General features: G+C 64.3%; 65 protein-coding genes (1 of these 65 running past the window's edge). 32 read left to right on the top strand and 33 right to left on the bottom strand.

The features are described 5' to 3' along the window. Positions 1–121, top strand: the end of a protein-coding gene (locus K3163_RS05115) for a putative quinol monooxygenase (protein ID WP_221428901.1). The gene continues 182 nt to the left of window position 1, outside the view; the window shows 121 of its 303 coding nt (coding positions 183–303); its start codon lies beyond the left edge, outside the window; its stop codon occupies positions 119–121. A 3-nt stretch (positions 122–124) separates the two neighbouring features. On the opposite strand, the gene K3163_RS05110 is transcribed toward K3163_RS05115, so the two are convergent. From K3163_RS05110 to K3163_RS05095, 4 genes are all read right to left on the bottom strand, one after another. Beyond that, entirely contained in the window at positions 125–1,474 is a 1,350-nt protein-coding gene (locus tag K3163_RS05110) for an outer membrane protein assembly factor BamB family protein (RefSeq protein WP_221428902.1), read from the bottom strand. 17 nt (positions 1,475–1,491) lie between these two features. After that, positions 1,492–2,271 carry a tetratricopeptide repeat protein gene (locus K3163_RS05105; RefSeq protein ID WP_221428903.1) on the bottom strand — a complete coding sequence of 260 codons (780 nt, stop codon included), beginning with the start codon at positions 2,269–2,271 and terminating at the stop codon, positions 1,492–1,494. A 131-nt stretch (positions 2,272–2,402) separates the two neighbouring features. After that, the gene (locus K3163_RS05100) at positions 2,403–3,506 is read right to left on the bottom strand and encodes a glycosyltransferase family 4 protein (protein WP_221553244.1); all 1,104 of its coding nucleotides are present in this window, start codon (positions 3,504–3,506) and stop codon (positions 2,403–2,405) included. Next, a complete protein-coding gene (locus K3163_RS05095) occupies positions 3,503–4,372 on the bottom strand; it encodes an alpha/beta fold hydrolase (protein WP_221428905.1) in 870 nt (289 codons plus the stop codon). The genes K3163_RS05100 and K3163_RS05095 overlap by 4 nt, the downstream gene beginning before the upstream one ends. 80 nt (positions 4,373–4,452) lie before the next feature. Here K3163_RS05095 and K3163_RS05090 point away from each other — a divergent pair, with 80 nt between their 5' ends. Both K3163_RS05090 and astD read left to right on the top strand, forming a co-directional pair. Beyond that, positions 4,453–5,853, top strand: a complete 1,401-nt coding sequence (locus tag K3163_RS05090; RefSeq protein WP_221553242.1) for a protein adenylyltransferase SelO family protein — start codon at positions 4,453–4,455, stop codon at positions 5,851–5,853. 73 nt (positions 5,854–5,926) lie between these two features. Next, positions 5,927–7,375: a succinylglutamate-semialdehyde dehydrogenase gene (gene astD / locus K3163_RS05085; protein ID WP_221553233.1), complete on the top strand. Its 1,449-nt coding sequence runs from the start codon at positions 5,927–5,929 to the stop codon at positions 7,373–7,375. 102 nt (positions 7,376–7,477) lie between these two features. On the opposite strand, the gene K3163_RS05080 is transcribed toward astD, so the two are convergent. Next, positions 7,478–7,984 (bottom strand): glycine zipper 2TM domain-containing protein, encoded by a 507-nt coding sequence (locus K3163_RS05080; RefSeq protein WP_221553231.1) that lies wholly within the window; start codon positions 7,982–7,984, stop codon positions 7,478–7,480. Positions 7,985–8,167: 183 nt separating this feature from the next. On the opposite strand from K3163_RS05080, the gene rarD reads away from it, so the two are divergent. Continuing rightward, the gene (gene rarD, locus K3163_RS05075) at positions 8,168–9,070 is read left to right on the top strand and encodes an EamA family transporter RarD (RefSeq protein WP_221553229.1); all 903 of its coding nucleotides are present in this window, start codon (positions 8,168–8,170) and stop codon (positions 9,068–9,070) included. Here the strand turns inward: rarD and pyrC are convergent. Continuing rightward, a complete protein-coding gene (gene pyrC, locus K3163_RS05070) occupies positions 9,048–10,085 on the bottom strand; it encodes a dihydroorotase (RefSeq protein WP_221553221.1) in 1,038 nt (345 codons plus the stop codon). The genes rarD and pyrC overlap by 23 nt on opposite strands. 12 nt (positions 10,086–10,097) lie before the next feature. After that, positions 10,098–10,922, bottom strand: coding sequence for a patatin-like phospholipase family protein (locus tag K3163_RS05065; RefSeq protein WP_221553219.1), 825 nt, complete (start codon positions 10,920–10,922; stop codon positions 10,098–10,100). A gap of 38 nt (positions 10,923–10,960) precedes the next feature. On the opposite strand from K3163_RS05065, the gene ygfZ reads away from it, so the two are divergent. Continuing rightward, a complete protein-coding gene (ygfZ, locus tag K3163_RS05060; RefSeq protein WP_221553203.1) occupies positions 10,961–11,701 on the top strand; it encodes a CAF17-like 4Fe-4S cluster assembly/insertion protein YgfZ in 741 nt (246 codons plus the stop codon). Here the strand turns inward: ygfZ and K3163_RS05055 are convergent. After that, the gene (locus K3163_RS05055; protein ID WP_221553193.1) at positions 11,685–12,284 is read right to left on the bottom strand and encodes a TetR/AcrR family transcriptional regulator; all 600 of its coding nucleotides are present in this window, start codon (positions 12,282–12,284) and stop codon (positions 11,685–11,687) included. The genes ygfZ and K3163_RS05055 overlap by 17 nt on opposite strands. Before the next feature lie 114 nt (positions 12,285–12,398). Here K3163_RS05055 and K3163_RS05050 point away from each other — a divergent pair, with 114 nt between their 5' ends. Then, complete coding sequence (locus tag K3163_RS05050; RefSeq protein WP_221553191.1) at positions 12,399–13,277, top strand: metal-dependent hydrolase; 879 nt, start codon at positions 12,399–12,401, stop codon at positions 13,275–13,277. A gap of 59 nt (positions 13,278–13,336) precedes the next feature. Here the strand turns inward: K3163_RS05050 and K3163_RS05045 are convergent, their stop codons facing one another. From K3163_RS05045 to rplU, 3 genes are all read right to left on the bottom strand, one after another. Beyond that, positions 13,337–13,879: a GNAT family N-acetyltransferase gene (locus K3163_RS05045; protein WP_221553189.1), complete on the bottom strand. Its 543-nt coding sequence runs from the start codon at positions 13,877–13,879 to the stop codon at positions 13,337–13,339. Between the two features lie 212 nt (positions 13,880–14,091). Further along, positions 14,092–14,361, bottom strand: a complete 270-nt coding sequence (gene rpmA / locus K3163_RS05040) for a 50S ribosomal protein L27 (RefSeq protein WP_221428915.1) — start codon at positions 14,359–14,361, stop codon at positions 14,092–14,094. Between the two features lie 12 nt (positions 14,362–14,373). Then, positions 14,374–14,883: a 50S ribosomal protein L21 gene (rplU, locus tag K3163_RS05035; protein ID WP_221428916.1), complete on the bottom strand. Its 510-nt coding sequence runs from the start codon at positions 14,881–14,883 to the stop codon at positions 14,374–14,376. Between the two features lie 181 nt (positions 14,884–15,064). Between rplU and K3163_RS05030 the strand changes: the two genes are divergently transcribed. After that, positions 15,065–15,592, top strand: coding sequence for a hypothetical protein (locus K3163_RS05030; protein WP_221553187.1), 528 nt, complete (start codon positions 15,065–15,067; stop codon positions 15,590–15,592). Beyond that, positions 15,589–16,269 (top strand): Crp/Fnr family transcriptional regulator, encoded by a 681-nt coding sequence (locus K3163_RS05025; RefSeq protein WP_221428918.1) that lies wholly within the window; start codon positions 15,589–15,591, stop codon positions 16,267–16,269. Before K3163_RS05030 ends, K3163_RS05025 begins: the two co-directional genes overlap by 4 nt. Positions 16,270–16,291: 22 nt before the next feature. On the opposite strand, the gene K3163_RS05020 is transcribed toward K3163_RS05025, so the two are convergent. The 14 genes from K3163_RS05020 to coxB all read right to left on the bottom strand — a co-directional run bounded on the left by K3163_RS05020 (position 16,292) and on the right by coxB (position 27,571). Continuing rightward, positions 16,292–16,717 carry a hypothetical protein gene (locus K3163_RS05020; protein ID WP_221553171.1) on the bottom strand — a complete coding sequence of 142 codons (426 nt, stop codon included), beginning with the start codon at positions 16,715–16,717 and terminating at the stop codon, positions 16,292–16,294. Between the two features lie 74 nt (positions 16,718–16,791). Further along, positions 16,792–17,205: a molybdenum cofactor biosynthesis protein MoaE gene (locus K3163_RS05015; protein ID WP_221553971.1), complete on the bottom strand. Its 414-nt coding sequence runs from the start codon at positions 17,203–17,205 to the stop codon at positions 16,792–16,794. A gap of 46 nt (positions 17,206–17,251) precedes the next feature. Further along, complete coding sequence (locus K3163_RS05010; RefSeq protein ID WP_221553169.1) at positions 17,252–17,494, bottom strand: MoaD/ThiS family protein; 243 nt, start codon at positions 17,492–17,494, stop codon at positions 17,252–17,254. Further along, the gene (locus K3163_RS05005; RefSeq protein ID WP_221553163.1) at positions 17,491–17,796 is read right to left on the bottom strand and encodes a Rossmann fold domain-containing protein; all 306 of its coding nucleotides are present in this window, start codon (positions 17,794–17,796) and stop codon (positions 17,491–17,493) included. Before K3163_RS05005 ends, K3163_RS05010 begins: the two co-directional genes overlap by 4 nt. Next, complete coding sequence (locus K3163_RS05000; protein ID WP_221428922.1) at positions 17,793–18,167, bottom strand: dihydroneopterin aldolase; 375 nt, start codon at positions 18,165–18,167, stop codon at positions 17,793–17,795. Before K3163_RS05000 ends, K3163_RS05005 begins: the two co-directional genes overlap by 4 nt. Before the next feature lie 10 nt (positions 18,168–18,177). Continuing rightward, entirely contained in the window at positions 18,178–19,065 is an 888-nt protein-coding gene (locus K3163_RS04995) for an RsmD family RNA methyltransferase (RefSeq protein ID WP_221428923.1), read from the bottom strand. Further along, a complete protein-coding gene (gene thrC, locus K3163_RS04990; RefSeq protein ID WP_221553154.1) occupies positions 19,065–20,456 on the bottom strand; it encodes a threonine synthase in 1,392 nt (463 codons plus the stop codon). Before thrC ends, K3163_RS04995 begins: the two co-directional genes overlap by 1 nt. 51 nt (positions 20,457–20,507) lie before the next feature. Continuing rightward, the gene (locus tag K3163_RS04985) at positions 20,508–21,092 is read right to left on the bottom strand and encodes an SURF1 family protein (protein WP_221553137.1); all 585 of its coding nucleotides are present in this window, start codon (positions 21,090–21,092) and stop codon (positions 20,508–20,510) included. Between the two features lie 90 nt (positions 21,093–21,182). Then, the gene (locus K3163_RS04980) at positions 21,183–22,004 is read right to left on the bottom strand and encodes a cytochrome c oxidase subunit 3 (RefSeq protein ID WP_221428926.1); all 822 of its coding nucleotides are present in this window, start codon (positions 22,002–22,004) and stop codon (positions 21,183–21,185) included. Between the two features lie 76 nt (positions 22,005–22,080). Then, a complete protein-coding gene (locus K3163_RS04975; protein WP_221428927.1) occupies positions 22,081–22,653 on the bottom strand; it encodes a cytochrome c oxidase assembly protein in 573 nt (190 codons plus the stop codon). Between the two features lie 115 nt (positions 22,654–22,768). Then, on the bottom strand, positions 22,769–23,692 hold the full coding sequence (locus K3163_RS04970) for a heme o synthase (protein WP_221553135.1): 924 nt from the start codon (positions 23,690–23,692) through the stop codon (positions 22,769–22,771). Between the two features lie 28 nt (positions 23,693–23,720). Then, positions 23,721–24,692, bottom strand: a complete 972-nt coding sequence (locus tag K3163_RS04965) for an alpha/beta fold hydrolase (RefSeq protein ID WP_247712463.1) — start codon at positions 24,690–24,692, stop codon at positions 23,721–23,723. A gap of 90 nt (positions 24,693–24,782) precedes the next feature. Continuing rightward, entirely contained in the window at positions 24,783–26,492 is a 1,710-nt protein-coding gene (gene ctaD, locus K3163_RS04960; RefSeq protein WP_221428929.1) for a cytochrome c oxidase subunit I, read from the bottom strand. A 32-nt stretch (positions 26,493–26,524) separates the two neighbouring features. Then, complete coding sequence (gene coxB / locus K3163_RS04955; RefSeq protein WP_221428930.1) at positions 26,525–27,571, bottom strand: cytochrome c oxidase subunit II; 1,047 nt, start codon at positions 27,569–27,571, stop codon at positions 26,525–26,527. A gap of 213 nt (positions 27,572–27,784) precedes the next feature. Between coxB and pyrE the strand changes: the two genes are divergently transcribed. Genes pyrE through K3163_RS04910 form a run of 9 tightly spaced genes read left to right on the top strand, consistent with a single transcriptional unit; the run spans position 27,785 to position 33,616 of the window. Then, positions 27,785–28,366 carry an orotate phosphoribosyltransferase gene (gene pyrE / locus K3163_RS04950; protein WP_221428931.1) on the top strand — a complete coding sequence of 194 codons (582 nt, stop codon included), beginning with the start codon at positions 27,785–27,787 and terminating at the stop codon, positions 28,364–28,366. After that, complete coding sequence (locus K3163_RS04945) at positions 28,363–29,103, top strand: pyridoxine 5'-phosphate synthase (protein WP_221553133.1); 741 nt, start codon at positions 28,363–28,365, stop codon at positions 29,101–29,103. Before pyrE ends, K3163_RS04945 begins: the two co-directional genes overlap by 4 nt. Next, positions 29,100–29,369 carry a pyridoxal phosphate biosynthetic protein gene (locus tag K3163_RS04940; protein WP_221553130.1) on the top strand — a complete coding sequence of 90 codons (270 nt, stop codon included), beginning with the start codon at positions 29,100–29,102 and terminating at the stop codon, positions 29,367–29,369. The genes K3163_RS04945 and K3163_RS04940 overlap by 4 nt, the downstream gene beginning before the upstream one ends. Continuing rightward, positions 29,366–29,767, top strand: coding sequence for a holo-ACP synthase (gene acpS, locus K3163_RS04935; protein WP_221428934.1), 402 nt, complete (start codon positions 29,366–29,368; stop codon positions 29,765–29,767). Before K3163_RS04940 ends, acpS begins: the two co-directional genes overlap by 4 nt. After that, positions 29,764–30,636: a signal peptidase I gene (lepB, locus tag K3163_RS04930; RefSeq protein ID WP_221428935.1), complete on the top strand. Its 873-nt coding sequence runs from the start codon at positions 29,764–29,766 to the stop codon at positions 30,634–30,636. The genes acpS and lepB overlap by 4 nt, the downstream gene beginning before the upstream one ends. An 11-nt stretch (positions 30,637–30,647) precedes the next feature. After that, positions 30,648–31,763 carry an AI-2E family transporter gene (locus tag K3163_RS04925; protein ID WP_221553128.1) on the top strand — a complete coding sequence of 372 codons (1,116 nt, stop codon included), beginning with the start codon at positions 30,648–30,650 and terminating at the stop codon, positions 31,761–31,763. Then, the gene (locus K3163_RS04920) at positions 31,753–32,994 is read left to right on the top strand and encodes a DUF3089 domain-containing protein (RefSeq protein WP_221553127.1); all 1,242 of its coding nucleotides are present in this window, start codon (positions 31,753–31,755) and stop codon (positions 32,992–32,994) included. The genes K3163_RS04925 and K3163_RS04920 overlap by 11 nt, the downstream gene beginning before the upstream one ends. Then, positions 32,973–33,458 carry a Holliday junction resolvase RuvX gene (gene ruvX / locus K3163_RS04915; protein WP_221553125.1) on the top strand — a complete coding sequence of 162 codons (486 nt, stop codon included), beginning with the start codon at positions 32,973–32,975 and terminating at the stop codon, positions 33,456–33,458. Before K3163_RS04920 ends, ruvX begins: the two co-directional genes overlap by 22 nt. 17 nt (positions 33,459–33,475) lie before the next feature. Continuing rightward, the gene (locus K3163_RS04910) at positions 33,476–33,616 is read left to right on the top strand and encodes a hypothetical protein (protein WP_221553099.1); all 141 of its coding nucleotides are present in this window, start codon (positions 33,476–33,478) and stop codon (positions 33,614–33,616) included. On the opposite strand, the gene K3163_RS04905 is transcribed toward K3163_RS04910, so the two are convergent. The 3 genes from K3163_RS04905 to K3163_RS04895 are packed head-to-tail and all read right to left on the bottom strand — an operon-like array spanning position 33,601 to position 35,642. Continuing rightward, a complete protein-coding gene (locus K3163_RS04905) occupies positions 33,601–34,512 on the bottom strand; it encodes a transposase (protein WP_221553091.1) in 912 nt (303 codons plus the stop codon). The two genes, K3163_RS04910 and K3163_RS04905, sit on opposite strands and share 16 nt — an antisense overlap. Beyond that, positions 34,500–35,462, bottom strand: a complete 963-nt coding sequence (locus K3163_RS04900) for a hypothetical protein (protein ID WP_221553089.1) — start codon at positions 35,460–35,462, stop codon at positions 34,500–34,502. Before K3163_RS04900 ends, K3163_RS04905 begins: the two co-directional genes overlap by 13 nt. 18 nt (positions 35,463–35,480) lie before the next feature. Beyond that, a complete protein-coding gene (locus K3163_RS04895; protein WP_221553087.1) occupies positions 35,481–35,642 on the bottom strand; it encodes a hypothetical protein in 162 nt (53 codons plus the stop codon). Between the two features lie 138 nt (positions 35,643–35,780). Between K3163_RS04895 and K3163_RS04890 the strand changes: the two genes are divergently transcribed. Next, positions 35,781–36,242 carry a PaaI family thioesterase gene (locus tag K3163_RS04890; protein WP_221428943.1) on the top strand — a complete coding sequence of 154 codons (462 nt, stop codon included), beginning with the start codon at positions 35,781–35,783 and terminating at the stop codon, positions 36,240–36,242. Continuing rightward, positions 36,235–36,648, top strand: a complete 414-nt coding sequence (locus K3163_RS04885; protein ID WP_221428944.1) for a PaaI family thioesterase — start codon at positions 36,235–36,237, stop codon at positions 36,646–36,648. The genes K3163_RS04890 and K3163_RS04885 overlap by 8 nt, the downstream gene beginning before the upstream one ends. Here the strand turns inward: K3163_RS04885 and K3163_RS04880 are convergent, their stop codons facing one another. From K3163_RS04880 to K3163_RS04870, 3 genes are all read right to left on the bottom strand, one after another. Next, positions 36,649–38,817, bottom strand: coding sequence for a transglycosylase domain-containing protein (locus K3163_RS04880; protein WP_221553085.1), 2,169 nt, complete (start codon positions 38,815–38,817; stop codon positions 36,649–36,651). A 50-nt stretch (positions 38,818–38,867) separates the two neighbouring features. Next, on the bottom strand, positions 38,868–39,851 hold the full coding sequence (gene cobS / locus K3163_RS04875; protein WP_409996092.1) for a cobaltochelatase subunit CobS: 984 nt from the start codon (positions 39,849–39,851) through the stop codon (positions 38,868–38,870). Between the two features lie 74 nt (positions 39,852–39,925). Next, positions 39,926–40,600, bottom strand: a complete 675-nt coding sequence (locus K3163_RS04870) for a cupin domain-containing protein (RefSeq protein ID WP_221553083.1) — start codon at positions 40,598–40,600, stop codon at positions 39,926–39,928. Between the two features lie 88 nt (positions 40,601–40,688). Between K3163_RS04870 and K3163_RS04865 the strand changes: the two genes are divergently transcribed. The 4 genes from K3163_RS04865 to K3163_RS04850 are packed head-to-tail and all read left to right on the top strand — an operon-like array spanning position 40,689 to position 43,056. Then, positions 40,689–41,534 (top strand): oxygenase MpaB family protein, encoded by an 846-nt coding sequence (locus K3163_RS04865; RefSeq protein ID WP_221429442.1) that lies wholly within the window; start codon positions 40,689–40,691, stop codon positions 41,532–41,534. Between the two features lie 52 nt (positions 41,535–41,586). After that, positions 41,587–41,946 carry a DUF1428 domain-containing protein gene (locus K3163_RS04860; protein WP_221553081.1) on the top strand — a complete coding sequence of 120 codons (360 nt, stop codon included), beginning with the start codon at positions 41,587–41,589 and terminating at the stop codon, positions 41,944–41,946. Next, a complete protein-coding gene (locus K3163_RS04855; protein ID WP_221553079.1) occupies positions 41,946–42,581 on the top strand; it encodes a glutathione S-transferase family protein in 636 nt (211 codons plus the stop codon). The genes K3163_RS04860 and K3163_RS04855 overlap by 1 nt, the downstream gene beginning before the upstream one ends. Continuing rightward, positions 42,574–43,056, top strand: coding sequence for a VOC family protein (locus K3163_RS04850; protein ID WP_221553077.1), 483 nt, complete (start codon positions 42,574–42,576; stop codon positions 43,054–43,056). The genes K3163_RS04855 and K3163_RS04850 overlap by 8 nt, the downstream gene beginning before the upstream one ends. Here K3163_RS04850 and K3163_RS04845 read toward each other — a convergent pair. Then, on the bottom strand, positions 43,053–43,643 hold the full coding sequence (locus K3163_RS04845) for a J domain-containing protein (protein WP_221428951.1): 591 nt from the start codon (positions 43,641–43,643) through the stop codon (positions 43,053–43,055). The genes K3163_RS04850 and K3163_RS04845 overlap by 4 nt on opposite strands. A gap of 59 nt (positions 43,644–43,702) precedes the next feature. Between K3163_RS04845 and K3163_RS04840 the strand changes: the two genes are divergently transcribed. Genes K3163_RS04840 through K3163_RS04825 form a run of 4 tightly spaced genes read left to right on the top strand, consistent with a single transcriptional unit; the run spans position 43,703 to position 46,614 of the window. Further along, the gene (locus K3163_RS04840; RefSeq protein ID WP_221428952.1) at positions 43,703–43,975 is read left to right on the top strand and encodes a BolA family protein; all 273 of its coding nucleotides are present in this window, start codon (positions 43,703–43,705) and stop codon (positions 43,973–43,975) included. Positions 43,976–43,988: 13 nt separating this feature from the next. Beyond that, on the top strand, positions 43,989–44,879 hold the full coding sequence (locus tag K3163_RS04835) for a pirin family protein (RefSeq protein WP_221553075.1): 891 nt from the start codon (positions 43,989–43,991) through the stop codon (positions 44,877–44,879). A 23-nt stretch (positions 44,880–44,902) separates the two neighbouring features. Next, positions 44,903–45,718 (top strand): SDR family NAD(P)-dependent oxidoreductase, encoded by an 816-nt coding sequence (locus tag K3163_RS04830; RefSeq protein WP_221553073.1) that lies wholly within the window; start codon positions 44,903–44,905, stop codon positions 45,716–45,718. Next, the gene (locus K3163_RS04825) at positions 45,718–46,614 is read left to right on the top strand and encodes an alpha/beta fold hydrolase (protein ID WP_221553063.1); all 897 of its coding nucleotides are present in this window, start codon (positions 45,718–45,720) and stop codon (positions 46,612–46,614) included. Before K3163_RS04830 ends, K3163_RS04825 begins: the two co-directional genes overlap by 1 nt. Here the strand turns inward: K3163_RS04825 and K3163_RS04820 are convergent. Next, on the bottom strand, positions 46,611–47,660 hold the full coding sequence (locus K3163_RS04820; RefSeq protein ID WP_247712462.1) for a DUF2332 domain-containing protein: 1,050 nt from the start codon (positions 47,658–47,660) through the stop codon (positions 46,611–46,613). The two genes, K3163_RS04825 and K3163_RS04820, sit on opposite strands and share 4 nt — an antisense overlap. Before the next feature lie 60 nt (positions 47,661–47,720). Between K3163_RS04820 and hisG the strand changes: the two genes are divergently transcribed. The 5 genes from hisG to K3163_RS04795 all read left to right on the top strand — a co-directional run bounded on the left by hisG (position 47,721) and on the right by K3163_RS04795 (position 53,223). Further along, positions 47,721–48,374, top strand: coding sequence for an ATP phosphoribosyltransferase (gene hisG / locus K3163_RS04815; RefSeq protein WP_221428957.1), 654 nt, complete (start codon positions 47,721–47,723; stop codon positions 48,372–48,374). Continuing rightward, on the top strand, positions 48,374–49,663 hold the full coding sequence (gene hisD / locus K3163_RS04810) for a histidinol dehydrogenase (protein ID WP_221428958.1): 1,290 nt from the start codon (positions 48,374–48,376) through the stop codon (positions 49,661–49,663). The genes hisG and hisD overlap by 1 nt, the downstream gene beginning before the upstream one ends. Continuing rightward, positions 49,660–50,112 (top strand): transcription antitermination factor NusB, encoded by a 453-nt coding sequence (gene nusB, locus K3163_RS04805; protein WP_221553051.1) that lies wholly within the window; start codon positions 49,660–49,662, stop codon positions 50,110–50,112. The genes hisD and nusB overlap by 4 nt, the downstream gene beginning before the upstream one ends. Next, positions 50,109–50,972: a thiamine-phosphate kinase gene (gene thiL, locus K3163_RS04800; RefSeq protein ID WP_282098296.1), complete on the top strand. Its 864-nt coding sequence runs from the start codon at positions 50,109–50,111 to the stop codon at positions 50,970–50,972. The genes nusB and thiL overlap by 4 nt, the downstream gene beginning before the upstream one ends. Positions 50,973–51,123: 151 nt before the next feature. Further along, positions 51,124–53,223, top strand: a complete 2,100-nt coding sequence (locus tag K3163_RS04795) for a sodium-translocating pyrophosphatase (protein ID WP_221428960.1) — start codon at positions 51,124–51,126, stop codon at positions 53,221–53,223. Positions 53,224–53,302 lie beyond the last annotated feature (79 nt).

Raw genomic sequence — 53,302 nt, 5'->3', positions numbered from 1 at the left:
GCTCGAGGCGCACATGCAGTCTGCACACATGGCGGAATTCCAGGCGGTGATGGCGGCCAACCCGCCGGCCTCGCGCGATATCCGTATCTACGAGACCGACGACGGTGCGCCGCTCGGCTGATCCTTAGCGGTAGGCGGTGATCGTGCCGCTATCGTCGAGGATGTAGAGCGTGTTGTTCGCCACGACCGGCGGCAGGCTGATCGCCTCGTCGAGTTCCTGGACCATCGCAGCCGAGCCTTCGCCCGTGCTGATGCGGTAGACCTGGCCTTCCGAATTGACCGCCCACAGCTGGCCGCCCGCAAGGACGGGGCCCTGCCAGAAGATCGGGTTCTTCTTCTTTTCCTCGTTCCGGAAGCGCGGAAGCTGGGTCAGCCAGCGCACCTTACCGGTGTCGGCGGCAATCGCCATCAGCTTGGCTTCGTCGGTCAGGGCGAAGACCCAGTTTCCGGCAATGGCCGGGGTCGAGATGCCCGCGACGTTGAGTTCCCACAGGCGCTGGCCGCTCACGAGTTCGTAGGCTGCCATGCGGCCACCCTGGCCGAGTGCATAGACACGGCCGTTGTGGATGATCGGATCGGCGTCGATGTCCGAAAGCGCGCCGACCTGCGTCGAGATCGAGGTGCGTGCCAGCGCGTCGGCCCAGAGGCTGCGGCCGTTCTCGTAACGGTAGGAGACGAGCTCGCCCGAGGTATAACCTGCAACGACAGTGCCCTGCCCAGCGGCAGGTGCAGCAACGCCAAAGACGCCGGCCATCGTGGTCGAACCCGATTCCTGCCACTGCAGCGAACCGTTGCTGGCGTCGAGCGCGAACAGCTGGTTGTCCTGGCTCATCACGAAGACATTGCCGAAAGCGACCGTTGGCGAACCGCGCAGCGGACCGCCGGGTTTCACCTTCCACTGCTCGGCGCCGGTTTCGGCATCGAGAGCGTAGACATTGCCTGCACCGTCGGTGCCGAACAGGCGGCCGTTTTCGTAGCTTACGCCGCCGCCGAAGGCCGAGGCGCGCGTATCGTCGGTGAGATCGCCCTGGTAGCTCCACTGGCGTGCACCCGTCTGCGCGTCGAACGCGGTGACGCGACCGTCCGTACCCACAGCGTAAAGCCTGCCGCTGCCGATGACAGGAGCCGAGCCGAGGCGGCGGCGTTCACCGGCGCCTTCGACGCTGGCGGTGAATGCGCGGGCCGGAGCCTCTGCGAGCGCGAGGTGGCCGTAGCTCTTGCTGGCGGTACCGCCGGCCTGGCCCCAGGTGTCGTTGGTGGTCGCAGCCGGCAGCGTGACCGGCGTTCCGGCAAGCGCCGGATCGACTTCGGCACCCGTCGCGATGCGCGAGAGGATCGGCTGGCGATCGCCGAGCGTCGGCGTGTCCTTTTCGCCGTCGCCGCCGCCGAAAAGGCCGCCGCTGCAGGCGCCGAGCGCGAGGGCGAGCGTCGCCACGCAGGCGGTGCGAAGGAAAGGCTTGGTCGTCTGGCTCATCGGTTTTCCGTTTCGTATCATTCGCTTACGATTTCGGGACCGGCATTGCTGCCGTTCTGCGATTCGAGCAGTTCCTGAACATCGTCGATGGCATCGACACCGAGGATGCCTGCCATGTTGAGCATGCGCACGCGCGCGGATTCCGGGGTATCCTCGTGACGCGCGATTTCGCCGAACAGCGCACCGGCTTCATCGCGCTTGTTCTGCGCGAGATAGGCATGAGCGAGCAATTCGCCCGCGCTGGCAAAGAACGGCTCGCCGGGCACGGCAAGCGGCTGCATTGCGGCAACCACTTCGGCCGGCTCCATGGCGTCGTAGCGCAGCGCAGTACGGCGGATCAGCGCGAGGTTGCGCAGCGGCTCGGGAGCGCTTTCGTCGTCGGCAATTTCGCCGAGGAGTTCGGCGGCCTGTTCATCGTCGCCGTTCTCGGCGAGCTGGCCTGCGCGAAGCATCTTGGCGGAGATCACTGCGCTGCCCGCACCTTCGATCGCGGCGAGGCGCGTCATCGCGCTTTCCTCATTGCCGTTTTCGAGCTGTTCGAGAGCGAGCACGAGTTCTTCGCTGGAGCTTTCGAGCTGCGCTTCCTGCTGGTTGTTCCAGTAGATGTAGCCACCGAAAGCAGCGAGGCCGACGGCGAGCACGCCGAGCAGCGGCTTGCCCCAAGTGGTGAGGAACTGGTCCATGTCGCCCTGGCGGACGGCATCGTCGACTTCGCGAAGCAGGGCTTCCTGCTCTGCAGCTTCGGCCTTGGCCTTCTTCTCTTCGCGGGTGGGTTCGGTCTTGGGTGTGCGGGCCACTGTGGGGCGGGCTCCCGTCCTTGCTAGATTTCGGTTCGCGGGTCTTTAGGCAACGCGCAGTGCTAGGGCAATGGCTTCGAGCCCATTGGAAAGAGCCTGTCCCCGCCCGCGTGAATGGCGGATGAAAGCGGCTAGAGCTCGAACTGCATCGCGCTGCCGTACAAGCGGCGATAGGTCGCGAGCGACTTTTCACGGTCATATGCGGCCACCGCATGCGCGCGGTTGGCCTCGCCCGCGTCCCTTCGCGCCTGCGGATCGCGCGAGAGCGTCACCAGTTTCTCGGTCAACGCGGCCTCGTTACCATGCTGGAACAGCTGTTCGCGGGTCGGCTCTGCCACGGTGTGGGCGATCTCGCCATCGTCGGGCGCGACCACGGGTACGCCCGACGCCATCGCCTGCACGACGGGAACGGGGAACCCATCGGCGTGACCCGCCACGGCGAAGATGTCGAACAGGCCGAAGACCTTCTCCGGCGTTCCGACGCTGCCAAGCCAATGCACGCGGTCGTTCATTTCCATCCTGTCGACCAGCGGCTCGATCTCGCTGCGATCACCTTCGCCGAGGATGATCAGCTGCCAATCCTTGCCGAGCGCCGCAAATGCGCTCGCCAGCGTCGGCAGGTCGCCCGAAGCGGCGTGCGTGCCGAGCCAGCGTTCGCCCTCGCGCTTGATCATCCGGAAACCGTCGGTCTTGGGCTTCTTGGCGAAGGCCTTGGTGTCGACGCCCGGCGCGATGCGTTTCACCCTGCCGAGCGGCTGCTGCCAGTCGACCAGGGCGATCTCCTCGAGCTTCTCGGACGGCACCACGAGGCCCGATGACTTGCCGAGCGCGATGCGGCGGTACCAGGTGCGCTTCTTCGAAAGCCTCACCGCTTCCTTTTCACCCAGATCGCTCTCGTGGTGGACCAGCGGCGGCAGCTGCATCGCATCCTTGAACAGCGTATGCGCCATCGCGACGTCCAGAGCGTCCCAGCCATGCGTCAGCACGAGGTCGAAGGGCGTCATCGCGCGCGCCAGCTTCTGCATGCGTCCGGGCGACGGAAGCCCCTGTAGCGAAGGGAAATGCGAGGCCTGCTTGATGGTCAGCCCGCGCGGTGCGGCCTGCATGACAAGCTCGTCACCGGTCACGACCGTGTGGCGCAGCTTGCGCCCGTAGCTGGCGATACGCTCCATCGCCTCGCGATCGGGGCATACGTGGAGGACGTGCGGCGGAATGCCGTCGGAGTGCTTGCTCATTTGACGGAGGAAAGAAGCGCGTCGACGGCGCTGCGGACCTCTGGCTCGTCGAGCGTCGGTGCGTGGCCCGCCTTGGGCACGATCACCGTATCGGCATCGGGCGCGCGCTTCTGCATCAGCGAGAGAGTTTCCGCGCTGAGGATCTCGGACACTTCACCGCGCACCAGCACCAGCGGCTTGTCCGCCAGCGCGTCGAAACCGGGCCACAGGTCGGGCGGCACCGCATTTTCGTCCGCATCGTTGAACGGATCGGCGATCTTCATGTCGTAATCGAAAGCGATGCGGCCGTTGTTGCACAACGTCATCGAACGCTTCGCCATGGCGATCCAGTCGTTCGTCTCGAAGGTAGGATGCGAGGCGCCATGCACCTCTTCCAGCGATCGGGCCGCGTGCATCCAGGTCGGGAAGCTGCCGCCCTTGCCTAGATAGGTGCGGATCTTCTCGATCCCGCGCGGGTCGACCACCGGTCCGATATCGTTGATCAGCGCGCCGGCAATCTTCTCGGGCGCGAACTGCGCGATGAGCATAGTCATCAACCCGCCCATCGAGGTGCCGATCGAAACATAGCGGTCGATGCCCTCCTGCTCGAGCAGCGCCATGACGTCGGCTATATAGGTCGGCACTGCATAGGTCGCGCTATCGTCGGCATATGCGCTTTGGCCGCGTCCGCGCATGTCGGGCACGATCACGCGGTGACCGAGCGCGGCGATATGCGGCGCAAGGCCTTCGAAATCGCGGCTGTTGCGGGTGAGGCCGTGCAGACAGACGACGGGCACCTTGCCGCTGTCGTCACCCGCATAGTCGCGGAAATACAGCTCCAGCCCGTCGGGGCTCTGCCAGCTGCGTTCGCTGAATTCGCTATCCATGGAAGGCGAGTTAGCGCGCCCTGACGCAAATTTCGAGAGACGACTTGCATGGTAGCGCAATGAACCCCATCCCCGCACCCATGCCGAGCGCCCCCGAACAAGCAGAATACCGCCCCGAAACGCCTATCACCGAGCTTGCGGAATGGCTTGGCGACCCGGTCGAGGCGGCCGCATTTCCCAAGGCGGAATTGCGATTTCGCAATGATCGCTGGGCCGCAGCAGTAGGGCTCGACGACCTGTGCGACGAAGCATGGGTGCGCCACTTCGGACGTTTCGAACCGCTGCCCGACAACCTGCCCCAGCCCCTCGCGCTCAGGTATCACGGCCACCAGTTCCGCACTTACAATCCCGACCTTGGCGACGGTCGCGGTTTCCTGTTCGCCCAGATGCGCGATGGAGAGAATCGCCTGCTCGACCTCGGCACGAAAGGTTCGGGCCAGACACCGTGGAGCCGCGATGGCGACGGCAGGCTGACGCTCAAGGGCGGTGTGCGCGAAATCCTCGCGACCGAAATGCTCGAGGCGCTGGGCGTCTATACTTCGAAGACGTTCAGCATCGTCGAGACGGGCGAAGAGCTCACCCGCGGCGACGAGCCTTCCCCCACTCGGTCCTCGGTGATGACCCGGCTCAGCCACGGTCATATCCGCATCGGCACGTTCCAGCGCCTGCTTGCGCTCGAAGAGCAGGAGCAGATGGAAGCGCTCGTGGACTACTGCCTCGAACAATTCCCCGGGCCGCCTCCGCCCGAGGATGCACCTGGCCGCGACGAACCCGCCGTGCGGCTGATGCATCTCGTCGTCGAACGGCTCGCCGATCTCGCCGCCAGCTGGATGGTGGCAGGCTTCGTCCATGGCGTGCTCAACACCGACAACATGAACATCTCGGGCGAGAGCTTCGACTACGGCCCCTGGCGCTTCCTGCCCAAGTGGGAGCCCGGTTTCACCGCAGCCTATTTCGACCACGCGGGGCTCTATGCCTTCGGGCGGCAGCCGGAAGCTCTCCATTGGAATTGCGGCCAGTTCGCCATCGCCCTTCGCCTGCTCGCCGACGCACCGCCGCTGATTGCCGCGATGGAACGCTTCGGCCCGCTTTACATGGCGGCGGTGGGCAGGCGCTGGTGCTGGCGGCTCGGCGTTGAGAGTCGCGGTGTCGAGGACGACGGCAAGCTCGTCGGCGCATGCGAGGCGGCGATGGCCGACAGCGGCGAGCAGCCCGATGCCTTCTTCTACCGCAATCGCGCCGGACGCGGTTCCGAAGGCGATCTCGCCGATATCCTCGCCGGATATCGCAAGGTCGAGGACAGCCACCCCTACTGGGAGGAAAACGCGCCTGAGAGCATGCTGATCGACGAGGTGGAAGCGATCTGGTCTGCCATCGACGAACGCGACGACTGGCAGCCGCTGCAGGACAAGGTCGAGCGCCTCAGGAGGATGGGAGAAGCGCACGGCCCTGCGCCCGCGCCAAGTGGGCACAAGGCCTAATCCCCATTTGACGCGAGGGCGACAAGGTCACATAGCCGTTGCACAAAAGGCGACGGGTTAGGGAAGACGCTCTGTGTCCGATAAGATGGTTTCCACCGAGCCCGCGACAGGCAACGTGATCTGGCGCGGCAAGGCCGGCAACGTAGACGAAGTGATGAAACGCGCCGTCGGCGCACGCGGCGTCTGGGTCCGCGAAAGCGTGGGCCAGCGCATGGAAGCCATGCGACGTTTCGCCAACGAGGTCCTCAAGCACGCCGAGCCTTTCGCTGAACTCATCGCCCGCGAAACAGGCAAGCCCCTGTGGGAAGCGCGCACCGAAGTCGAAGCGGTAAAGAACAAGGTCGAGATCTCGATCTCGGCCTATGCCGAGCGTACCGGCCAGAAGAAGCTCGACAGCGCGCTGCAGGGATCGGCAGCCCTGCGCCACAAGCCGCACGGGGTCATGGCCGTGCTCGGGCCGTACAACTTCCCTGCCCATCTTCCCAACGGCCACATCGTCCCGGCGCTGATCGCGGGCAATGTCGTCGTCTTCAAGCCCTCGGAAAAGACCCCTGCAGTGGGCGAATTTCTTGTGAAGCTGTTCCATGAGGCCGGCGTGCCCGAGGACGTCGTCCAGGTGCTCCATGGCGGACCCGAAGCGGGCAAGGCGCTGGTCGCCCATCCCGACGTCAACGGCGTGCTGTTCACCGGTTCCGCGCGCGGCGGGATTGCGATCAACCGCAAGCTCGCGAGCGATCCTTCGAAGATCGTCGCGCTGGAGATGGGCGGCAACAATCCGATCGTCGTGCTCGATACGCCCAAGATCGAGGATGCTGCCGTCACGATCGTCCAGTCGGCCTTCACCACCGCGGGCCAGCGCTGCACCGCCGCCCGGCGCCTTGTCGTGATCGATAGCATGTATGACGAGATCGTCCCGGCCGTGAAAGCCTTGGCGGAGCGGCTGGTGGTCGACGAGCCCTTTGCCGAACCGCAGCCTTTCATGGGCACGGTGATCGACAACGAAACCGCCGAGCTGCTGATGAACAGCTACGATGCGCTGGCATCGCACGGCGGCGAGGAAATTCTCCCGATGACCCGCCCTGACGAGGACCTTCCCTTTCTCACTCCGGGCCTGATCGACACCACTGCAATCGCCGAACGCCCTGACGTCGAACTGTTCGGCCCACTCTTGCAGGTGATCAGGGTCAAGGACTTCGACGAGGCCATCGCCGAGGCAAACAACACGCGTTACGGTCTTTCGGCATCGCTGATCGGCGGCAAGCCCGATGATTTCGAACGCTTCTGGAACGAGACGCGCGCCGGTATCGTCAACTGGAACCGCCCGACCAACGGCGCTTCCTCAGCTGCGCCCTTCGGCGGCATCGGCCTGTCGGGCAATCACCGTCCCGCGGCCTATTACGCGGCAGATTACTGCGCCTATCCGGTAGCCAGCACCGAACTGGACCAGCCGCGCGCCAGCATCGGCGTGGGCCTCAAGGATTCGGTGAAGCCGACGCGCAAGAGCAAGGACGCCCACAAGTAAAAGGGCGCCGCCCGCTCCTCTTGTGGAGGATGCAGACGACGCCCAGCACGACCCGAAGGTCGCCTCCGGACTGCGGGTGGGCGCAGCCCGAAGCTCGTTCAATTATCCGCAGCGGGTGCTGGAGCGGTCGATCGAGCGACCGAGGAGCGCACCTGCGGCACCGCCGATGATGGCGCCCAGCGTACGGTCACCGCCGCGACCGGCGACTTCATGACCGATCAGCGCGCCGACACCTGCACCGACCAGCAGGCCGGTCGTGCCGTCGTCCTTCTCGCAATAGTAGCGGTTGTCGCGGCCACGCCAGATGCGGGTATCGCGATAGACCGGCTGACCCCAGTTGCGGTCATAGCGCATGTAGTAGGGGCGTTCGCGGTAGTAGCGACGGTCATCGTAATAGCGGCGGTCGTCATAGTGACGGCCGTGATAGTCGCGGTGCTTGTGGCGCTTGTGCTTGTGGTGCCCATTACCGTGCTCGTAGACGGTGTCGCCTACCGCAGCATTCGCGGCAGGTGCAGCATGGGCAGGAATGGGTGCAGCCGCCGCGGGGACGGCGAGCGTGAGGCCGGAGGCGGCCAATGCGAGCGATGCAGTCTTCAGAATGCGGTTCATGGGTCAGTGTCCTGTGGATCGTATGCGACTCGAAGAGTCCCGATGCCGTTAAGGTTTACGCCCACCAATCTGAACAGAATGCAACGCGAACGTCAGATTTGCGTTAATCGACGAGCCGAATATCTGGCAGCGACGAGATGAAGCTTGCGGCCCCGAATGGCAGGCCCTAGGCGCGCTTCATTCATGGGGACGACAGAAACCGAACACCCGAAGACGGGCCTGTGGGCAGCGCTCGGCGCCTATGTCATATGGGGTTTCCTGCCGCTCTACCTGATCCTCGTGCGCGAGGTTCCGGCGTTCGAATTTGTCGGCTGGCGGATCATCTGGACCTTGCCGCTGTGCCTGCTGATCGTCGCGTTTCGCAAGCAGCTGCCGCAGTTGCGTGCCGCGCTGACCAATCCGCGGACCATGGGCTGGCTGCTGCTGTCTTCGGCGCTCATCGCGGTGAATTGGGTCGTCTACGTCTGGTCGATCCAGAACAATTACGTCTACGCCGCGAGCCTCGGCTATTACATCAACCCGCTGCTGAACGTGCTGCTCGGCACGCTGCTCCTGAAAGAGCGGCTGTCACGCTTCCAGTGGGCAGCCGTGGCGATTGCCGCTTTCGGCGTTTCGCTGCTGCTCGGCGGCGCTCTCACCACCTTGTGGATCAGCCTGACGCTGGCGATGAGCTTCGGTGCCTACGGCGTCATCCGCAAGCAAGTCGATGTCGGCGCACTGCCCGGCCTGACGATCGAATCCATGATCCTGCTCATCCCCGCCGCGGGCGTTGCCTGGTACTTCGCGCAGAGCGCAGCGGGCTCTTCGTTCACCCAGTCGCTCGACCTGAGCCTTGCGATCATGCTGGGCGGCGCGTTGACCGCCGTCCCGCTGCTTCTCTTCGCCATCGCGGCCCGCCTGCTGCCTTACTCAACGCTCGGCTTCATCCAGTTCCTCGCGCCGAGCATCGTCTTCCTGCTCGGCCTGACCGTGTTCGGAGAGGAACTGAAACCCGTGCAGGCAGCATGCTTCGCCTGCATCTGGCTTGCTGCTTCCGTCTTTGTATGGGACCTTTGGTCGCGCTCTAGGAAGCCAGTCGCCAGCTGAGCGTTTCGCCTGCGTGGAACGGCACGATTTCGGCCGCTCCGCCATTCACTTCGGCCGGCACCTCGACTTGCGCTTTCTCGAGCGTCACATCCCCCTCGTTGACCGGAAGGCCATAGAAGGCGGGGCCGTTGAGGCTCGCGAACGCCTCGAAGCGGTCAAGCGCACCCTCTTCATCGAAGACCGTCACATAGCTTTCGAGCGCGAAGGGGGCGTTGAAGATGCCTGCACAGCCGCAGGCGCTTTCCTTGTCGTGCCGGTGGTGCGGCGCGCTGTCGGTGCCGAGGAAATATTTCGCCGAGCCGCCCGTCGCCGCCTTGCGCAGCGCGAGGCGATGCTCTTCTCGCTTCGCCACCGGCAGGCAGAACATGTGCGGCCTGATGCCGCCCACGAGGATGGCGTTTCGATTGATGTGGAGATGCTGCGGCGTGATTGTGGCCCCGATCCGCGGACCCGAGGCATCTACGAACTCGACTGCCTGCTTGGTGGTGATGTGCTCGAAGATCACCTTGAGCTCGGGCATGCGCTCGACCAGCGGGGAAAGGATGCGGTCGATGAACACGGCCTCGCGGTCGAAGATGTCGATCTCCGCATGGGTCACCTCACCATGGACGCATAGCGGCATGCCGATCTCGGCCATGCGCTCGAGCACGCGCTCGATATTGGCAATGTCGGTCACGCCGTGCGCGGAATTGGTCGTCGCGCCGGCGGGATAGAGCTTGGCAGCGGTCAGCACGCCGTCGGCGAAACCGGCGGCGAGGTCATCCGGATCGCTCTCGTCGGTCAGATAGGCGGTCATCAGCGGGGTGAACTCGACACCTTCGGGCACGGCTGCGTTGATCCGGTCGCGATAGGCGGCCGCGAGCGCGGTGGTCGTCACCGGCGGCGAAAGGTTCGGCATCACGATCGCGCGGGCGAACTGGCGTGCGGTATGCGGCACCACGGCGCGCATGGTTTCGCCATCGCGGAAGTGAAGGTGCCAGTCGTCGGGGCGGCGGATCGTGAGGCTCTCGGTCATGTCCCGCGCCCCTTAGCTCGCAAGCCCGTTCTGTTCCAGCCACAAGCGCGCGTCTTCCTCGCCCTGCGCCCAAGTCTTGAGCACGCGGTCGGCATGGGCGAAGTCGATCTTGTCGGCGGCAACCTCGCTGCTTGGCTGGACATAGGTCCGGCGATCATCCTGCGGGATTGCGGAATAGCGGCTCGACAGGAGGATCAGCGTGCGCCCTTCGTCCGGATCGGGCAGCGGGGCCTTATCGGTCATCCCGCCATCGAGCACGCGCTGGTCGTCCCAGTGCGGTACGTCGAAGACCGGTGGTATCGTCGCTGCCGCACAGATCAAGTCGACGAGCCTTCCGTCACGTGCTGCTTGCCGCGCATCCACTCTCAGCTGGCCCAGCCCAGCCTTCTTGGTCCACGCAAGATGCGGCGTAGAGCGGACCGCGTGGTCGAGCTTGTACAAAATGCCGTAAACGAGGGCGGATGAGCGCGGAGACAATCGCGAGGGCGGAAGCGAAAGCACGACCTGATAATCGGGCCCATCAGCGATCCGTTCGATCGCCTCGGCATCGAGTGTCGTCTCCACCACAGCGCGGTAGATTTCCTGGTGTGGCGTGTAATTGCTTCGCTTGAGATCGACATTCGCGTCGTTGATCGCGAATGCCTCGTGCATCAGCTCGAGCAGATCGGTCTCGCGCTTTCCGATCCAGGCGGCCGCGCTCAAGGCCCCGCCGGAGACACCCGAGACACGCTTCACATCCAGGTCGAGCGCAGGTCCGGCCTCGGCCAGAAAGCCTCCGTGCCAGAAGCAACGGATCCCGCCGCCCGAGAAGACGATCTGGTCGAATTTGACGTTCACCGCATTGCCTATGCCGCCCGGTGGCCTATCTGTCACGCATGACAGCCACACGCCTGATGAACCGCGCCGTGATCCGCCTGAGCCCGCAGGAAGACGGCGATAACGTCATCGATTTCCTGCAAGGCCTGCTCACCAACGACCTCAGACAGCCGCTACCCGTCTATGCCGCGTTGCTGACGCCGCAGGGCAAGACCATGTTCGACATGTTCGTGTGGCCTTCGGGCGATGGCGGAGTTCTGCTCGATTGCGAAGCGGAGAGCGCTGCCGACCTTGCGAAGCGCCTGTCGCTCTACCGCCTACGCCGCAAGATCGACATCGCGATCGACGACAGCGTGGCGGTGCACTGGGAAAGGCATGCAGGCGATGGCGGCGCGCCCGATCCGCGCCTCACCGCACTGGGCCAGCGCTGGCTCGCGCCGGTATCGGACAATGACAAGGCAGCCGATGACGCATACCTCGCCCACCGTCTCGCAATGGGCGTGCCCGAAGGCAGGGCGGAAATGGGCGACATCCTTTGGCTGGAGACCAACGCCGTCGAGCTCCACGGCGTGGCCTTCGACAAGGGGTGCTACATCGGCCAAGAGAACACCGCGCGCATGAACTGGCGCAGCAAGATCAATCGCCGGCTGGTGGTCGTTCCGCTCGAGGGGTCCGATGAAAAGCGGCGCAAGGCTGCCTACGAGGACCTTGGCCTCGCCGTGGATCATCTGCGGGTAAGCGATATCGACGCGAGCGCAGCGCCGGACTGGATGAAACCGGGCCTCAGCCCTTCTGAGTGACCGCCTCGAGCGAGCGCACCAGCATCCGTTCCGCACGGTCGCGCGCGGCGGTTTCGGGCAGGCCCAGCGAACGGGAGAGCGCACTGCCGATCAGCGCATCGCCCATGGCCATCAGGACCAGCGCCAGCGTTTCTTCGTGGACCTGTTTCGCCTCGCCCGAATGCGATGCTTCGGCAGGCGCGATCTCGTCGACCAGCTCGTGAATGGTCTCGACAATCGGCGTCAGAGCGTCCTCGTTGCCGGTCAGGATCATCCAGCTGGCGAGAGCGCCCGCGCCTTCCTTGTCGAAGGCATCGAATGCAAGGTCGACCACCTCGCGCGGTGAGCCGAGACCCGCCCTGCTGGCGTGGACGGCATCGGCGATGGTCGCACAGACCGCCTCTGCCAGATGCCCGGCAAGCGCCTTTTGCAGGCCTGCGGCCGAACCGAAGTGATGGAGCAGATTGGCGTGCGTACGCCCGATTCGACCGGCCACTGCTTTCAGCGTAACCGATTGCGGGCCGGTCTCGATCAGGAGCGAACGCGCCGCCTCGAGCGCTGCGAAGCGCGATTCCTCGGGCGAAAGGCGTTTACGGGTTGCCATGATTGCAGGGCGATAAACCATCCGGAGGCTCCGGGGAAGGCGTCCGCGAAACTTATTGACATCAATGTCAGTATCCACTACTTACACTGATGTAAGTTAATTCCGGAGCAGTCCATGAACGCCCCTGTGAAAATCGATACCGACGCCAAGAAGCAGGCTCCCACCCCTACCGACCTCACGATCACCGTGCGCGACGAGCGTTTCAATCGCGGCACCACGCCGCGTCGCTGGTGGGCAGGCGAGCCTTTCGGCACTGCCTGGCACAATGCGCTCTCGGCCACCTTCCCGCGCGGCGAGGCCTTCTTCATCGAGGCCGTGAAGGCACATCGCGATGGCGCCGATCCGCAGCTGGCCGAAGAAATCCGCGCTTTCGTGAAGCAGGAAATCAACCACACGCGCGAGCATATCGCCTTCAACCGTCTCGCCGAAGATCACGGCTACGACATCAAGGCGATCGACAAGCGCGTGGGCGAGATGCTGGCCATGACCAAGGGCCGCCCCGAGATCCTCAACCTCGCCGCCACCATGGCGCTCGAGCACTACACCGCGATGATGGCTGCCGAATTCCTCGGCAATCCCAAGCACTTCAAGGACGCCGATCCCGAGGTTCGCGCGATGTGGGAATGGCACTCGATCGAGGAAATCGAGCACAAGGGCGTCGCCTTCGACACCTGGAACCACGCCACGAAGGACTGGACCAGGTGGCGGCGCTGGAAGGTTCGCAACCTGATGATGCTGATCGTCACCGCGCGTTTCTTCAAGAACCGGTGGGGCGACACGCTGGAACTGCTTGCGCAGGACGGAATCACCGGCTGGAAGGCCAAGTGGGGCCTGTTCAAGTATCTCACCGTAAGCCCGGGCGTGGTGCGCCGCATCCTCCCGGCATGGCTCGCCTACTTCAAGCCCGGTTTCCATCCGTGGGATCACGACGACCGCGCGCTGATCGGCAAGTACGAAGGTGAATTCGAAGCCGCGCTGATGCCGGCCGAATAACCCCCAGCCGCTACGAGCAAGAAGGGCCCCGCGAGCGATCGCGGGGCCCTTTCGTTTGGTTAGGCCGCCTGGAGCGGAGCCTCTGCCTGCTGGTCGTCCAGATCGAGGCTGTAGAGCACGCAATCCGCCTTCTCGCCCCGGCCGCAGCTGTGCCGCGCCGCGACCTTGCCTGTCGGTCTGAAGCCGAGCTTACGCAGCACGCGGCCCGAGGCCGGATTGTCGAGGAAGTGGCCAGCGGTCAGGCGCTCGTGGCCGAGCAGCCGTGCAACTTCCAGCACGCCATTGGCGGCTTCGGTCGCATAGCCCTGCCCCCATAACCTGCGGGCGATCCAGTAACCGAGTTCGACCTCGCCATCGGTCGCATCGATGCCGATGCAGCCGACCAGCTCCGATCCCTCGTCACCCGGGCGGGTAATGAGGAATACCGGAAAGCGCGGATCCTGCTTTCGCATGACGAATTCGCGGGCATGTTCAGGGAGATAGGGCCAGGGCGCCGAGGCGAGATTGCGAACGACGCCTTCGTCGGCGATCTTGCCGAACAGCGCATCTGCATCTTCAGGCCAGGCCGGCCGCAACAGCAGCCGATTCGTAACATGGAACATCGGTATTCTCCCCGTGAGGTCCACGCTCCGGGCTCCTAGGCCGGACGCGTGACAATTGCGTGGCGACGAAATCGAATTTTCGCCCAAGCGGTTTTGAAGAGGGAGAAACGACAAGAGGTAGACGGGTCGGCCCCATCTCCCTCTTCGTCTGCCGGATCGTTAGCCCGGCTGGGACCGTTCCGTCTGGACGGTCCCGTTATCGGAGCGTCCTTTTATTCGGCGGCTTCCGCCATCGCGTCGACCGAAACGTATTTGCGGCCGAGCTTGCCCGAGTGGAATCGGACGACGCCGTCGGTAAGCGCGAACAGCGTGTGGTCCTTGCCCATGCCGACGTTGACGGCCGGGTAGAACTTCGTGCCGCGCTGGCGCACGATAATGTTGCCGGCGACGACGTTTTCGCTGCCGAACTTCTTCACACCAAGACGACGACCAGCTGAGTCGCGACCGTTACGCGATGAACCGCCTGCTTTTTTATGTGCCATGGTCCGGTTTCCTTACTTCTTGGATTCGGTCTTCTTGGCTGCAGCCTTCTTGGGCGCAGCCTTCTTAGCGGGTGCCTTCTTGGCAGGAGCCGCCTTGGTAGCTGCAGCCTTCTTCGGTGCAGCCTTCTTGGCCTTCGGCGCTGCCTTCTCTTCGGAAGTGTCCTTCTTCGGAGCGTCAGCCTTCTTGGCAGCTTCCTTCTTGGGAGCAGCCTTCTTGGCGCCGCCGGTGCCGACGTCGGTGATGCGCAGGAGCGTCATCATCTGACGGTGGCCGTTCTTGCGGCGGTAGTTGTGACGACGACGCTTCTTGAAGACGACGACCTTTTCGCTCTTCGCCTGTGCGATGATTTCGGCCGAAACCGTCACCTTGCCGGCGTCTTCCAGCTTGTCGCCTTCACCGGCGAGCAGGACGTCGCCCAGCGTGATGGTGTCACCGGCTTCGCCAGCCAGCTTCTCAACCGCGATCTTGTCTCCGGCGGCAACCCGGTATTGCTTGCCGCCCGTGCGCACTACTGCGAACATGGTACGTATCTCTCGTTCAAATTGCTGTGCCGCATTCTTGCGAATCTACGGCGCACCCGTCGACCCGCTGATGAGCGGGCCCGGAAAGAAGCGTGCCGTTAGGCGAAAGGCGGGACCAAGTCAACGCTGGATGGAGCGCTTTTTTGCCTTTCGCGCTGGTACAGCCTGCTGCCCATGCTATGTGGCCGCAATGCACGCAAATGCAAGACCAGCCCTTGCCGCCGTCCTTTCCTTGTCGCTCGCGGCCTGCGCCGGGTCCAGCGCGGACTATCCCTCGCTCGCGATCCGCGACAGCGAACGCAGCGAAGGAACATTCGGCAGTCCGGAGCCCAAGCGGCTCGATATTCCGCCGGTAGAGGTGGATCTGACGGGCGGGCTCGATGCGCGCCTTGCCAGCCTCGTGGCCGATGCTCGCAATGCCCACGAGGCATTCGAGGAAACGCGCCCACGGGCAGAAGAGCTCGTCGCCGCCGCCTCGGGCACCAGCCTGGGAAGCGACCGCTGGGCTGCCGCGCAGGTCGCTCTCGCCGAACTCGATTCCGCGCGCAGCCGCGCCGCCGTTCCGCTCGGCGATCTCGATGCGATCTATACTGCGGCTCGCGTAGGTGCTGACGACATCACCGCAATCGAATCGGCACGAAACGAAGTAATCGCCCTCGTCCGCATCGAGGACGCGGTCCTGGCTGACCTGCGGGGGCGCGTTGAATGAGCCTTTCCTGTGCGACCTGCCCCGTGCGCGATCGTGCGGCCTGTGCGATTCTCGACGAAGCCGAACGCGACGAGCTGGCCAAGGCCGGTCGCACGCGCGTCCTGAAGAAAGGCGAGACGCTGTTCAGTGCCGGAATGTCGGAAGCGGCCTGCGCTACCCTCAAGAGCGGCGCGCTCAAGATCACCTCTACCGATATCGACGGGCGCGAACGCATCCTGTCGCTCGTTCACCCCGCCGGCTTCGTCGGCGAGATGTTCGGTCCCTACATGCGCCACGACGTTGTCGCGCTGGGCGAAAGCGAATTGTGCGTATTCTCGGGCCCTGCCTTTGCCGAGGCGACCGAGCGTTATCCCCGGCTCGCACAGGCGCTTTTGCGGCGCACGCAGGAAGATCTCTATGCCAGCCGCGAACTGCTCGCGCTGACAGGCAACGCTTCGGCCGAACAGCGCGTTGCGGGTGCTCTCCTGTCGATGGCCCGCGCGGCGAGCGATTCGCCCTGCCATCCGGCCAGGGAGTTCGACCTCCCGCTTTCGCGCGGCGAACTGGCTGACATGCTGGGACTGACGATCGAGACGGTGAGCCGGATGTTCACGCGCTTCGAACGCGAGGGCGCGATCAAGCGCATGGGAAAGCGCGGGATCGAACTGGTCGACCCCGCGCTCCTGCCCCTCTCCTGAGGCAACTTGTCAGCGGCCTGGTTTAGCGGACCAGGGCTGCGATGGTGATCGTCGCGATACCCCAGCAGAAGATGATGGCCGGGAGGATCAGCATCTGCACCGCTGCGTCCTTGGCCGGAAGGCGGCCCGTCAGCGTCGAGATGCCGTCGCGGCGAAGTTGGGCAAAGCTCATCTGCTTCGATGCCGACTGCGGAGCGAGCCTGGTCCAGATCGCAGGGATACCGAAGCCTGCGACGATGAAGACCGTGAAGATGGCCATCGGGATGATCAGACCGGGCGAAGACATGCCGGTGGCCATGATCGCGAGAAAACCGAGGTACAGCGCAACAGTCGCGGCGTAGAGGCCCTTGGGCAGCTCGAACGTGCGGTCGACCTCGTGGCGCTTCCTGGGCGCTTCGACGATGGCGGCCTGTTCGGCAATCAGTTCGCGAGTAAGCAGCTTGGACATGACGATCTCCTTTGATGGAGACTGTTTGCCCCTTTCACGCGGGCCGTTCCTTGATCGAGATCAATCAGGCGGAATCAATTCCAGCGGGCGAGGTCTTCGTGGTCCTGATCGCGCGGTTCGATCCAGTGCCAGCCGTCATCGCGCCTTTCGCGCTTCCACAGCCATGCCGCCGACTTGAGATGGTCCATCAGGAAGTCCGCCGCCTCGAAAGCATTTCGCCGGTGGCGGGCAGCGGTGGCCACCAGCACGATCGCCTCGCCCGGTTTCATCACGCCGATGCGATGCCAGGCAAGGACACCTGCAAGGTCGAAGCGCTCACGCGCCTGTTCCGCCAGGTCCTGCATGCCCGGCAATGTCAGCGGCTCGTAATGCGACAACTCGAGCGCCTTCACTCCGCCTTCGGGGCGAACCTTGCCAAGGAATGAGACCACACCCCCTGCGCCATCATGCGCCGCATTGAACGCGGCGAGCGCTTCGCCGACCGACATGCCCTTCTCCAGCAGCCGGACGTCGAGCGGGCTCGCGATCGATAGCCTAGCCACCGCTCACCGGTGGGAGCAGCGCGACCTCGTCGCCATCCTCGGCATGGAGCGTGCGCTTGTCGGCCAGCACCTTGCCCTTGCAGGCCACGTTGACCCGCTCTTCGCCAAGCTGCTCGGCAATCTCGGGACCGACCGCTTCGAGCAGCCCTTTCCAGTCGAGCGGAGCAGCGACTTCTCGTTCCTGCTCGCCAGCGAGATCGCGCAAGGGGCCGAGGAAGAGGATCGTCACGCTCACGTCGCGGCCCGGAAATACTGGCCGGTCACGCCCGGTGCCTGAGCAAGGTAATCCGCCGTCGCATCGAGCGATGGCCCGCTGCCGGCAACGAGATTGACGCGCCGCGGCGCGTGTTTGCGGGCCAGCATCGCCGCGGCCGCCTTGCGCCATTCCTCATGCGTGTGATCGGCCGCCTCCAGCGTGACGAGAACGTCCTGCCCTTCGCCCAGGGCCCGTTCGATCGGGTCGAGCCAGTTCTGGTGGAACAGCCCGGCCGCAGCCAGCGGCTCCGGCGGAAGGCCGTCGACCTCGATCCGCTTCATTCGCGGCGCTCGCGGTGGAGCGTGATGCCGATCTTCTCGCCCGCCTCGGCAATCGCCAGTTTCACGATCTTCACGGTCACCGCCTCGACCCGCTTGTCCTGCAGGAACAGCGTTTCGCAAACATGGTCTGCCACCGCCTCGATCAGCTTGAAGTGCACGCCCTCGGGCAACGCCTCGGAGGCAGCGAACTTCAGGTCCATGTAATTCTTCGAATCGTCCAGCGGCGTGTCGGCATCGTAGTGCCGCAGCGGCTTCATCCGTACCTTGATGGTAAAGCGCAGGGGCTGCGGCTTGCCGGTCTCCTCGGAATAGATTCCGGTGAGCACGTCATGTTCGAAATCGGCGACTTCGAGGATCAGCGAATCGGTCATGCGGCTGCCTCTAGCGCGGATTGGACCAGCGCGCGAAGATTGCAGTCGGCAGCATCCTGCCGCCCTCTTCCTGCACGGCGAGATCGCCATGTTCGATTTTGCCCGGCAGTCCGGCAAAAACCTCTTCGAGCAATCCGCCCAGCGCGAGGCTGCTCATGCGGACGGCATAGACGGTTAGGAACAGGAAGCTGCTGTCCTCGTCGAGGAGCTGGCGGCAATCGGAGACGAGATCGGGCAGGCCCTGTTCCAGCCGCCATACCTCGCCATCGGGACCGCGCCCGAACTTGGGCGGATCAAGGATGATGCCGTCATAGCGACGCCCGCGGCGAACCTCGCGCGCGGTATATTTCATCGCGTCCTCGACCAGCCAGCGCACCGGGCGATCGCCGAGCCCCGCAAGCGCAGCGTTTTCCCGTGCCTGCGCAACCGATTTCTTGCTCGCATCGACATGAGTGACGCGGCCATAGCGGCTGAGCGCCTGCGTCCCGACGCCGGTGTAGCCGAACAGGTTCATCGTTTCCGCATCGGTGCGCCCGTCGAGCTGTTCGCCCATCCATGTCCAGACCGGCGCCATATCGGGGAAGAAGCCCAGATGGCGGAAGGGAGTGCATTGCGCGGTGAAGCGCACTTCATCGCCCCAGCCCAGCTCCCAGCCGTCCTGCGGGACGTCCTTCGAATACTGCCAGCGACCGCCGCCATCCTCATCGCTGCCGGGCACGAACTCGCCATGGGCATCCCAGTGGTCGAGCTTGGGCGACCACATGGCCTGCGGTTCGGGGCGAATGAAGCGGTAGTCGCCATAGGCCTCGAATTTGCGGCCATGGCCGCTGTCGAGCAGGCGATAGCCGTCCCAGCCTTCGCCAACCATCAGTACCGGATCGCGTTGCAGCTCGGCCATCAGGAAGCGCGCTCCAAGATGTGATCGCGCACGGCTTCGTATGTACCGGGCAGCTCGATGAAGCTTTCCTCGCGTGCGAAGAGATCGCCGACGCGCGAGGGGAGCGGGGGGCGCAGGCCCGTGGCGCGTTCGACCGCGTCGGGGAATTTCGCCGGATGCGCCGTGGCAAGCGTCACCACCGGCACATCGCTATCGATGTCCGCCTCGCGCGCCGCGTGAAGGCCGATCGCTGTGTGCGGGTCGAGCATCTCGCCGCATTGCTCGTAAGCCCAGCGCATGGCTTGCGAGGTGTCGCCCTCGTCCGCACGCGCACTGGTGAAGAGAGCCGCCGCACCTTCGCGCTGCGCATTGGTGAGGCGCATCGCCTTCTCCGCTTCGAAACCGCGCATCTGTTCCGCCATCGCGGCACCATTGCGTCCTCCGACGTCGAACAGGAGCCGCTCGAAGTTCGAGCTGACCTGGATGTCCATGCTCGGCGCGGCGGTCGGCGTCACGGTGCCGGCCGAATAGTCGCCCTGTCCCAGCGCGCGGTGGAGGATGTCGTTGACGTTGGTCGCGACGATCAGCCGTTTAATGGGAAGGCCCATGCGCGCGGCGACGTGCCCCGCAAAGACATCCCCGAAGTTGCCGGTCGGGACGCTGAAGGCGAGCTTGCGCTCGGGGCCGCCCAGCTGGAGCGAGGCGGCGAAGTAGTAGACCACCTGCGCCATCAGCCGCGCCCAGTTGATCGAGTTCACCGCGCCGATGCGGTGCTTCGCGGTAACGTCCCGGTCGGCGAAGATCCGCTTCACCATCGCCTGCGCATCGTCGAAGCTGCCGTCGATGGCGATATTGTGGACGTTGGGCGCGCGCACCGTGGTCATCTGCCGGCGCTGGACGTCGCTCACGCGGCCCTTGGGGTGGAGCATGAAGATCTCGACATTGTCGAGACCCGCCACGGCATCGATCGCTGCACTGCCCGTATCGCCGCTGGTCGCGCCGACAATTGTCAGGCTGCCTTCCTCGCGGCCGAGGAACTCCTCGAACAGCAGGCCGAGCATCTGCAGCGCCACGTCCTTGAAGGCGAGCGTGGGGCCGTGGAACAGCTCGAGCACCCAATGCTGCTCGTCGAGCTGGACCAGCGGCGTCACCGCCTTGTGCGCGAAGCGGCCATAGGCCTTGGCGGTCAGCTCGCGCAGGCGCTCGGGAGTGAGGCTGTCCCCGACGAAGGGCTCCATTACGCGCGCTGCGAGCTCGGCATAGGGCAGGCCGCGCATCGCGGCGATCTCGTCCAGCGAGAACTGCGGCCACTCCTCTGGCACGTAGAGACCGCCATCGCTGGCAAGCCCGGCCAGCGTGACTTCGGCAAAATCGAGGCTCGGCGCCTCTCCGCGGGTGGAAACGTATCTCATTGCGCCAAGGCGGTTAGCGGCGTGCGCAGGTGCGGGCAAGCAAGCGGGTGTTTAGTCGTCCCTAGCCTTGGTGGCAGATCGGCGGCGCAGCGCGAGGATATAAATCGCCAGCGCGGTCAGCGCGAAGAAGAACCACTGGCCCGCATAAGCGAGGTGATTGTTGGGCAGGTCGCGCGGGTCGGGGCTTGCGAGCAGTTCCAAACCTGCCACGGGTTCGGCCGCCACGATGCGCCCGCCAGGCGCGATGGTGCCGCGTACTTCGCCGCCAGCCCATTCGGCGGCCTCGGGGCGCACCGACCAGCCGATGTCGACATCGACAGGCGAATCCAGCCCTGAGAGCGTACATGAGGCGCGTTGCGCCCATCCCTTCGCGCCCGACGCGCTGGTGCCGGCGCGGGGCGAAACTGCCAGCACCTCGAGGCAGTCGATCGTTGTCCGGCGGTAGAGAACCGCGTCCACACCGCCCGGCGCGCGCGGGTATTCGACTTCCGAGGACATTCGCAGGTTCTGCTCCGCCTGCGCAATCAGCGCCTCTTTCTGGTCCATCCGCGAAAGTTGCCAGAAGCCGAGCGCGATCATCACGGCAATCGCGCCGCCCACGATGATGGTGGGGATGATGGGAATGCGTGCGGTCATCGAAAGCGCCTCTGCGTCAGATAGCGAAAAGGGCAGCCTGGACGATGCCGGGCTGCCCTTTTTGTGGTCCGGCGGGAAAGCCGGAAGGTATCAGTGGAACTCAGCGCCCCAGCCGCCCCAGACGTAGACGACGGCGAAGAGGAACAGCCACACCACGTCGACGAAGTGCCAGTACCATGCGGCAGCTTCGAAACCGAAGTGCTGGCGCGGGGTGAAGTGGCCCTTGTAGGCGCGCACGAGGCAGACGATCAGGAAGATCGTGCCGACGAGCACGTGGAAGCCGTGGAAACCGGTCGCCATGTAGAAGGCCGAGCTATAGGTGTTGCCGCCGAACTCGAACGGAGCCACGCCGTATTCGTAGGCCTGGATCGCGGTGAACACCGCGCCGAGGATCACGGTCAGCCAGAGGCCCTTCTTCAGGCCGTCACGGTCACCGTTGATCAGGGCGTGGTGTGCCCAGGTAACCGTGGTGCCCGAACACAGCAGGATCAGCGTGTTGAGCAGCGGAAGGCTGAACGGGTTGATGACGTATTCGATGGCCGCAGGCGGAAACTGGCCGCCGACGACTTCGGAAATTTCCGAGGGGAACAGGGCGAAATCGAACCAGCTCCAGAACCAGCCGACGAAGAACATCACTTCCGAAGCGATGAACAGGATCATGCCGTAACGCATGTGCAGCTGGACGATCGGCGTGTGGTCGCCGCGCTCGGCTTCCTTCACGATGTTCGAGAACCAGGCGAAGAAGGTAGCGATGAGGCCGGCGATGCCGAGGCCGAGCACGAGGTGCGCGCTGGCCATTTCGTGCATGAACAGCACCATGCCGCTGGTGAATGTCAGGGCCGAAATCGAGCCGATCAGCGGCCAGATATCGGGTTCGAGGATGTGATATTCGTGATTGACGTTACCAGCCATTGTACCTGTGTCCTGGGTTTCGCGTTCGGGCTGCCCTTAATGCGCATGGCCGCGCGGGTCTAGGGGGCGCGAGGCGTTATTTCTTCGCTTCGTGGAAAGTGTAGGAGAGCGTGATCTGTTCGACACCTTCCATATTGGCATCGTCGAGCGCCTTGGGATCGACGAAATAGAGCACCGGCATGCGCACTTCCTGACCCGGCTGGAGCGTCTGCTCGGTGAAGCAGAAGCACTGGATCTTGTTGAAATAGGCGCCTGCCTGTTCGGGCTCGACGTTGAAGGTCGCCGTGCCGGTTACCGGGCGATCGGAATTGTTGCGCGCAACGTAAATGGCCATGTCACGCTGGCCGATGGTCACGGTGTCGGTCCGCTGTTCGGGCCTGAAATCCCAGCCGAGGCCGGGAGCCACGGTGCCATCGAAGCGAATCGAGATCTGCTGGCCGCCGGCGGCTGCGCCCATACGGGCGGCGAGATCGGCCTCTCCCTCGGTGGCGCGCTGCGTCGTGCCGCCGAAGCCTGTCACCCGGCAGAAGAGCTCGTAAAGCGGGACCGCTGCATATCCGAGGCCCAGCATCGCCACAGCACCGGCGAAGGCCATCAGGCCTGTCCTGATGTTGCGGTTTTCCAGCGACTTCGCAGCAGCGGTCGTCATTACATCCTCACGATGGTGATCATGTAGAAGAGAACGGCGAGGAAAAGCAGCACGCCGCCGAGCACGAGATTGCGGCTCTTCTGGCGGCGGCGGTATTCCTTTTCTTCTTCGGGGGTCATGCGAGCAATCCTTGATAATACAGCACCCGGTCGGCCACGAGCGCGGCGAACAGTGCGAACAGGTAGGCAATCGAGAAGAGGAACAATCGTTTCTCCGGCTGCATCTTGTCGCCGGGGGCAGGATCACGCGTCGCAACCGGAATTGCCAGTGCGATGAACGCAATGGTCAGTGCAAGCGCTGCTATCCCGTATAGCCACGCGGTTCCACCGATCGCCCAGGGCGCAAGGACGGTGGGCAGCATGAGCAAGGAGTAGACCAGCACCTGACGGCGGGTGGACTTGTGCCCCTTCACCACCGGCATCATCGGGATACCGGCCTTGGCGTAATCGGTCTCCACGAACAGCGCGAGCGCCCAGAAGTGCGGCGGCGTCCACATGAAGATGATGAGGAACAGGAGGACCGGCATCAGCGTGATGTCGCCGGTCACCGCGACCCAGCCGATCAGAGGCGGGAATGCGCCCGCACCGCCGCCGATGACAATGTTCTGCGGCGTGCGCGGCTTGAGCCAGATCGTGTAGATTACCGCGTAGTAGAAGATCGAGAAGGCGAGGATCGCGGCCGAAAGCCAGTTGATCGCAAGGCCCATGATCATCACCGATGCGCCCGCCATCAGCAGCCCGAAATCGCGGGCGTCGGTCCGCGACATGCGGCCTGCGGGAAGCGGGCGTGCCGCCGTGCGCTTCATCACCGCATCGATATCGCTTTCCCACCACTGGTTGAGCGCGGCTGCGCCGCCTGCGCCCACGGCAATGCACAGGATCGCGGTGAAGCCGAGGACGGGATGGATGTTGCCCGGAGCCGCAAGCAGCCCGCACAGCCCCGTGAAGATCACGAGACGCATCACACCCGGCTTGGTGAGTGCGAAGAAGTCGCGCCAGTCCGCAGGGAGCTGGGTGGTCTTGGGGGCAGCTTCGGTCATGGGATTCGCTCGCCGGCCATATAGGGGCTTAGACCCGCTGAATCCAGTCAATCAGCAACGCATTTACCTCTTCCGGACGTTCCTGCTGGGTCCAGTGGCCGACGCCCTCGAGAATGTGGCCTTCGACGCGCGGCGCGAACATCTTCATCATGGCAATCGGATCCGGAACCGCGCCGAACAGGAAAGTCGCCGGATCGCGCGTTCCACCGATGAAAAGTGCAGGCTGCTCGATGCGCTTGCCGTTCCAGCCCTGCAGCCATTCATAGTCCGCCTCGTGGTTGCGATACCGGTTGAGCGGGCCGCGGAAACCGGACTGCTTGAACTCGCCCTCGTAGAAATCGAGATCCTCCTCGGTCAGCCAGGGGGTGGGCTGCGGGTCGGGCAGGCCTTCGAGGAAGGTCGCGCCATAGGGTTTGTCCCAATAGGCGCCCGGAGTGACGTCGCCGCTGATCGAATACATCATGCGGTGAACCCAGTCGCGCGGATCCTTCTCCGCCTCGGCCTCGGCGACGCCGGGCTCCTGGAAGTATTCCTGGTAGAAGTACTTCCCCTGGCTGGTGAAGTGCTCACGGAAGACCTCGGTAAACGGCCGCTGCGGCACGCCGGCGAAGGGAACCGACATGCCGGCGACCGCACGGAAATGGTCCGGGTTGGTCAGCGCGGTATTCCAGACGATCGGGCCCCCCCAGTCGTGGCCGACCAGAATAGCCGGCTCGTCCGGCTGGAGAGCCTGCTTGAGACCCACCAGGTCGCCCACGATCCGCTCCATCGCATAGGCTTCTACCGGATACGGCTTGTCCGAACCGCCATAACCGCGAACATCGATCGCGCAGGCGGTGAAGCCGGCCTCGGCCAGCGGTGCCAGCTGATGGCGCCAGCTGTACCAGCTTTCGGGAAAGCCATGGACGAGGATCACCAGCGGGCCCTCGCCGTCAGTTGGGGCCTCGATCGCGCAGCGCAGGCTCAGTTCCCCGACATCGATGGTCCGCATTTCAGGCATTATCGATCCTCTCGTCCGCATGAATGAAAACGGCCGGCCCCTTGTGGGACCGGCCGCTTGTCTCTGTCCAGTGATTAGCTGGCGGCTGGCTTACGCCGGCTTCGCCGTGCCAATGTGGTCGTGGTGATCGTGATGCTCTTCGATCACCGGCAGTTCGCTGAACTGGTGGAACGGCGGCGGGCTCGACAGGCTCCACTCGAGCGTGGTCGCACCTTCGCCCCAGTAGTTGTCTTCCGCCTTCTTGCCGGCGACGAACGCGTAGATGATGTTGATGAAGAAGAACACCATCGAGAGCGCCATGATGTGGTAGCCGAGCGAGCTGATCTCGTTCCAGAAGGTGTAGGCTTCCGCATAGTCCGGATAGCGGCGCGGCATGCCCTGCAGACCAAGGAAGTGCTGCGGGAAGAAAATCACGTTCACGCCGATGAAGAACAGCCAGAAGTGGATGTGGCTGAGCAGTTCGGAGTGCCAGCGGCCGCTCATCTTCGGGAACCAGTAGTAGAAACCGGCGAACATCGAGAAGACGGCACCCATCGACAGCACGTAGTGGAAGTGAGCCACCACGAAGTAGGTGTCGTGCACGACATCGTCCACGCCGCCGTTGGCGAGATAGACGCCGGTCACGCCGCCCACAGTGAAGAGGAAGATGAAGCCCAGTGCCCAGACCATCGGCGACTTGAATTCGATCGAGCCGCCCCACATCGTGGCGATCCAGCTGAAGATCTTCACGCCGGTCGGAACCGCGATGACCATGGTGGCAGCGGTGAAGTACATCTTCGTGTTCACGTCGAGGCCGACGGTGTACATGTGGTGGGCCCACACGACGAAGCCGACGACGCCGATGGCGACCATGGCATAGGCCATGCCGAGGTAGCCGAAGACCGGCTTGCGGCTGAAGGTCGCGACGATCTGCGAGATCATACCGAAGCCCGGCAGGATCATGATGTAGACTTCGGGGTGACCGAAGAACCAGAACAGGTGCTGGTAAAGGATCGGGTCACCACCGCCTGCGGGGTCGAAGAAGGTCGTGCCGAAGTTACGGTCGGTCAGCAGCATGGTGATCGCGGCAGCAAGCACCGGAAGTGCGAGCAGCAGCAGGAATGCCGTGACCAGCACCGACCATACAAACAGCGGCATCTTGTGCAGGGTCATGCCCGGCGCACGCATGTTGAAGATGGTGGTGATGAAGTTGGTCGCGCCCAGGATCGAACCGGCACCGGCAAGGTGCAGCGAGAAGATCGCGAAGTCGACCGCGGGACCGGTCGAACCGGTGGTCGAGAGCGGGGCGTATACGGTCCAGCCAACGCCTGCACCCGGACCCGTGCCGCCGGGCACGAAGAGCGAGAACAGCAGGCTGCAGAAGCCGGCAACCGTCAGCCAGAACGAGATGTTGTTCATGCGCGGGAACGCCATGTCCGGCGCGCCGATCATCAGCGGGACGAACCAGTTACCGAAACCGCCGATCATTGCGGGCATGACCATGAAGAAGACCATGATCAGGCCGTGGGCGGTGATGAACACGTTCCACATGTGCAGCGAGGTATCGAAGTCCGCGTTGCCGCCCATGAACTCGGCCCACCACTGCAGGTACTGGATACCCGGTTCGGCCAGCTCCATGCGCATGATGCCCGAGATCGCGCCGCCGATGATACCGGCGAAGATCGCGAAGATCAGGTAGAGCGTACCGATGTCCTTGTGGTTGGTGGACATGAACCAGCGTGCGAAGAAGCCGGGCTTGTGATCGGCATCGTGCGCGTGGTCGTCGGTATGAGCCTGGAAGTTGTCGGCGGTAGTAGCCATGATGTCAGTCTCTCGCGTCTATCGTATCTTGTTTAGGCAGCCGGGGTTTCGACCGGCGGAGCGCCTGCACCCGGAGCACCGGGAGCCGAGCTTTCAGGACCCTGCAGCGGGGGCAGCGAAGGATCGGCTTCCACGCCGGCTTCGTCGGCACCGGCAACGGTGCCACCCTGGGCAAGGACCCAAGCGTTGTACTGGTCCATCGGCAGCGCTTCGACTGCGATGGGCATGTAGCCGTGACGTGCGCCGCACAGCTCGGAACACTGGCCGTAGTACACGCCCGGCTCGTCGACCTGGAAAATGCGCTCGTTGAGGCGGCCAGGAACGGCGTCCATCTTGAACCAGAGGCTCGGGACGGCGAACGAGTGGATCACGTCTGCCGCAGTCACCTGCAGGCGGATCGGGACACCGGCGGGAACGACCATGCGGTTGTCAACTGCCAGCTGGTGCGGCTCGCCGCGCGCATCGGCTTCTTCTTCGGTCAGCATGTTCGAGACGATCTCGAAGTCGCCGTTGTCGGGATAGGCGTAACCCCAGTACCACTGGTAGCCGATCGCCTTGATGGTGATCGCGTCTGCCGGCGGGGTCTTGTACTGCTTAGAGATCAGCGTGATCGAAGGGACCGCGATCGCCAGCAGGATAAGGGCGGGAACGACCGTCCAGATGATCTCGATCGTGGTGTTGTGGCTCGTCTTCGAGGGGACCGGGTTGGCCGACTTGCGGAAGCGGAACACGACATAGAGCAGCAGCGCCAGCACGAAGAGGCTGATCACCACCATCACCCAGAACAGCCAGATGTGGAGACCGTAGGCGTATTCGCCGGTTTCCGAATACTGCGGCTGGATGTCGATGCCGCCGGCAACGGGCATGCCCTTGCCTTCGGTCGGAGCCATCGGCGTGTATGCATCGCTGCCTGCCGAAACCGCTTCGGGATCGGCGACATCGGCAGCTTCGGCCGGATCGACAGATTCGAGCTGCTCGGTTGCAGTGGCGTCCTGCGCCACGGCTGCGGGCGCTCCGATAACCAGCGCAAACGCGAGGCTCAGGCTGGCTACGATCCGGTGAAGTCCGAGAGTTTTCATTCTGTTAGAACTCTTTCGTGTCGTGTCATCTATCGTGAATGGGTGTCCTTGCGATGAGTCGCGCGCACAGCCCCAATCCCTCGCACGCGAGGGTCGATTTCGATGCGCCTATAGGCAGGACTTGCCGCGGCCTCAAGCGCCAGAGGGATAAAAATGTGCAAGTGGCTTTGCCTCTTGCGCAAACGCGCCCGACGCGCTTTGGAAGCCGGCGATATGACAGAAGACGAAATCCTCTCCGAATTCCGCGCCAGCGAAGCACTTCTCGAAGGCCATTTCCTCCTTTCGAGCGGGCGACATTCCGGCCATTACCTCCAGTGCGCAAGGGTTCTGATGAATCCGGACCGCGCCGGACGGCTGGCCTTTGCCCTCGCCCAGAAGATCCCGCGCGACATCCGCAACCAGATCGACGTGGTGGTGAGCCCGGCCATGGGCGGCATCATCATCGGCCAGGAAATGGGCCGCGCGCTTGGCAAGGACGCGATGTTCCTCGAACGCCCCGAAGGCGAGTTCCACCTGCGGCGCGGTTTCCGCCTCGAACCGGGCGCCAAGGTGCTGATGGTAGAAGACGTCGTCACCACCGGCCTTTCCAGCCGCGAAGCGATTGCGGCCGTCGGGCGCGAGGGCGGCGAGGTGATCGCCGAAGTGTCGCTGGTCGATCGCAGCAATGGCGAGGCCGATCTCGGCGTACCTTTCTTCCCGCTGATCGACATCAACTTCCCGACCTATGCCGATGACGAGGTCCCCGAAGACCTCGCGGCAATCGAGATCACCAAGCCGGGGAGCCGGAAGGCTTGACCCGCCCGCTGCGCCTCGGGGTGAATATCGATCACGTCGCAACCATCCGGAATGCGCGTGGTGGCGATCACCCCGACCCCGTGCGCGCAGCGCAGATCGTGGCCAGCGTCGGCGGGGACGGGATCACCGCCCACCTGCGCGAAGACCGCCGCCACATCCGCGATGCCGACCTCAAGCGCATCCAGGATGCGACCGACTTGCCGCTCAATCTCGAGATGGCGGCGACCGAGGAAATGCTCGAAATCGCCTTGCGCCATTCGCCGCACGCCGCCTGCATCGTGCCGGAAAAGCGGGAAGAGCGGACGACCGAAGGCGGGCTCGATGCGGCAGGCCAGCACAATACGCTCGCCCCGATTGTCTGGAAGCTACGCGACAAGGGCATCCGCGTCTCGCTCTTCATCGAGGCAGACGAGCGACAGCTCGATGCAGCATTGAAGCTCGGCGCAGAGGTCGTGGAATTCCACACCGGCGAATACGCCCATGCCCATCTCAACGGTGACAGCGAGAAGGTCGCGCGCGAATTGAAGCGCATTTCAGACATGGCTGCGCTGGCTGCCAAGAACGGGATCGAGCCGCACGCGGGCCACGGCCTCACCTACGAGAACGTGCAGCCGATCGCGGCCATTCCGCAGATCGCCGAACTCAACATCGGCCACTACCTCGTCGGCGAGGCGGTGTTCGTCGGGCTCGAACAGGCGGTGCGCCACATGCGCGAGCTGATGGACGAGGCCCGGTGAGCCAAGGCCTGACACGCAGCGCCAAGCTGTGGGCGCTGGGGGCAGCGGTTCCCTTCCTGCTCAGCCTCCTGCTGCTCGGCTTCGCCGCCTCGCGCCAGACCTTCCTCGCCTTCGCCATCGGATGGCCGATCATCCAGATTTTCGGCTATGCCGGATCACTGAAGCGCGCCAAGGGACAAATCGACCATCCGCTGGTGAAGACGCAAGTCATGCTGCACTGGATGATGCTCGCCATCCTGATCGCCATTTCCACGAGGGTTCTATGATCATCGGAATGGGCAACGACCTTACCAACATGGACCGGATCGCCAATTCGCTCGAGCGATGGGGCGAGAAGTTCGAGATGCGCTGCTTTACCGATATCGAGCGCGAGAAAGCGGCGCGGCGACCCTTCACGCGCGTCGGCACCTTCGCCAAGCGCTGGGCCGCGAAAGAGGCCTACGCAAAGGCCGTCGGCACGGGCTTTTCGCGCGGCGTGTTCCACAAGGATATAGGTGTCGTGAATGCCCGCTCCGGAGCGCCGACGCTCGCGCTGACCGGCGGCGCTGCGCTAAGGCTTGCCGAAATGCTGCCTGCAGGGCATGAGCCGCGCATTCATCTCACCCTCACAGACGATCATCCATGGGCACAGGCCTTCGTTATCATCGAGGCCTTCCCCGCATGAGTGCAGACACCGCCGCCGTGACCGACACCGAAGACAAGAAAAAGAACAAAGAAAAGGTCGACTGGATCGCGGAAATCCGCGGTCTTGCGCTGATGCTGCTGGCGGTATTCGCCTTTCACAGCTTCGTGGCCAAGCCGTTCTACATACCCTCGGAAAGCATGTTGCCGAACATGCTCGTGGGCGACCGTTTGGTGGTGAGCAAATATCCCTACGGTTGGAACTGGTCGTCGATCAGTTTCCACCTCGCGCCGCGCGGCGACTGGCGGGTTTTCGGCGATACGCCTGAATATGGCGACATCGTCATCCCCGTACATCCCGAGCGCGACGAGGATTACATCAAGCGCGTGGTTGCCCTTCCTGGCGACAGGATCGCGGTGACGAATGGCCAGATCGTGCTGAATGGCACGCCGGTTACGCAGGAAGCCGAGCCGCCGCTCGACCTGCCCATCGACGAGAACTCGACCTGCTACGGCTTTCTCGATCCCAGCTTCCGCACCACCGGCACGAATGGCGAAGAGGTCTGCCGCGTACCGGTCTATCGTGAGACGCTGCCCAACGGCGCGAATTACCTGATCATCGACCACGTGAACCAGCCGCTCGACAATTTCGACGAGATGCTGGTGCCCGATGGCCATGTCTTCGTGATGGGCGACAACCGCGATCACTCCGCCGACAGCCGCGAGCTCAATTCCTCGCGCGGATTGCTGGGCCCCGTCCCGCTCGAAAACATCGGCGGACGCGCCGAATTCATCACCTTTTCGCTCGACGGCACGACCACCTTCAATCCGGTGACCTGGTTTACCAGCTTGCGCGAAGGCCGCGCCTGGACCACCTTGCGCCCCTCCAAGACCGGGGAAAGCGCAGAATAGCAGGGGGTTAGATGGCCGAAGACAAGATCGACATCGCCGACGAAGACCTGGGGACCAGCCCCTCTCGCATCGGCGATCCGCGGATCCGGCACGAGATCCACCGTGCGGCCATCTGGGCGGGCGTTATCGGCCTCGGCATCCTCGCCGTCTATATCGCCCGGCCACTGCTGGTGATCTTTGGCGCCCTCGTCTTCGCCTCGATGATCGATGGCGGCGCGCGGCTCCTCGGACGCTTCCTTCCCATCGGGCGGACCTGGCGAGTTTCGATCGTGTTGTTCTTTACGGTCGGCTTCTTCGGCTGGCTGATTTACTTCGCCGGCTCGACGATTTCGCAGGACGCTGCCGAATTTCCCGCCCTGATCCAGCAGCAGATAGGCCAGTTGATCGAGTTCGCACGCGCGCAGGGCTTCGCGATTTCGCAGGACCATCTCGAGAATTACGCCGGGAGCATCGGCAGCGGTATCAGCACGGTCACCAAGGCTCTGGGCGGGATCGTTGGAGGCGTAACCACGATCATCCTGATCGGCATTATCGGCATCTACATCGCGATCGATCCGCTCCTCTACGAGCGCGGTCTGGCGTGGATGTTGCCGCGCCACCGCCGCGGAGAGTTTTACAAGACTGCGGCACGCATGGGCCAGACGCTGAGGCGCCTTATGGCAGGACGTCTGGTCGGCATGGTTTTCGAAGGGGTCTTTACCTACGTCCTGCTGGCCTATGGCGGATACATCGTCGGTGTCGGCCCCGTACCGATGGCCGCACTGCTGGCGATTCTCACCGGACTACTCGCCTTCGTCCCCAACCTCGGCGCGATCATCTCGGGCGTGCTGATGGTGCTGGTAGGCTTTTCAGAAGGCACCGACATGGGCCTCTACACGATCTTCGTCTATTTCTTCGTCCAGAACTTCGATGGCTATGTCGTCATCCCGATGATCGCACAGAAGACCGTCGACCTCGCCCCCGCGCTGGTGCTCGCGGCACAGCTCATCATGGGCATCCTTTTCGGTGTCCTCGGCCTGTTCCTCGCCGACCCGATGCTGGCGATGATCAAGGTCGCGCTGGAACGCCGGGCCGAGCAGAACGACGCCGAAGTCAAATTGCAGGAGTCCGCCGATAATGGCGCGTAAGTTTCTCTATATAATCGCGGTCATCATCGTGATCCTCTTCGTTGGCGCCATCGCGCTGGCCATCTGGTCGCGCGAAGCTACCGAAATCGCCTTCGTGCCGCGCGGCGAGTTCGTCGAGCAGGAGGCGCTGGCCGCCAATGCCTACGAGGATCCGGCGATGTGGTATTCACGCCCGGGCATCGGGACGAGCGATCCGGCGCGCTACCAGCCCGCCATTGCCGAGCTCGCACCCGACCCGGCCGATGAGGCGCCCTCGCCCGATACGCCTGCAGCCGAACAGAGCCTCGATGCGCCTGATGAGCTGGCCACTACCGGATCGCAGCGCGGCGAGGCCGCCGACACGACAGCGTCGCCCGATTTCACGGTCTTCTTCGTGCCGCCAACCAGCTACACCAAGGGGGCACTGGGCGAATGGAACGCGCCACTGAACGATGAGGAAACCGACAAGCTGGCCCGCGTCTTCCTGCGCGGCCTTGCGAGCCCTTTCAACCGTGCGGACGAGATCTGGGCGCCCAAATACCGCCAGGCGGCAGTCGGCGCATTCCTGACCGAGCGCGAAGAGGCCACGCAGGCCATCGATGCGGCATATGCAGACGTGGTGCAGGCTTTCGACTACTTCCTTGCAAACGCCGATCCCGAAAAGCCGATCGTGCTTGCCGGACACAGCCAGGGTTCGGTCCACGTCTTGCGCCTCCTGCGCGAAAAGGTCGCGGGCACCGCTGCCGAAGCGCGGATTGCCGCGGTCTATGCGCCTGGCTGGCCGATCTCGGTGCTGCACGATCTCCCGGCCTATCCCTATCCCGCCTGCGCCGCGCCCGACCAGGCCCAGTGCATCGTCAGCTACATCAGCTTTGCCGACGGCGGCGATCCCGGCCAGCTTCTGCGGCGCTACAGCGTCCTACCGGGCATCGATGGCGAGCCGCGCGGCCTTGAGGATGCGGTGGTGTGCACCAATCCGATCACCGGAATGAGCGGCGGCTCGGCTCCCGCGAGCGAAAATCTCGGCACGCTCAAGCCGACTGAGGACCTAAGTGCAGGCGAGCTGATTGCCGGGGCAGTGCCCGCACGCTGCGATGCGCGAGGCATCCTGCGCATTGGCTCGCCGCCCGATCTCGGTCCCGGCGTGCTCCCGGGCGACAATTACCATGTCTACGACATTCCCCTGTTCTGGAAGAATCTGCAGGAGGACGTGCTGCGGCGCGTTCGCGCATGGACACCGGCGGAAGCGTAACCGACAGCGCGCTCGACTACGGCGACCTGCTGCCCGACGGCGGCGCGCTGCTCGGGCTCGACCTCGGTACGAAGACGATCGGCGTCGCTACCTGCGATGCCGGTTGGCGCTATGCCACCGCGGGCAAGACGATCGCGCGCAGCAAGTTCACCAAGGACTGCGGCAAACTGCGCGAGATCATTGCCGAACGCACGATCAAGGGCGTTGTCATCGGCCTCCCGCGAAACATGGACGGCAGCGAAGGGCCGCGCGCCCAAGCGAGCCGTGCATACGCCAAGAACCTCGCCCAAGCGCTTGATCTTCCGGTGCTTCTATGGGACGAACGCTGGTCGACATCCTCCGCCGAAGGGGCGATGATCGGCCAAGACATGAGCCGCGCGAAACGTGCGGAAAAGATCGACAGCCATGCGGCTGCGGTCATCCTCCAGGGCGCGATCGATGCGCTGGCGGGAGGTGGATTTTAGGGACAGGGGCGCACCAAATGCTGGACTTTCTCGATGTTTTCGACGCGGTACCGGCAGGCGGCAAGCGGCGGCGCGGCAGGTTCAATGCGCTCGGCCGCCTCTTCGGGTTTGCCCTGCTCCTGATGTTTCTGGTGCTGACGATCTACGCGCTCTGGTAAGCCTGCTCCAGCTCCCGGCGGCGTGCAGCCGCTTCCCGCGAGACCATGAGGCTGCCCGACAGTTCTGCCTGCCGCCACAAGTCATCCCGCTCGGCACCCGTCACGAGACCGCTACGCGCCTCGAAACTGGCTAGCCGCAAACGGTCGCTGGGATGTTCGCGCCCGACCAATTCGGCAAAATCCGCCGCCTCCTCTCCGCCGAGACCGACCGCACAGCGCATGAAGCACTCGGTAGAGGTCGGGTTGAGCACGCCGGTCACCGCATTGCTGTCGAGATCGAAGCCGTACTGGTCTGACCATGCCTGCGCCGGATCGATATGCATGATGTTGAGCGAGACCGACATGCTCTCGGGCGGCAATTGCGAGTGCACGTCGCGATTGGCGCGGTAGAGCATCAGCTTGCCCTCCTCGAGATTGGTGCGCTCGACGAAGCGCAGGTCGCAAACCTCTCCGCGGTACCCGGCAACATCCTCGTAGTCGTATTCGTAATAATCGCTGCCGTAGCCGGGACCGAAATAGCCTGCGGTAAGGAAGCTGAAATTGTGGTCATGCGGCACGCCGTAGACGAAAGCGTCCGAACCGCTGGCGCGAAAGCAGCTTTCCTCCTCGCTCGGCCAGATATTGGCGCGCAGGAAACAGCGGCCGCGCATCCGCGAGAGCACGATCGACTGCGGGCCATAAGCGCTCTCGATTCCACTATTCCTGTGCCCGCGCTTCAGCTGCTCGATCAGCAGGTCGCCGAGGAAGCTGCGGTTGTTGGCAAGCCGCTTCAGCGCAACCGCGCCGTTGGCGAGGCTTGCTTCGTCCTCGGGCTCGAAAGCTACCGCGTCGAGCATTTCGAGGCAGTCTTCGAGGCCATGCGCCTGCGTTTCGTCGGATGAAATTATGCGGGGCATGTCGCCTCCTCGATCTTTGCAAGTTGCGGATGGGCTTCGAGCAGCTGGGCACGCAGGGCACCGGCAGGAGCAGAGAGTTCGTCTTCGGGGTCGGCAGCGATGCGCCAAAGCGCGGCAAAGCCCGAAGCGGCGTCGAGCGCGAGACATTCGCGCAGCGTCTGCCAACGGATATGGGCGCTGCCCTCACGCGAGAGGTCTGCGAGCAGGGGAGCGCCATCTTTGCGGCCCATGCGCCCGAGCAGTGCAGTCGCCATCTCGCGCTGGCTCTCGGCCCGGCAACCGCTGGCGCGGTGGAGCAGTCTGCCATCGCCGAGGCTGTATTGCCGGGTCTCGGGCGGGCGCTCCTCAGTCCGCGACAGGCGCAGCACAACGAGGCGACCGAAAACCCGCGTCACTTGCCGCGTATTCGCGAAGCCTTGGCAGCACATGACCTCACCGGCCACGAGCCTGCGGGTGCGACAATCGATCGCTGCCCTCCCCTCGGTTTCGGACAGGAGCTCCAGCTCCCGCACATCGGCAGCACCCGCGAGGACGGCCTCGTACCGCTCACCGCCGGTGAAACAGGCCGATGCCTGCTCCTGGGCCATTTCCTCATAAGTGATGAGCGTGAGCGCCGCGCGTCCGCGCTGTGCCAGCTGGAGGATCGTCAGCCCGTCCTTGTACTGGTGGCGCAAGGGCACTTGCCCCAGCGGATGCTCCCGCAGCGCCGGAAGCAGGCTGTCGACGAGATCGTCGATGAGCCCGGCCGCGCGCCCCTCTTCGTCGAAGAGCGCCCCGAGTGCGGGATAGTCATCGAGCGAACCGGCCTCCCCGAAACCTCCAAGCTCCGCCAGCACCGCCCCCGCCGCCCCCTCTGCCCAACTGTCGCGAGCTGCCTCGAGCGCGACCTGCGCGTGGCGCTGCGGAGCCATGTCGCTCCGCAGCGCGCGCAATTGCGAATCGATACGCATCGTCCGCTCAAGCGCCCGTCAGAGCAGCGCCGCGGGCGGTGCGACTTCGTAGATATAGGTCATGATCACCACCACGCGGTCGTCGACGGTGGGGTCTTCCGAAGCCGAAAGGCTGCCGAAGAGGCCCGTCACGGTATCGAGTTCGGGCAGGCTGGTAAGATCAATCTTGGGCAGGTTCATTTAGGTGTTCTCCCTGGGTTGATGGCGACGCGACCCCTTGCCACGCGCCTGCCTGCAAGGCTGGCGACGCTCGCCCCCACAATCGAATTAAAACATTGTAATGGGCAGGAACCGAAGGCTATCGGCCTCGCACAGACCATGAGCGACCAACCGAAATTCGACCCGCGTACGGCAACACCGTTCCTGACCAGCCGGGGCCATTCCGGCTGGCTGGGGCTGCGCTATTCGGACCATGGCGACGACTGGGTGGAACTGGAGTTGCCCTGGCGCGAGGACCTGCTCGGCGAAGCGGGACAGCGCGTGCTGGCCAGTGGCCCGATCCTCAGCCTGATGGACATGGCGAGCGGGCTGGCGATCTGGAAAGCGATGGACCGCTTCGAGCCGGTCGCGACGCTGGACCTGCGGGTCGACTATGTCCGTCCTGCCCGCGAGAAAGCGCCCGTTTTCGGCCGCTCGCAATGCTACCGTGTCACGCGCTCGGCAGCCTTCGTGCGCGGCCTGGCGCATGACGGCGATGCCAGCGACCCCGTCGCGCATATCCAGGCGGTCTTCATGAAAATCGGTGCCAGCAAGGATACGCGGGAGGTGCCCGGTGAGTGATGCGAAAGGCTTCGATGCGCTGACGCCCTATGCCCGCTCGCTCGGCATCGAACTGGCCGAGTGGGAAGACGACACACCGGTCCTGCGCGTCGCCTTCGAGGAGGCGGTCGAGGGGCGTCCGGAGCACTACCACGGCGGCGCGACGGGCGGCCTGCTCGAAACCGCGGGCTATGCGGCGCTGAGGGCGGAACTCGATCGGCGCGGGCGCGAGGCGATCCTCAAGCCGATCAACATCACCGTGCAGTATCTTTCGGCCGGCAAGAGCCGGACCAGCTTCGCCAAGGGCCGCGTGACCAAGCTTGGCCGTCGCAGCGCGAACCTGACAGTCGAGGCATGGCAGGACGACCGCTCGCGCCCGATCGCGACGGCCGTGATGAACGTGCTGATGGCAGAGCCCGAAGGCTGACTAGTTCGATTCCTGCTCCCGCCGGATCGCCTCGTCGCGCGCCTGTTCGGCCCTGCGCCTTGCCGCCTCGATAGTCTCCGCATCGATCGAGAGATTGCCGTCGCTGATCGTGATGTCGATCGGAATGCCGTCGACCTCGGTCGAGAACACGGCTTCGCCTTCCCCGATACGCAAGCGGCTGTTGCCGTCGCCCAGCGGGATATCCTCGAGGTTTGGCACGTCGAGCGGCTCGATCGGTCCGCCGGGGTCGGCGTTCTCGCGCGGGCCGGGCTGCGAGGGTGCTGCGGAAACGCCGAGCGCCTGCGTCATGAAGTCGCGCCAGATGCGCGCGGGCAGGCCGCCACCGGTCACACCGTCGAGCGGTGAGTTGTCGTCATTGCCGATCCAGACGCCGACAACCAGGTCACCGGCATAGCCGACGAAGAGCGCATCGCGATTGTCCTGCGTGGTGCCGGTCTTGCCGAAATTGGGTCCGCTCAGCGTTGCAGCGCGGCCGGTCCCCTTGTTGATCGCCGAGCGCAGCAGCGCCTCCATCTGGCGGTGTGTATTGCCCGAGAAGCTCGAAGGACCGTCGACGAGATTCTCGAACCAGCCGCGTTCGGGGCGCGCGAATGCGTGCGGCTCGACCGGATAGGCATTGCCCGCGATCGCGGCATAGGCGGATGTCAGTTCGAGCAGGCTCATGGTCGACGTGCCGAGCGCCATGCTCGGGTCGCCGCGGGTCAGGTCTGCGGTGATGCCAAGGTCGCGCGCGGTATCGATCACCTTCTCGCTGCCGACCTCGCCGAACAGGCGCACAGCGGCGACATTGCTCGACTGTGCGAAGGCCTCTTCCAGCGTCAGGCTGTCGGAATAGCGTCCGCCGTAATTTCCGGGACGGTAGGCCCCTTCTGTAATCTCGGTGTTGTCGATGCGGTCGTCGATCTCCCACCCGTCCTCGAGCGCGGCAAGATAGACGAACAGCTTGAAGGTCGATCCCGGCTGGCGTTTGGCCTGCGTGGCCCGGTTGAAAGGCGACTTCTCGTAATCCTTGCCCCCGATCATCGCGACGACTTCGCCATTTGTGCGCATGGCGACCAGCGCGACCTGCGCGCTGCCGAGCGGGGCGCGGCTCGTCACGCGGCGCGCGATGTTTTGCAGACGTGAATCGAGCGTCGTCGTGAGCGTCTGGCGCGAATAGCCGCTGTCCGACATCTCGCGCGCTTCGGGTAGAGCCCAGTCGGCGAAATAGGTGCCGGTAGGAAGATCACTCTTCATGCGCACATCGAGCTTGGGCGGACGCATCGCGCGAGCTTCGGCCTCGGTGATGTAACCCGCGGCGACCATCGACTGCACGACCAGTTCCATGCGCTTGGCCGCGCGATCGTAGTGCCGCGTCGGCGCGTAACGTGAAGGCGCCTGCAACAGGCCGGCCAACATGGCAGCCTGGTTAGGCCTGAGGTTTTCCGGCTTGCGGTAGAAGTAGTGCAGGCTGGCGGCGCGCAGGCCGTAAACATTGTCGCCGAAATAGGCGTTCGAGAGGTAGCGCTCGAGGATCTCGTCCTTGGTCAGCCACGCCTCGAGCCAGAAGGCGATCAGCGCCTCGCGCGCCTTTCGCGTGAGCGTGCGTTCGGGCGTGAGGAAGGTGAACTTGGCGAGCTGCTGCGTGATCGTGCTGCCCCCGCCCGTCCCGGTGACGGCGGCACGGGCAATGCCGCGCGGGTCCACGCCCCAGTGGCTGTAGAAGCGGCGGTCCTCGATCGCGAGGAATGCTTCGACGACATGCGGCGGCAGCTTCGAGACATCGACCGGTTCGTCGGTAATCGCGCCATTGCGCGCGATCGGCGTGCCGTCGGCAGCAAGCAGCGTAATCTGCGGGGGAGCAATCGGTTCGAGCGACTTACCGAGCGGCGCGGTGACCGCGAGCCAGGCGACCAGCAGGAAGAATATCCCGATGAGCCCGGCGACTATGCGGACGAACCACCAGCGCTTGCGCCGGCCGCGCCAGTAGTCGCGCTGCCAGAACCGCTGCCGCCGCTTTTCTTCATACCTCAGCGCATTGTCGAGATCGTCGAGCCGCGCATCCCACGCGTCATCGTCCAGCGCATCGTGCGTGGCATAGTAGCCGCGATGCGACTGGAATTCGGGTTCTGGCCGCTTCCTGCGGAAAAAGGTGTCGATCACGCCCATGCGCCTACTGTGCTACACGAATAACACAGCCATGCATAGGCCCCGCAACCTTAACCCTTGGCGACGACGCTCTCGGGAAGGTCTTCACCAAAAACGCGCTGGTAGTATTCGGCCACCAGCATGCGTTCTTCCTCGTCGCACTTGTTGAGGAACGAGAGGCGGAAGGCGAAGCCGACATCCTTGAAGATGGCGTAGTTCTGCGCCCAGGTGATGACCGTACGAGGGCTCATCACGGTCGAGATATCGCCATTGATGAAGCCTTGGCGCGACAGGTCGGCGACCTTGATCATATCGGCGAGGATCTTGGGATCGATGTCCGGATTCTTCGCCTCGACAATCTGCTGCTCGGTTTCTGCCGGCAGGTAATTGAGCGCCGTGACGATGTTCCAGCGGTCCATCTGGCCCTGGTTGATCGCCTGCGTGCCGTGATACAGCCCGCTCGTGTCGCCGAGGCCGACCGTGTTGGCGGTCGCGAACAGGCGGAAGTTCGGATCGGGACGGATCACACGGTTCTGGTCGAGCAGCGTAAGCTTGCCCTGCTGTTCGAGCACGCGCTGGATCACGAACATCACGTCCGGACGTCCGGCATCATATTCGTCGAACACGAGAGCGACCGGGTGCTGGAGCGCCCAGGGCAGCAAGCCTTCGCGGAACTCGGTGACCTGCAGGCCGTCACGCAGCACGATGGCATCGCGGCCGACAAGGTCGATACGGCTGATATGCGCATCGAGGTTGATGCGGATGCACGGCCAGTTGAGGCGCGCTGCGACCTGTTCGATGTGGGTCGACTTACCCGTGCCGTGATAGCCCTGCACCATCACGCGGCGGTCGTGGGCAAAGCCTGCAAGGATAGCGAGCGTGGTATCCGGATCGAAGACATAGGCTTCGTCGAGATCGGGCGTGCGCGAATCCGGCTTGGAGAAGGCCGGAACCTTCCAGTCGATGTCGATCCCGAATGTCTCGCGCACATCGACTTCGGTGTCGGGCGCGGGAAGCACGGTCTTGGCGGAAGGCTCGAAGGTCTTGTCGGTCATCTCGTTCATATCGTGAGGCGGGTTAGATGAGGCGCGCGCTGCTCGCAATGCCCCATTGCAAAGGAAAACCGATTTCAGGCGGGCTCTGGTTCCCGGACATGGTCGAGATGACCGGTCTTGATCCACAGCGAGGCGCCTTCGGGTCCGGCAACGAGGTCGATGCGATCACCCTTGGGAAGACGCAGCCAGTCGTGCTTTGTCATCTCGATCCCCTCGCCTGAAAGCGCGCCGTCCAGCAGGAGCACTTCGGCACCACCGGCATCGCCCAAAGAGCGGCTTGCTCCGGGCTCCAGCTTCTCGAAGGCTACCGTTTCTCGCTCGTCGTCATGCAGGAGCGAGGCCGACAGGCCGTCGCCCGCCTTTTCAAGGTCGAGCGCGGAAAGGTCGAGATCGAACTGGTCGCGATCCCCGGGGTCGAATTGCCAAAGCTTCACGAAGATCGTGCAGCCGTCGTCCGAGCGAGGGATGTGATGTGTGGTCGGCGGATTGCGGACATAGGTGCCTGCCGGATAGTCGCCATGCTCGTCCTGGAAGGTGCCCTCCAGAACAATGAATTCCTCGCCGCCGTGATGCGTGTGCTCGGAGAAAGCGCTGCCGGGGGCATAGCGAACGATGGAGGTAGCGCGGGCGACTTCGCCGCCGATCCTGTCGAGCATCCGCCGCTCGACCCCTTTCATAGGCGAAGCCTGCCACTCCAGCTCGCTGGTGTGGACGAGCACCCGCTCGGAAAAATCGGCATTCACGCGCATCGGCAACTCCGCTCCTGCTGGTCGTGCGGCGGAGATGGGGATGATGTGGCCCCTCGCCAAGGGCACGATCGCCTCCTACATTGGCGCCATGGCGTCGCCCTCCCCCAGCGAATACCTGCGCTTGAAGCTCGTCGAGAAGGTTCGCGGCGTCTTCAACGATGTCGAGGGTGGTGAGCAGCCGGTCCCCGTCTCGGACGAGGCCCTGTTCGAGAAGGACACGCCGATCCGCATGGTCCATGCCGATATCGTGGCGATGATGGTCGGCGGCATCCGCGGGCTGCTGCTCCAGATGCTGCACCCGCATGCGCTCCAGGGCGTGCTCGATCATTCGAATTTTCGCAGCGACATGCACGGAAGGCTCAGGCGCACTGCGCGCTTCATTGCAGTGACCACTTTCGGCCACCGCGACGACGCGATGAAGGCCATAGAGCGCGTGAACCGCATCCATGCGGCGGTCGGCGGGACGCTACCCGACGGATCGCCCTATTCCGCGAGCGATCCGCGCACCCTCGCCTGGGTCCACGTGGCCGAAGCGACCAGCTTCCTTGCCGCCTACCTGCGTCACGTCCGCCCCGACATGCCGGGCAGCGCGCAGGATGAATATTATCGCCAGTTCGCGATCATCGCCAATGCGCTAGGTGCCGATCCCGTACCCACCGACCGCCGCGAAGCCGAGGCCATATTCCGCGAGCTGCGCGGCGATCTCGCCACCTCGCCGCAGGCGCGCGAGATTGCTGACCTCGTCCTAAGCCAGCGTCCGGAAGGCGCACCTCCCGCCCTTCAGGCGATGCTCGGGGCAGAAGCGGTGGCGCTGCTCCCGCCCTTCGCTCGCTCCATGCTCGGGCTCGAGCGACCCGGCCTCGCCTCGATTCCCGCACGCGCGGCGACATGGGGCATGGGCAAAACACTTCGCTGGGCCTTCCGCCAGAATTGACGCGCAACGGACTTGCATCGGTGCTAGCCTCGCGGTGGAGAGGAGAGCAGCCATGTATGTTCAAGGATTTCTCATCGCGGTCCCCGAAGGCAACAAGGAAGCCTATCGCGCGACGGCGGAAAAGGCCGGCGCGAAGTTCCGCGAATACGGCGTGACGGAAATCGTCGAGGCCTGGGAAGAGGATATCACTGACGGCAAGGTCACCGATTTCCGCATGGCGACCAAGGCGGAGCCGGGCGAGAAGATCGTCTTCAGCTGGATGATCTGGCCCGACAAGGAAACCGCCGACGCTGCCCATGCCAAGATGGAGAACGATCCCTTCTGGATGGAGGAGATGACCGAGATGCCGTTCGACGGCATGCGCATGATGTGGGGCGGCTTCACTCCCCTCTACACGAGCGGGAGGGACTGATGGCCGAGTACACCTTCTTCACCAATCCGATGAGCCGCGGCCAGATCGCGCGCTGGGCGCTGCACGAGGTGGGGGCAGACTACGATACCGAACTGGTCGAATGGGCGGCGAAGTCCGAGGCTTTCCTGAAGGCAAACCCACTCGGCAAGGTGCCCACGCTGGTCCATCACCATGGCGACCACGTTCATGTCGTGACCGAGGCCGCGGCGATCTGCCACTACCTCGCAGAGATGCATCCCGACGCTGGCCTACTGCCCGAGGCGCACGAGAAAGCCGCCTACTTCCGCCGCCTCTTCTTTGCTGCCGGACCTGTCGAGCAGGCCGTGGTCGCGCGCAGCATGGGCTGGGGCGTCGACGATCCGCAGAAGCAGGGCATGCTCGGTTTCGGCAGCTACGAGCGGGCGATGGACACGTTCGACATGCTGCTTGCCGACCGCGACTTCGTCTGCGGTGACCGCTTCACCATGGCCGATGTCTATGTCGGCAGCCAGGTCGACTGGGGACTTCAGTTCGGATCGATCCCGAAACGCGCCGTCTTCGAGGATTACGCCGCGCGTTTTCGCGACCGGCCTGCGTACAAGGAAGCGAAGGCCATCGACATGCAGCTGATCGCGGAAGGACAGAAGGATGGCTGACGACAAGCTGGCGCTTTGCCTCTGGTTCGAGAACGGCGCCGAGGAAGCCGCGCGCTTTTATTGCGACCTCTTCCCCGACAGCGAAATCCACGCGGTGAACCGCTCTCCGACCGACTGGCCGGGCGGCAAGGCTGGCGATGTGCTGACGCTCGACATGACCCTGCTCGGCATGCCCGCCATGGCGATGAACGGAAACACTGACGACACCTTCACCAACGCCATCTCCTTGCAGGTCTTCACAGAGACGCAGGAAGAGACCGATCGCTACTGGGACGCGCTGCTAGGCGAAACAGGTTCGCCGATGGCGTGCAGCTGGCTCACGGACCGTTTCGGCATCCGCTGGCAGGTTGTCCCGCGTGTGCTGATGGAGGGGCTCGGCCACGAGGATCCCGAAGTCAAAGGCCGGGTCTTCGGCGCGATGCAGCAGATGGTGAAGATCGACCACGCGGCGATCGAGCAGGCTATCGCGGGCTAGGCGATCGCCCTGCACTGACGCAGCGTGTTGTAGGCCTCGACGACCTTGTTGAGGCGCGTCTCGTACTGCCGGTCGCCGCCGTTGCGATCCGGGTGGTAGCGCCGGACGAGCTCCGAATAGCGGCGCCTCAATCGGCGGCGATCGGTGTCGCTGCCCAGCCCCATGACCTCGAGAGCCTCGGCCTCTTCGCGGCTGTAGCGGCCGTCCATCGCCATTTCGGCCTCGCGCTGGGCGCGGCTCTTGATGCCCGCCGCCCGCGCCGAGATCGCATCGAGCGGATCGTCATAGTCCGACCAGCGCGGCATTCCGTCGACGCCCGCAGTGGGCCGGAAGCTCGGGCTCTCGGTGCGCCAGCCGCTCGCCGGGCCTTGTGCATCGAGGATTTCCTCCGCGCTCATTCCCTCGAACCAGTCGTAGCCGGCGTTGAACTCGCGCACGTGCTCAAGGCACATCCAGCGCCATTCGCCCGGCCCGTCGAAACGGTGCCCGCTTCCGGGCGCGCGGAACTCTCCCGGCTCCTGGCAGGACGGGTGGTCGCAGAGTCGACCGGTATCTTCGTATCTGCCGTGAAACTTTGACTGGCGCATTCGTTCTAGGATGGGGTGCGAAACCCTGTATGGAAAGAGGCGAAGGGAGATTCGAGCGTATGTCAGGACCGGTCCAGCAAGAGATGGAACGCCTTCTGACCGCGGCTTTTGCACCGACGCGGCTCGAAGTCATCAACGACAGCGCCAAGCACGCAGGCCATTCGGGCGACGACGGTAGCGGGGAATCGCATTTCACCGTCGTGATCGAAGCCCCGGCCTTCGCCGACAAGAGCAGGCTCGACCGCCAGCGCATGGTCAACAAGGCGCTGGGTGACATTCCGGGCGAGCGCGTCCACGCCCTCGCCATCCAGGCTTCCGCGCCAACCAGTTGAACAGGGGCATTCCATGAGCCAGATCGACCTCACGCTGACGCCGACGACGCATGATCTCGGACAGTTCGAGGTCAGAAGGGTGCTGCCGTCGAAGAAGCGCACCATGGTCGGCCCCTTCATCTTCGTCGACCAGTTCGGCCCGGCGCAGCTCGACCTCTTCAGCGGCATGGATGTGCGCCCGCATCCGCACATCAATCTCGCCACGGTCACATGGCTTTTCGAAGGCGCGATCGACCACCGCGACAGCCTCGGCAGCTTCTCGACAATCCGGCCCGGACAGGTGAACCTGATGACCGCAGGCAAGGGCATCGTGCATTCCGAGCGCTCGCCCGCAGCGGAGCGCAAGGCTGGTCCGAAGCTCTACGGCATGCAGACATGGCTCGCCCTGCCCGATGGCAAAGAAGAGATCGACCCGGCATTCGAAGCAGTCAGCGACCTTCCCGTGGTCGAGGACGGCCGCGCAAAGGCCATCGTGATCATGGGCGAACTGTGGGGCGAACGCGCGCCCACCACGACCTATGCCGAAACCATCTATGCCGAGATCGTTCTGGGCGCAGGCGGTGCCATCCCCATCGAGGAGGAGGCCGACGAGCGTGCGGTCATGCTGGTTGGCGGCGAGGCGATGATCGATGGTCATCCGCTCAAGCCCTACGAACTGGCCATCCTCCAGCCGGGCCGAGACATGACGCTGGAAAGCAAGACCGGCGCGCGGGTGATGCTGCTCGGCGGCGAGGCTTTCCAGACGCCTCGCCATGCGTGGTGGAACTTCGTCAGCTCGCGCCGCGAACGTATCAACCAGGCCAAGGAAGACTGGGCCAAGGGGCGCTTTCCCAAGGTCCCCGGCGACAGCGAGGAGTACATCCCGCTGCCCGATGGTCAGCCAAAGACGGTGACCTCCCCCTGACGACATAGAGAATTGGAGGGACAATGAGTTTCGAAGGCAAGACCGCATGGATCACCGGGGCTTCCTCCGGCATCGGCGAGGCGCTCGCACAGGAATGGGCAAGCCGCGGAGCGAACCTTATCCTCTCCGGCCGCGACGAAGGACGGTTGAGCGCAGTCGCCAACCGGCTCGAAACCGAAACCAAGACCCTCCCCTTCGACGTGCGTGACGAAGACGCAATGCAGGCGGCGACGGAGGAAGCGACGAGTTGGAAGGACGGCGTCGACATCTTTGTCGCCAATGCCGGCATCTCGCAGCGCAGCCCCGCGGTCGACACGGCGATGCAGGTCTATCGCGACATCATCGACGTGGACCTCACCGCACAGATCGCGGCGACGCAGGCACTGCTCCCGCACATGACCGCGCGCGGTAGCGGGAAACTGCTCTTCATCTCATCGATCGCTGGCAAGGTCGGCGTGCCGATGCGCACCGCCTATTGCGCGGCGAAGCACGGGCTGATCGGCTATGCCGATGCACTTCGGGGCGAGCTTTCGCAGAGCGGGATCGACGTGCACGTGATCTGCCCCGGCTCGGTCGCCACCAATGTCAGCCGCAATGCCCTCACCGGCGATGGTTCGGAGCGCGGCCGCAGCGACAAGGTGATCGACAACGGTATTCCGCCGGGCGAAGCTGCCAAGCGCATCCTCGACGCGGTCGAGGCCAACCAGCGCGAGATCATCGTGGCCGACGGCATGGAAGAGGCGATGGGCGAGATGCGCCGCACGCCCGACCAGCTGTTCGACCAGGTCGCGGGCATGGTCGCGGCGGGTTACATGGAGAAAATGCAGGCGGAGGACTGATGGAACAGAAGCGCGTCACGCTCGCCAACGGGATCGAACTCGACACCGTCGATGTGGGGCCAAAGGATGCGCCCGCCATCATTTTCCTCCACGGCTTTCCCGAAAGCCACCGCACATGGCGCCACCAGATCGCGCATTTCAGCGATCGCTTCCGCTGCATCGCGCCCGACCAGCGCGGTTATCGCGGCTCTTCCAAGCCCGAGGGGGTCGACAATTACACGCCAGACAAGCTTGTCGGCGACATCTTCCTCCTGGCCGACGCGCTGGGGGTGAAGGACTTCACTGTCGCGGGGCACGACTGGGGCGGCGCGATCGCCTGGGGCGTGGCGATGGCAGGCGAACAGATGGGCCGCGTTCCCCGCGCCATCGTCGCGAATGCCCCGCACCATGCGGTCTTCCAGAAGCTGCTCTATACCTCGCCCGTCCAGCGCGAGGCGAGCCAGTACATGCGCGGCTTTCGCGACCCTGCAAACGACGCGCTGGTCCGCGAACAGGGTCTCTACGGCATCCTCGCGCAGGAAATCCGCTGGGACGCGCCGGACAAGATGGAGCCAGAGGAGCGCGAGCAGCTACTCGAGGACTGGCAGGACCGCGATGCCGCCTTCGCCATGCTCAACTGGTATCGCGCAAGCCCGATCGACATCCCGTCGATGGATGCGCCCTTCGAAGTGCCCGATGGCTGGGCGCCCGCGCCATTCCCGCCACTGACCATTCCAACGCTGGTCATCTGGGCACAGGACGACCTCGCCCTGCCCCCGGAGAACACGGCCGAACTGGACCAGCACGTGAAGGATCTCACGCTCGTCGAGGTGCCCGATTGCGGGCACTTCGTGCCTTGGGAAGCGCCCGAGGCCGTGAATGCGGCGATGGACGCCTTCTTCGCGAAAACCGGCTAGGCTCCGAGCCACTCCATCCACGCGCCGTGCGGATGCGCATTGGCGAGGTGCGCTGTCTCTTCCCCGCCTGGCCAGAAGCGCACCTTCAATTCGTGGGCAAAGGTCTCGCGATTGGTCTCCAGCGAAAGGTGCGCGAAGGGCCGTTCCTTCGTCGCGGCAGAGCCTGCCGCCTGCATCGCCGCCTCGATCCGTTCCTGCGTGGCATCGGGCAGGTATTGCCACATGATCGAATGCGCGAGCACGCGGGTGACACCGTCTTCCTGCTCGCGAGCGAGCTCCTGCTCCACCCAGTCGGCAGCATCCATCCGCTCGATTTCAGGCGGCATGCGCTGCGCCAGCTCGATTGCAGCGTCGATGCGCGCCATGCGGCCCGTCGCTTCAGGCCAGACGTAGCTCTTGAGTCGTAGCGCCTGCGATTCATCGGTCAGGTCGACAGGCGCGATGTCGCTCCCCCGCGCATCGACGAAACCGATATCGCTGGCAGGAGGCGGGGAGCCTCGCCATTCCGGTGCGATCTGCATCCTGCTGGTGCCCGGCCCCGTGGTCACGCCGCCGAGGTCGTAGTGATAGCGGCCCATCATCGTGTTGATTCCCGCGCTGGCACCGATTTCGAGAAACTCGAACTGCGCGGTAGTTCGTCCGTCTGCCAGCCATAGCAGGGCGGCCGCGAAATTGGCCGAACGTCCCGCCTCGTTCGTTTGCGGCGGTCCGTCGAGCCACGGCATGAGCCGTGCATCGTGTGTCTCAATGAGCTCGCGGATCAGCGCGTCGACGTCATCCTGCGCCGGCATGCGGCCCGCGTAGACGTCCTCGAGGCGCGGCTCCTCACCCGTCAGCAGCAGGTTATGGATGCCACCGGCAATCCGCAGAGGCATGGCATCGCGCAGGGACAGGCCCTGCCAGTTGAAAATCCTGCGCGCCGTGGCAGCCTCGCTGTCCTCCAGTGCCAGCAGGCCGCGAACGACCTGGGCGGTCCCCCGCGCCCCCGCATTTTCCGCATGACGCGCCTGCCATTCGATGGCTTCCGGGACTGAAACGATATCCATCACCGCGCCTGCTGCCATATCCGTTGCCCTTTCCCGCGCGTATCCCTATCTGCGCACGCCATGACCGATTGCCTGACCTTTGCCATCCCGAAGGGCCGCATCCTCGAGGAAGCGTTGCCCGTGATGGCGCGTGCCGGCGTCGTGCCGGAAGATGCGTTTCACGACAAGGCGAACCGCTCGTTGACCTTCGGCACGACGCGCGACGACATGCGCCTCATCCGCGTGCGCGCCTTCGACGTTGCCACCTTCGTGGCGCACGGTGCCGCACAGCTCGGCATCGTGGGATCGGACGTGATCGAGGAATTCGACTACGCCGACCTTTACGCACCGGTCGATCTGGACATCGGTCACTGCCACCTTGCCGTCGCCGAGCCGGCGGGCGCAAAGACCACCAATGGCGCAAGCCACCTGCGCGTTGCGACCAAATATCCGAACCTCACCCGCCGCCACTTCGAGCGGCAGGGCATTCAGGCCGAGTGCGTGAAGCTCAACGGGGCGATGGAAATCGCGCCCGAACTCGGGCTCGCGGGCAGGATCGTCGACCTTGTTTCGAGCGGTCGTACGCTCAAGGAGAACGGCCTCGTCGAGACGAGCCATATCCTCGACATTACCGCCCGGCTGATCGTGAACCGCGCCGCGCTGAAGACCGATCCGCGCGTCGCAGCGCTGGTCGAGGCCTTCCGCGCCGACAGCGAAAAGCGGAGCGCCGCCTGATGCTGAAGCTGCGAACCAGCGACGCCGATTTCGAATCGAAGTTCGCCCGTATCGTGCGCGACCGCCGCGAAAGCGATGCTCAGGTCGGACGCGATGTCGCCACCATCCTCAACGAAGTGCGCGAGCGCGGTGACAAGGCGCTGGTGGAGTTCACCACGCGCTTCGATCAGCACAACCTCTCCTCCGACGAGGACTGGGGCATCTCGAAGGAAGCCTGCAAGGCGGCCTATGATCGCCTCGATACCGAACTGCGCGAGGCGCTCGAGACAGCAGCTGCCCGTATCCGCGCCTATCACGAGGGCCAGCTTCCGCAGGACCGCGATTATACCGACGAAATCGGCATGCGCCTCGGTGCCCGCTGGAGCGCGGTCGAGGCGGCAGGCCTCTATGTGCCCGGCGGCCGTGCGGCCTATCCTTCCTCGCTGCTTATGAACGCGATCCCGGCAAAGGTTGCAGGCGTTGAGCGCCTCGTGGTCACGACCCCGACACCCGGCGGCGAAGCCAACGACCTCGTGCTCGCCGCAGCGCATGTCGCGAGCGTGGACGAGATCTGGCGTGTCGGCGGGGCGCAGGCGATCGCCGCGCTCGCCTATGGCACCGAACGCATCAAGCGCGTCGATGTCGTGACGGGTCCTGGCAATGCCTGGGTCGCAGAGGCCAAGCGCCAGCTCTATGGCGTCGTCGGCATCGACATGGTGGCCGGACCCAGCGAGATCCTCGTCATTGCCGACAAGGACAACAATTCGGAATGGATTGCTGCCGACCTGCTCAGCCAGGCCGAGCACGATCCGACGAGCCAGTCGATCCTGATCACCGACGATGCCGGTTTCGCCGCGCAGGTCGAGGACGCGATCGATCTCGAATTCCTCAAGCTGCCGACGGCCAAGACCGCCAAGGCCAGCTGGGACGACCACGGGCTGATCGTGATCGTCGACAGCCTCGACGAAGCTCCCGCCCTTTCGGACCGTCTCGCTGCTGAACACGTCGAGATCGCGACCGCCGACCCCGAGGCAATCTTCGCCAAGCTGCGGCATGCGGGCAGCGTATTCCTGGGCCGGATGACGCCCGAAGCCGTCGGCGACTATATTGCTGGTCCCAACCACGTCCTACCCACCGGCCGACGCGCGCGCTTTGCAAGCGGCCTTTCGGTGCTCGACTTCATGAAGCGCACCAGCTTCATCGGTGCATCCGACGATGCACTCAAGGCCATCGGGCCTGCCGCCGTGCGCCTCGCCGAGGCCGAGGGCCTCCCGGCGCACGCCCTTTCGATTTCCAGGAGGCTTTCGTGAGCCAGAACCCGCGTACCCAGGCCCGTAGCGCCGCCCGTCTCGGCGCCGTGCAGGCACTCTACCAGCAGCAGATGGAAGGCACCGCGACCGCACGCCTGCTCGACGAATTCCACCAGCACCGTCTCGGCCAGGTGATCGAGGAAGAGGAATACGCCGAGGCCGACGTCGATTTCTTCGATGATGTCGTGAAGGGCGTCGATGCCCGCCGCGAGGAGATCGACGATCTCCTGACCGCGCGCCTTGCCTCGGGCTGGACGCTGGCCCGTCTCGACAAGACCATGCTGCAGATCCTTCGCGCAGGCGCTTACGAGCTCATTGCCCGTGCCGACGTGCCGAAAGCCGCCGCCATCAGCGAATATGTCGACGTCGCCAAGGCCTTCTTCGACGACCGCGAGGCGAAGTTCGTCAACGGCATCCTCGATGCGGTCGCCAAAGAGGCGGGGCGCTGAACGAGCGCGATTTCATTGCGGCGTTGCGCGCGCTGGCCAGTGATCCCGCCGCGCGCGGCTTGGATGACGATGCCGCCGTCCTCGATTTCGGCGGCGACAAGCTCGTCCTGACCCACGACACTATGATCGAGGGCGTCCATGTCCTCGAGGGACAGGACCCGGCTGACATCGCGTGGAAACTCGTCGCGGTGAACCTGTCCGACCTCGCTGCGAAAGGCGCCAAGCCGATCGGCGTGCTCATCTCGCACATGCTCGGGACCGATGATCACCGCTTCGTGAAGGGCCTCGAAGAGGTGCTCGGCGAGTTTGGAGTTGCGTTGCTGGGCGGGGACACCGTTCGCGGCGATGGCCCGCGTAGCTGGGGTTGCACCGCAATCGGCCGCGCATCGCACGATCCCGTACCTGCGCGCAGCGGCGCCAAACCGGGAGATGCGGTCTATCTTGGCGGCCCGATCGGCAGGGCGATGCTCGGTTACGAGGCCCTGCGCGACGATACCGAGGCCGACGACACGCACTATCGCAGGCCGGTCCCGCAACTCCGCCTCGGACAGGACCTCGCCCCGCATGTTTCCGCGATGATGGACGTTTCCGACGGCCTGCTCCTCGATGCCTCGCGTATCGCGGGTGCAAGCAATGTGACGCTGTCGCTCGATCGGAATTTGGTCCTGCCGCTCGCACCGGAAGGCCGGCTCGAAGACGCCATGCGCTGGGGCGATGACTATGTACTGCTGTGCACCGGACCGGAGGGTCTTGGCGAGCGGTTCCCCCTCACGAGGATCGGCAAAGTCGATGCTTCCGCCGCTGAGCCGCTGCTTCTCGACGGCAGCCCGCCCGAAGGCGATATCGGCTACACGCACTGATTGCTGCCGAATGAGGCGTCGATAAGCGCAGATTCTTGCGTCTTTGACCCCTTGCAAGCGTATGCATGCCCTTTATACCTCTCCGCCACATATGCGCCCGGCATCTCCCATGCCGAGCGCATCAAACATATAAACGGGAGGGGAGTTTTTCGTGGACCTTGTAATCCTATCCATAGGGTTGGGACTGCTTGCCGTAATTTACGGCTTCGTCACCAGCCGCCAGGTGCTCAGTTCGGGCGCGGGCAATGAGAAAATGCAGGAAATCGCCGGCGCCATCCAGGAAGGCGCGCAGGCCTACCTGAAGCGTCAATACACCACTATCGGCATGGTCGGCGTCGTCGTCGCCGTGCTGGTCGGCGTATTCCTCGGCATCATTCCGGTCATCGGCTTCGTCATCGGCGCGATCCTTTCAGGCGTGGCCGGCTTCATCGGGATGAACATCTCGGTGCGCTCGAACGTGCGTACGGCTGCTGCCGCGCAGAGCGGACTGCAGCAGGGCCTGACCCTCGCGTTCCGCGCAGGCGCCATCACTGGCATGCTCGTGGCAGGCCTCGCGCTCCTCGCGATCGCCGTCTTCTTCTGGTACCTGACCGGCCCCGCCGGACACGCTGCCAACAGCCGTGAAGTGATCGACGGTCTCGTCGGCCTCGCCTTCGGTGCCTCGCTGATCTCGATCTTCGCGCGTCTGGGCGGCGGTATCTTCACGAAGGCTGCAGACGTCGGCGCCGACCTCGTCGGCAAGGTCGAAGCGGGCATCCCCGAAGACGATCCGCGCAACCCTGCCGTGATCGCCGACAACGTGGGCGACAACGTGGGCGACTGTGCCGGCATGGCTGCCGACCTGTTCGAAACCTACGTCGTGACCGTCGGTGCAACCATGGTCCTCACCGCGCTGCTCTTCGGCGAAGCGCTGGGTGACCTGCTGATGCCGATGATGACGCTCCCGCTGCTGATCGGCGGCGCGTGCATCGTGACCAGCATCATCGGCACCTACTTCGTGAAGCTCGGCAAGGGCGGCACGAACGTGATGGGCGCCATGTACAAGGGCTTCCTTGTTTCGGCCGTGCTCGCAATCCCGCTGATCTGGTTCGTCGCCGACTACGCGCTCGGCAGCATGACCACGACCATCCCGGGCACCGAGTTCAGCGGTCGCATGCTGTTCTACTGCTCGCTGATCGGTCTTGCGATCACCGGCCTGATCATCTGGATCACCGAGTACTACACCGGCACGAACTATCGTCCGGTCCGCTCGATCGCCAAGAGCTCGGAAACGGGCCACGGCACCAATGTGATCCAGGGTCTCGCAATCAGCCTTGAATCGACCGCGCTGCCGACGATCGTCATCGTTGCCGGCATCATCGCCACCTACCAGCTCGCAGGCCTCATGGGCATCGCCTATGCAGCCACCGCAATGCTGGCCCTGGCAGGCATGGTCGTGGCGCTCGACGCTTACGGTCCGGTGACGGACAACGCAGGCGGCATCGCCGAAATGGCCGGTCTCGACGACAGCGTTCGTGAAAAGACCGACCTGCTCGACGCTGTGGGCAACACCACTAAGGCCGTGACCAAGGGCTATGCCATCGGTTCGGCAGGCCTCGGCGCACTGGTTCTCTTCGCTGCCTACACGGCAGACCTGGCCGAATTCTTCCCCGATACGGAAGTCAACTTCAGCCTCGAGAACCCGTATGTGATCGTCGGCCTGCTGCTCGGCGCACTGCTCCCGTACCTCTTCGGTGCGATGGGCATGACCGCCGTGGGCCGTGCGGCCGGCGACGTGGTCGTCGACGTGCGCGAACAGTTCGCAGCCGATGCAGGCATCATGGCCGGTACCAGCAAGCCGAACTATGCCAAGACGGTGGACCTCGTCACCAAGGCCGCGATCAAGGAAATGATCGTTCCTTCGCTGCTTCCGGTGCTTGCCCCGATCGTGGTCTATTTCGCGATCCTCTGGGCTACCGGCAGCCAGGCCGAAGGCTTTGCAGCCGTGGGTGCACTGCTGCTCGGCGTGATCATCGGCGGTATCTTCGTCGCACTCTCGATGACCGCTGGTGGCGGTGCATGGGACAATGCGAAGAAGTACATCGAAGACGGTAACCACGGCGGCAAGGGCTCGGAAGCCCACAAGGCTGCCGTCACTGGCGACACCGTGGGCGATCCTTACAAGGACACCGCAGGACCGGCCGTGAACCCGATGATCAAGATCACCAACATCGTCGCGCTGCTGCTCCTTGCAGCTCTCGCGGCTGGCTGATCACTTCGATCATAGCGCTTCAAAGGGCGGCGGCACTTCGGTGTCGCCGCCTTTTTCTTGACCCTCACGTAAAGCGCAC

Origin of the sequence: Qipengyuania xiapuensis, from assembly GCF_019711395.1 — a bacterium.
Classification (GTDB): domain Bacteria; phylum Pseudomonadota; class Alphaproteobacteria; order Sphingomonadales; family Sphingomonadaceae; genus Qipengyuania; species Qipengyuania xiapuensis.
The sequence above is the reverse complement of the archived record's forward strand: the minus strand, read 5'-3'. Positions and strand labels throughout refer to the sequence as shown.

Excerpts from the sequence above, each read along its gene's own strand:
- K3163_RS05080 (WP_221553231.1), bottom strand. The coding sequence starts at position 7,984 with ATGAACCGCATTCTGAAGACTGCATCGCTCGCATTGGCCGCCTCCGGC.
- K3163_RS04975 (WP_221428927.1), bottom strand. The coding sequence starts at position 22,653 with ATGACGACCGCTGCTGCGAAGTCGCTGGAAAACCGCAACATCAGGACA.
- rplU (WP_221428916.1), bottom strand. The coding sequence starts at position 14,883 with ATGTTCGCAGTAGTGCGCACGGGCGGCAAGCAATACCGGGTTGCCGCC.
- K3163_RS04910 (WP_221553099.1), top strand. The coding sequence starts at position 33,476 with ATGCTGGACTTTCTCGATGTTTTCGACGCGGTACCGGCAGGCGGCAAG.
- lepB (WP_221428935.1), top strand. The coding sequence starts at position 29,764 with ATGAGTGCAGACACCGCCGCCGTGACCGACACCGAAGACAAGAAAAAG.
- K3163_RS05045 (WP_221553189.1), bottom strand. The coding sequence starts at position 13,879 with ATGTTCCATGTTACGAATCGGCTGCTGTTGCGGCCGGCCTGGCCTGAA.
- acpS (WP_221428934.1), top strand. The coding sequence starts at position 29,366 with ATGATCATCGGAATGGGCAACGACCTTACCAACATGGACCGGATCGCC.
- K3163_RS04820 (WP_247712462.1), bottom strand. The coding sequence starts at position 47,660 with ATGGATATCGTTTCAGTCCCGGAAGCCATCGAATGGCAGGCGCGTCAT.
- K3163_RS04970 (WP_221553135.1), bottom strand. The coding sequence starts at position 23,692 with ATGACCGAAGCTGCCCCCAAGACCACCCAGCTCCCTGCGGACTGGCGC.
- K3163_RS04920 (WP_221553127.1), top strand. The coding sequence starts at position 31,753 with ATGGCGCGTAAGTTTCTCTATATAATCGCGGTCATCATCGTGATCCTC.
- K3163_RS04825 (WP_221553063.1), top strand. The coding sequence starts at position 45,718 with ATGGAACAGAAGCGCGTCACGCTCGCCAACGGGATCGAACTCGACACC.
- ruvX (WP_221553125.1), top strand. The coding sequence starts at position 32,973 with ATGGACACCGGCGGAAGCGTAACCGACAGCGCGCTCGACTACGGCGAC.
- K3163_RS04895 (WP_221553087.1), bottom strand. The coding sequence starts at position 35,642 with ATGAACCTGCCCAAGATTGATCTTACCAGCCTGCCCGAACTCGATACC.
- K3163_RS04880 (WP_221553085.1), bottom strand. The coding sequence starts at position 38,817 with ATGGGCGTGATCGACACCTTTTTCCGCAGGAAGCGGCCAGAACCCGAA.
- K3163_RS05095 (WP_221428905.1), bottom strand. The coding sequence starts at position 4,372 with ATGGATAGCGAATTCAGCGAACGCAGCTGGCAGAGCCCCGACGGGCTG.
- K3163_RS04845 (WP_221428951.1), bottom strand. The coding sequence starts at position 43,643 with ATGCGCCAGTCAAAGTTTCACGGCAGATACGAAGATACCGGTCGACTC.
- ygfZ (WP_221553203.1), top strand. The coding sequence starts at position 10,961 with ATGACAGCCACACGCCTGATGAACCGCGCCGTGATCCGCCTGAGCCCG.
- K3163_RS04870 (WP_221553083.1), bottom strand. The coding sequence starts at position 40,600 with ATGCGCGTGAATGCCGATTTTTCCGAGCGGGTGCTCGTCCACACCAGC.
- K3163_RS04995 (WP_221428923.1), bottom strand. The coding sequence starts at position 19,065 with ATGGCCGAGCTGCAACGCGATCCGGTACTGATGGTTGGCGAAGGCTGG.
- hisG (WP_221428957.1), top strand. The coding sequence starts at position 47,721 with ATGACCGATTGCCTGACCTTTGCCATCCCGAAGGGCCGCATCCTCGAG.
- K3163_RS04985 (WP_221553137.1), bottom strand. The coding sequence starts at position 21,092 with ATGACCGCACGCATTCCCATCATCCCCACCATCATCGTGGGCGGCGCG.
- K3163_RS05000 (WP_221428922.1), bottom strand. The coding sequence starts at position 18,167 with ATGACCGATTCGCTGATCCTCGAAGTCGCCGATTTCGAACATGACGTG.
- K3163_RS04900 (WP_221553089.1), bottom strand. The coding sequence starts at position 35,462 with ATGCGTATCGATTCGCAATTGCGCGCGCTGCGGAGCGACATGGCTCCG.
- K3163_RS05015 (WP_221553971.1), bottom strand. The coding sequence starts at position 17,205 with ATGTCGGTCGGCGAAGCGCTCGCCGCGTTCAATGCGGCGCATGATGGC.
- K3163_RS04980 (WP_221428926.1), bottom strand. The coding sequence starts at position 22,004 with ATGGCTGGTAACGTCAATCACGAATATCACATCCTCGAACCCGATATC.
- K3163_RS05090 (WP_221553242.1), top strand. The coding sequence starts at position 4,453 with ATGCCGAGCGCCCCCGAACAAGCAGAATACCGCCCCGAAACGCCTATC.
- hisD (WP_221428958.1), top strand. The coding sequence starts at position 48,374 with ATGCTGAAGCTGCGAACCAGCGACGCCGATTTCGAATCGAAGTTCGCC.
- K3163_RS04850 (WP_221553077.1), top strand. The coding sequence starts at position 42,574 with ATGGCTGACGACAAGCTGGCGCTTTGCCTCTGGTTCGAGAACGGCGCC.
- cobS (WP_409996092.1), bottom strand. The coding sequence starts at position 39,851 with ATGACCGACAAGACCTTCGAGCCTTCCGCCAAGACCGTGCTTCCCGCG.
- K3163_RS04865 (WP_221429442.1), top strand. The coding sequence starts at position 40,689 with ATGGCGTCGCCCTCCCCCAGCGAATACCTGCGCTTGAAGCTCGTCGAG.
- K3163_RS04860 (WP_221553081.1), top strand. The coding sequence starts at position 41,587 with ATGTATGTTCAAGGATTTCTCATCGCGGTCCCCGAAGGCAACAAGGAA.
- K3163_RS04965 (WP_247712463.1), bottom strand. The coding sequence starts at position 24,692 with ATGCCTGAAATGCGGACCATCGATGTCGGGGAACTGAGCCTGCGCTGC.
- ctaD (WP_221428929.1), bottom strand. The coding sequence starts at position 26,492 with ATGGCTACTACCGCCGACAACTTCCAGGCTCATACCGACGACCACGCG.
- pyrE (WP_221428931.1), top strand. The coding sequence starts at position 27,785 with ATGACAGAAGACGAAATCCTCTCCGAATTCCGCGCCAGCGAAGCACTT.
- K3163_RS04855 (WP_221553079.1), top strand. The coding sequence starts at position 41,946 with ATGGCCGAGTACACCTTCTTCACCAATCCGATGAGCCGCGGCCAGATC.
- K3163_RS04830 (WP_221553073.1), top strand. The coding sequence starts at position 44,903 with ATGAGTTTCGAAGGCAAGACCGCATGGATCACCGGGGCTTCCTCCGGC.
- rpmA (WP_221428915.1), bottom strand. The coding sequence starts at position 14,361 with ATGGCACATAAAAAAGCAGGCGGTTCATCGCGTAACGGTCGCGACTCA.
- K3163_RS05100 (WP_221553244.1), bottom strand. The coding sequence starts at position 3,506 with ATGAGCAAGCACTCCGACGGCATTCCGCCGCACGTCCTCCACGTATGC.
- K3163_RS04840 (WP_221428952.1), top strand. The coding sequence starts at position 43,703 with ATGTCAGGACCGGTCCAGCAAGAGATGGAACGCCTTCTGACCGCGGCT.
- K3163_RS05050 (WP_221553191.1), top strand. The coding sequence starts at position 12,399 with ATGAACGCCCCTGTGAAAATCGATACCGACGCCAAGAAGCAGGCTCCC.
- rarD (WP_221553229.1), top strand. The coding sequence starts at position 8,168 with ATGGGGACGACAGAAACCGAACACCCGAAGACGGGCCTGTGGGCAGCG.
- K3163_RS05025 (WP_221428918.1), top strand. The coding sequence starts at position 15,589 with ATGAGCCTTTCCTGTGCGACCTGCCCCGTGCGCGATCGTGCGGCCTGT.
- K3163_RS05020 (WP_221553171.1), bottom strand. The coding sequence starts at position 16,717 with ATGTCCAAGCTGCTTACTCGCGAACTGATTGCCGAACAGGCCGCCATC.
- K3163_RS04890 (WP_221428943.1), top strand. The coding sequence starts at position 35,781 with ATGAGCGACCAACCGAAATTCGACCCGCGTACGGCAACACCGTTCCTG.
- thrC (WP_221553154.1), bottom strand. The coding sequence starts at position 20,456 with ATGAGATACGTTTCCACCCGCGGAGAGGCGCCGAGCCTCGATTTTGCC.
- K3163_RS05110 (WP_221428902.1), bottom strand. The coding sequence starts at position 1,474 with ATGAGCCAGACGACCAAGCCTTTCCTTCGCACCGCCTGCGTGGCGACG.
- K3163_RS04925 (WP_221553128.1), top strand. The coding sequence starts at position 30,648 with ATGGCCGAAGACAAGATCGACATCGCCGACGAAGACCTGGGGACCAGC.
- K3163_RS04835 (WP_221553075.1), top strand. The coding sequence starts at position 43,989 with ATGAGCCAGATCGACCTCACGCTGACGCCGACGACGCATGATCTCGGA.
- coxB (WP_221428930.1), bottom strand. The coding sequence starts at position 27,571 with ATGAAAACTCTCGGACTTCACCGGATCGTAGCCAGCCTGAGCCTCGCG.
- K3163_RS05005 (WP_221553163.1), bottom strand. The coding sequence starts at position 17,796 with ATGAAGCGGATCGAGGTCGACGGCCTTCCGCCGGAGCCGCTGGCTGCG.
- pyrC (WP_221553221.1), bottom strand. The coding sequence starts at position 10,085 with ATGACCGAGAGCCTCACGATCCGCCGCCCCGACGACTGGCACCTTCAC.
- K3163_RS05055 (WP_221553193.1), bottom strand. The coding sequence starts at position 12,284 with ATGGCAACCCGTAAACGCCTTTCGCCCGAGGAATCGCGCTTCGCAGCG.
- K3163_RS04905 (WP_221553091.1), bottom strand. The coding sequence starts at position 34,512 with ATGCCCCGCATAATTTCATCCGACGAAACGCAGGCGCATGGCCTCGAA.